Source organism: Stenotrophomonas genospecies 3, from assembly GCF_054473855.1.
Genome location: NZ_JBTMUR010000013.1, coordinates 74,793 through 132,463, shown reverse-complemented (window position 1 = coordinate 132,463; position 57,671 = coordinate 74,793). Strand labels below are relative to the sequence as shown.

Annotated in this window: 48 protein-coding genes and 1 pseudogene; 22 read left to right on the top strand and 27 right to left on the bottom strand. The window is 66.9% G+C overall.

The features are described 5' to 3' along the window. Positions 1 to 14 precede the first annotated feature (14 nt). From prmA to fis, 3 genes are all read left to right on the top strand, one after another. Positions 15 to 935, top strand: coding sequence for a 50S ribosomal protein L11 methyltransferase (prmA, locus tag ACX9OT_RS17460; protein WP_049401756.1), 921 nt, complete (start codon positions 15 to 17; stop codon positions 933 to 935). A 42-nt stretch (positions 936 to 977) separates the two neighbouring features. Then, on the top strand, positions 978 to 1,748 hold the full coding sequence (locus ACX9OT_RS17455) for a DUF3426 domain-containing protein (protein WP_049463284.1): 771 nt from the start codon (positions 978 to 980) through the stop codon (positions 1,746 to 1,748). A 114-nt stretch (positions 1,749 to 1,862) separates the two neighbouring features. After that, on the top strand, positions 1,863 to 2,138 hold the full coding sequence (gene fis, locus ACX9OT_RS17450) for a DNA-binding transcriptional regulator Fis (RefSeq protein ID WP_005419706.1): 276 nt from the start codon (positions 1,863 to 1,865) through the stop codon (positions 2,136 to 2,138). A 185-nt stretch (positions 2,139 to 2,323) separates the two neighbouring features. Here the strand turns inward: fis and ACX9OT_RS17445 are convergent, their stop codons facing one another. Genes ACX9OT_RS17445 through ACX9OT_RS17420 form a run of 6 tightly spaced genes read right to left on the bottom strand, consistent with a single transcriptional unit; the run spans position 2,324 to position 8,124 of the window. Next, positions 2,324 to 3,319, bottom strand: a complete 996-nt coding sequence (locus ACX9OT_RS17445) for a phosphatidate cytidylyltransferase (protein ID WP_134952164.1) — start codon at positions 3,317 to 3,319, stop codon at positions 2,324 to 2,326. Then, complete coding sequence (locus ACX9OT_RS17440) at positions 3,316 to 3,945, bottom strand: lysophospholipid acyltransferase family protein (protein ID WP_005411260.1); 630 nt, start codon at positions 3,943 to 3,945, stop codon at positions 3,316 to 3,318. Before ACX9OT_RS17440 ends, ACX9OT_RS17445 begins: the two co-directional genes overlap by 4 nt. Before the next feature lie 13 nt (positions 3,946 to 3,958). Beyond that, complete coding sequence (locus ACX9OT_RS17435; RefSeq protein WP_277778239.1) at positions 3,959 to 4,396, bottom strand: hypothetical protein; 438 nt, start codon at positions 4,394 to 4,396, stop codon at positions 3,959 to 3,961. Continuing rightward, the gene (locus ACX9OT_RS17430) at positions 4,393 to 5,697 is read right to left on the bottom strand and encodes a phosphatase PAP2/dual specificity phosphatase family protein (RefSeq protein ID WP_277778307.1); all 1,305 of its coding nucleotides are present in this window, start codon (positions 5,695 to 5,697) and stop codon (positions 4,393 to 4,395) included. Before ACX9OT_RS17430 ends, ACX9OT_RS17435 begins: the two co-directional genes overlap by 4 nt. 23 nt (positions 5,698 to 5,720) lie before the next feature. Then, complete coding sequence (locus ACX9OT_RS17425; RefSeq protein WP_277778238.1) at positions 5,721 to 7,472, bottom strand: bifunctional alpha/beta hydrolase/class I SAM-dependent methyltransferase; 1,752 nt, start codon at positions 7,470 to 7,472, stop codon at positions 5,721 to 5,723. A gap of 34 nt (positions 7,473 to 7,506) precedes the next feature. Continuing rightward, positions 7,507 to 8,124: a CDP-alcohol phosphatidyltransferase family protein gene (locus ACX9OT_RS17420; RefSeq protein ID WP_071229372.1), complete on the bottom strand. Its 618-nt coding sequence runs from the start codon at positions 8,122 to 8,124 to the stop codon at positions 7,507 to 7,509. 209 nt (positions 8,125 to 8,333) lie between these two features. Between ACX9OT_RS17420 and purH the strand changes: the two genes are divergently transcribed. From purH to purD, 3 genes are read left to right on the top strand one after another with little or no spacing between them, the layout of a single operon-like run. Continuing rightward, entirely contained in the window at positions 8,334 to 9,917 is a 1,584-nt protein-coding gene (gene purH / locus ACX9OT_RS17415; protein ID WP_049463288.1) for a bifunctional phosphoribosylaminoimidazolecarboxamide formyltransferase/IMP cyclohydrolase, read from the top strand. 16 nt (positions 9,918 to 9,933) lie between these two features. Continuing rightward, the gene (locus tag ACX9OT_RS17410; RefSeq protein ID WP_071229356.1) at positions 9,934 to 10,812 is read left to right on the top strand and encodes a hypothetical protein; all 879 of its coding nucleotides are present in this window, start codon (positions 9,934 to 9,936) and stop codon (positions 10,810 to 10,812) included. Positions 10,813 to 10,870: 58 nt separating this feature from the next. Continuing rightward, on the top strand, positions 10,871 to 12,154 hold the full coding sequence (purD, locus tag ACX9OT_RS17405) for a phosphoribosylamine--glycine ligase (RefSeq protein WP_049463290.1): 1,284 nt from the start codon (positions 10,871 to 10,873) through the stop codon (positions 12,152 to 12,154). Positions 12,155 to 12,277: 123 nt separating this feature from the next. On the opposite strand, the gene ACX9OT_RS17400 is transcribed toward purD, so the two are convergent. The 3 genes and pseudogenes from ACX9OT_RS17400 to rpoH all read right to left on the bottom strand — a co-directional run bounded on the left by ACX9OT_RS17400 (position 12,278) and on the right by rpoH (position 14,026). Beyond that, positions 12,278 to 12,610 carry a helix-turn-helix domain-containing protein gene (locus ACX9OT_RS17400; protein WP_049401752.1) on the bottom strand — a complete coding sequence of 111 codons (333 nt, stop codon included), beginning with the start codon at positions 12,608 to 12,610 and terminating at the stop codon, positions 12,278 to 12,280. Further along, positions 12,594 to 12,933: pseudogene (locus ACX9OT_RS17395) on the bottom strand (type II toxin-antitoxin system RelE/ParE family toxin). The gene ACX9OT_RS17400 and the pseudogene ACX9OT_RS17395 overlap by 17 nt, the downstream one beginning before the upstream one ends. A 217-nt stretch (positions 12,934 to 13,150) precedes the next feature. Then, entirely contained in the window at positions 13,151 to 14,026 is an 876-nt protein-coding gene (gene rpoH, locus ACX9OT_RS17390; RefSeq protein WP_049428989.1) for an RNA polymerase sigma factor RpoH, read from the bottom strand. A gap of 358 nt (positions 14,027 to 14,384) precedes the next feature. On the opposite strand from rpoH, the gene ACX9OT_RS17385 reads away from it, so the two are divergent. The 3 genes from ACX9OT_RS17385 to ACX9OT_RS17375 all read left to right on the top strand — a co-directional run bounded on the left by ACX9OT_RS17385 (position 14,385) and on the right by ACX9OT_RS17375 (position 17,966). After that, on the top strand, positions 14,385 to 14,777 hold the full coding sequence (locus ACX9OT_RS17385; RefSeq protein WP_049463302.1) for a BlaI/MecI/CopY family transcriptional regulator: 393 nt from the start codon (positions 14,385 to 14,387) through the stop codon (positions 14,775 to 14,777). Continuing rightward, positions 14,774 to 16,300 carry a M56 family metallopeptidase gene (locus ACX9OT_RS17380; RefSeq protein ID WP_049463291.1) on the top strand — a complete coding sequence of 509 codons (1,527 nt, stop codon included), beginning with the start codon at positions 14,774 to 14,776 and terminating at the stop codon, positions 16,298 to 16,300. Before ACX9OT_RS17385 ends, ACX9OT_RS17380 begins: the two co-directional genes overlap by 4 nt. 130 nt (positions 16,301 to 16,430) lie before the next feature. Next, positions 16,431 to 17,966 (top strand): serine hydrolase domain-containing protein, encoded by a 1,536-nt coding sequence (locus ACX9OT_RS17375; protein ID WP_223224702.1) that lies wholly within the window; start codon positions 16,431 to 16,433, stop codon positions 17,964 to 17,966. A 37-nt stretch (positions 17,967 to 18,003) separates the two neighbouring features. Here ACX9OT_RS17375 and ung read toward each other — a convergent pair whose 3' ends face one another. The 5 genes from ung to rhlB all read right to left on the bottom strand — a co-directional run bounded on the left by ung (position 18,004) and on the right by rhlB (position 23,071). Continuing rightward, positions 18,004 to 18,717: a uracil-DNA glycosylase gene (ung, locus tag ACX9OT_RS17370; protein ID WP_049400766.1), complete on the bottom strand. Its 714-nt coding sequence runs from the start codon at positions 18,715 to 18,717 to the stop codon at positions 18,004 to 18,006. 9 nt (positions 18,718 to 18,726) lie between these two features. Next, on the bottom strand, positions 18,727 to 19,569 hold the full coding sequence (locus tag ACX9OT_RS17365; protein ID WP_032129540.1) for a response regulator: 843 nt from the start codon (positions 19,567 to 19,569) through the stop codon (positions 18,727 to 18,729). 7 nt (positions 19,570 to 19,576) lie between these two features. After that, positions 19,577 to 20,524 carry a permease-like cell division protein FtsX gene (gene ftsX, locus ACX9OT_RS17360; protein ID WP_010481047.1) on the bottom strand — a complete coding sequence of 316 codons (948 nt, stop codon included), beginning with the start codon at positions 20,522 to 20,524 and terminating at the stop codon, positions 19,577 to 19,579. A 3-nt stretch (positions 20,525 to 20,527) separates the two neighbouring features. Next, positions 20,528 to 21,214 carry a cell division ATP-binding protein FtsE gene (gene ftsE / locus ACX9OT_RS17355; protein WP_032129538.1) on the bottom strand — a complete coding sequence of 229 codons (687 nt, stop codon included), beginning with the start codon at positions 21,212 to 21,214 and terminating at the stop codon, positions 20,528 to 20,530. Positions 21,215 to 21,346: 132 nt separating this feature from the next. Continuing rightward, positions 21,347 to 23,071 (bottom strand): ATP-dependent RNA helicase RhlB, encoded by a 1,725-nt coding sequence (rhlB, locus tag ACX9OT_RS17350; protein WP_277778236.1) that lies wholly within the window; start codon positions 23,069 to 23,071, stop codon positions 21,347 to 21,349. 510 nt (positions 23,072 to 23,581) lie between these two features. Between rhlB and trxA the strand changes: the two genes are divergently transcribed. The 3 genes from trxA to ACX9OT_RS17335 all read left to right on the top strand — a co-directional run bounded on the left by trxA (position 23,582) and on the right by ACX9OT_RS17335 (position 27,667). After that, positions 23,582 to 23,911, top strand: a complete 330-nt coding sequence (trxA, locus tag ACX9OT_RS17345; protein WP_005411275.1) for a thioredoxin — start codon at positions 23,582 to 23,584, stop codon at positions 23,909 to 23,911. Positions 23,912 to 24,139: 228 nt separating this feature from the next. Next, entirely contained in the window at positions 24,140 to 25,882 is a 1,743-nt protein-coding gene (gene rho, locus ACX9OT_RS17340) for a transcription termination factor Rho (protein ID WP_029379723.1), read from the top strand. A gap of 210 nt (positions 25,883 to 26,092) precedes the next feature. Next, the gene (locus tag ACX9OT_RS17335; RefSeq protein WP_032130287.1) at positions 26,093 to 27,667 is read left to right on the top strand and encodes a sensor domain-containing diguanylate cyclase; all 1,575 of its coding nucleotides are present in this window, start codon (positions 26,093 to 26,095) and stop codon (positions 27,665 to 27,667) included. A 34-nt stretch (positions 27,668 to 27,701) separates the two neighbouring features. Here ACX9OT_RS17335 and ACX9OT_RS17330 read toward each other — a convergent pair whose 3' ends face one another. From ACX9OT_RS17330 to ACX9OT_RS17270, 13 genes are all read right to left on the bottom strand, one after another. Next, a complete protein-coding gene (locus ACX9OT_RS17330) occupies positions 27,702 to 28,592 on the bottom strand; it encodes an energy transducer TonB (protein WP_032130286.1) in 891 nt (296 codons plus the stop codon). Positions 28,593 to 28,653: 61 nt separating this feature from the next. Further along, entirely contained in the window at positions 28,654 to 30,384 is a 1,731-nt protein-coding gene (aceK, locus tag ACX9OT_RS17325; RefSeq protein WP_277778234.1) for a bifunctional isocitrate dehydrogenase kinase/phosphatase, read from the bottom strand. Between the two features lie 127 nt (positions 30,385 to 30,511). Beyond that, positions 30,512 to 30,871 (bottom strand): hypothetical protein, encoded by a 360-nt coding sequence (locus ACX9OT_RS17320; RefSeq protein ID WP_005419760.1) that lies wholly within the window; start codon positions 30,869 to 30,871, stop codon positions 30,512 to 30,514. Between the two features lie 53 nt (positions 30,872 to 30,924). After that, positions 30,925 to 31,341: a roadblock/LC7 domain-containing protein gene (locus ACX9OT_RS17315; RefSeq protein WP_459003018.1), complete on the bottom strand. Its 417-nt coding sequence runs from the start codon at positions 31,339 to 31,341 to the stop codon at positions 30,925 to 30,927. Then, entirely contained in the window at positions 31,334 to 31,882 is a 549-nt protein-coding gene (locus tag ACX9OT_RS17310; protein WP_277778233.1) for a GTP-binding protein, read from the bottom strand. Before ACX9OT_RS17310 ends, ACX9OT_RS17315 begins: the two co-directional genes overlap by 8 nt. Further along, positions 31,875 to 32,840 carry a hypothetical protein gene (locus ACX9OT_RS17305; RefSeq protein WP_132810897.1) on the bottom strand — a complete coding sequence of 322 codons (966 nt, stop codon included), beginning with the start codon at positions 32,838 to 32,840 and terminating at the stop codon, positions 31,875 to 31,877. The genes ACX9OT_RS17310 and ACX9OT_RS17305 overlap by 8 nt, the downstream gene beginning before the upstream one ends. A gap of 308 nt (positions 32,841 to 33,148) precedes the next feature. After that, positions 33,149 to 35,371: an NADP-dependent isocitrate dehydrogenase gene (locus ACX9OT_RS17300; RefSeq protein WP_277778232.1), complete on the bottom strand. Its 2,223-nt coding sequence runs from the start codon at positions 35,369 to 35,371 to the stop codon at positions 33,149 to 33,151. A gap of 228 nt (positions 35,372 to 35,599) precedes the next feature. Then, the gene (locus tag ACX9OT_RS17295; protein ID WP_223224701.1) at positions 35,600 to 36,154 is read right to left on the bottom strand and encodes a hypothetical protein; all 555 of its coding nucleotides are present in this window, start codon (positions 36,152 to 36,154) and stop codon (positions 35,600 to 35,602) included. Between the two features lies 1 nt (position 36,155). Next, a complete protein-coding gene (locus ACX9OT_RS17290; RefSeq protein WP_134951482.1) occupies positions 36,156 to 36,386 on the bottom strand; it encodes a hypothetical protein in 231 nt (76 codons plus the stop codon). Between the two features lie 162 nt (positions 36,387 to 36,548). Then, entirely contained in the window at positions 36,549 to 37,061 is a 513-nt protein-coding gene (locus tag ACX9OT_RS17285; protein WP_032130280.1) for a hypothetical protein, read from the bottom strand. Positions 37,062 to 37,105: 44 nt separating this feature from the next. Next, positions 37,106 to 37,399 (bottom strand): LysM peptidoglycan-binding domain-containing protein, encoded by a 294-nt coding sequence (locus ACX9OT_RS17280; protein WP_005419771.1) that lies wholly within the window; start codon positions 37,397 to 37,399, stop codon positions 37,106 to 37,108. Positions 37,400 to 37,618: 219 nt separating this feature from the next. Beyond that, positions 37,619 to 38,437 (bottom strand): NADPH-dependent 7-cyano-7-deazaguanine reductase QueF, encoded by an 819-nt coding sequence (queF, locus tag ACX9OT_RS17275; RefSeq protein ID WP_132810899.1) that lies wholly within the window; start codon positions 38,435 to 38,437, stop codon positions 37,619 to 37,621. A 553-nt stretch (positions 38,438 to 38,990) separates the two neighbouring features. After that, positions 38,991 to 40,310, bottom strand: a complete 1,320-nt coding sequence (locus ACX9OT_RS17270; protein ID WP_277779223.1) for a M20 family metallopeptidase — start codon at positions 40,308 to 40,310, stop codon at positions 38,991 to 38,993. 186 nt (positions 40,311 to 40,496) lie between these two features. Here ACX9OT_RS17270 and ACX9OT_RS17265 point away from each other — a divergent pair, with 186 nt between their 5' ends. The 10 genes from ACX9OT_RS17265 to ACX9OT_RS17220 all read left to right on the top strand — a co-directional run bounded on the left by ACX9OT_RS17265 (position 40,497) and on the right by ACX9OT_RS17220 (position 57,190). Then, a complete protein-coding gene (locus ACX9OT_RS17265; RefSeq protein ID WP_277779222.1) occupies positions 40,497 to 41,738 on the top strand; it encodes an efflux RND transporter periplasmic adaptor subunit in 1,242 nt (413 codons plus the stop codon). 74 nt (positions 41,739 to 41,812) lie between these two features. Further along, a complete protein-coding gene (locus ACX9OT_RS17260; protein WP_149908984.1) occupies positions 41,813 to 45,046 on the top strand; it encodes an efflux RND transporter permease subunit in 3,234 nt (1,077 codons plus the stop codon). 31 nt (positions 45,047 to 45,077) lie between these two features. After that, positions 45,078 to 48,200, top strand: a complete 3,123-nt coding sequence (locus ACX9OT_RS17255) for an efflux RND transporter permease subunit (protein ID WP_182266806.1) — start codon at positions 45,078 to 45,080, stop codon at positions 48,198 to 48,200. Between the two features lie 376 nt (positions 48,201 to 48,576). Next, positions 48,577 to 50,634 carry a TonB-dependent siderophore receptor gene (locus ACX9OT_RS17250; protein ID WP_277779221.1) on the top strand — a complete coding sequence of 686 codons (2,058 nt, stop codon included), beginning with the start codon at positions 48,577 to 48,579 and terminating at the stop codon, positions 50,632 to 50,634. A gap of 162 nt (positions 50,635 to 50,796) precedes the next feature. Continuing rightward, complete coding sequence (gene yccS / locus ACX9OT_RS17245) at positions 50,797 to 52,974, top strand: YccS family putative transporter (RefSeq protein ID WP_277779220.1); 2,178 nt, start codon at positions 50,797 to 50,799, stop codon at positions 52,972 to 52,974. Positions 52,975 to 53,114: 140 nt separating this feature from the next. After that, the gene (locus ACX9OT_RS17240; protein WP_049461643.1) at positions 53,115 to 53,909 is read left to right on the top strand and encodes an SDR family NAD(P)-dependent oxidoreductase; all 795 of its coding nucleotides are present in this window, start codon (positions 53,115 to 53,117) and stop codon (positions 53,907 to 53,909) included. Positions 53,910 to 54,048: 139 nt separating this feature from the next. Beyond that, positions 54,049 to 55,938 carry an MFS transporter gene (locus tag ACX9OT_RS17235; protein ID WP_277779219.1) on the top strand — a complete coding sequence of 630 codons (1,890 nt, stop codon included), beginning with the start codon at positions 54,049 to 54,051 and terminating at the stop codon, positions 55,936 to 55,938. A gap of 182 nt (positions 55,939 to 56,120) precedes the next feature. Next, positions 56,121 to 56,408 (top strand): CD225/dispanin family protein, encoded by a 288-nt coding sequence (locus tag ACX9OT_RS17230; protein WP_005419784.1) that lies wholly within the window; start codon positions 56,121 to 56,123, stop codon positions 56,406 to 56,408. A gap of 34 nt (positions 56,409 to 56,442) precedes the next feature. Continuing rightward, on the top strand, positions 56,443 to 56,721 hold the full coding sequence (locus tag ACX9OT_RS17225; RefSeq protein WP_032127177.1) for a CD225/dispanin family protein: 279 nt from the start codon (positions 56,443 to 56,445) through the stop codon (positions 56,719 to 56,721). 43 nt (positions 56,722 to 56,764) lie between these two features. After that, complete coding sequence (locus tag ACX9OT_RS17220) at positions 56,765 to 57,190, top strand: DUF2752 domain-containing protein (RefSeq protein ID WP_006473646.1); 426 nt, start codon at positions 56,765 to 56,767, stop codon at positions 57,188 to 57,190. Positions 57,191 to 57,671 lie beyond the last annotated feature (481 nt).

Here is a 57,671-nt window from a genome sequence, read left to right as displayed (position 1 = left end):
TTGCCCCCACCACCATGCCGTTCCTGGAACTGACCCTGCGCTGCACCGAAGCCACCCAACCCCGCTATGAAAATGCGCTGGAGGACGTTGGTGCACTGGCCGTGACCCTGCTCGATGCCGAGGCCGATACCAGCAACGAACAGGCCATTCTCGAACCGGGCGTGGGCGAGACCCCGCTGTGGGACACGCTGGTGCTGAGCGCGCTGTTCCCCGCCGACAGCAACGCGCTGTTGCTGCTGGCCGCACTGGAATCCTTCGATCCGGAGCTGGACTGGAGCAGCGGCAGCTTCCGCGCGGTCGAGGATGAAGACTGGGAACGTGCCTGGCTCGACCAGTTCCAGCCGATGGACTTCGGCAGCCGTACCTGGATCGTGCCGTGGAACCATGAACTGCCCGATGCCGCACAGGCCGCCGATGCCGCCGTGGTGCGGTTGGACCCGGGCCTGGCGTTCGGTTCGGGCACCCACCCGACCACCGCACTGTGCCTGCGCTGGCTGGACCAGTTGGCGGTCGATGGCCTGCTGCAGGGCCAGCGCGTGCTCGACTTCGGTTGCGGCTCGGGAATCCTCGCACTGGCCGCGCTGAAGCTGGGCGCCGCCGAAGCCATCGGCGTGGACAACGATCCGCAGGCCCTGGTCGCCACCGCCGACAATGCCGAGCGCAACGGCGAGCAGGCCCGCATGCATGTGTACCTGCCGCAGGACGAACTGGTCGCGACCTATCCGATCGTGGTCGCCAACATCCTCGCCTCGGCGCTGGATGCGCTGGCCGAACTGCTGGCTGCGCGCGTTGCTGCCGGTGGCCGCATCGCCCTGTCCGGCATCCTGCATGGCCAGGAAGGCGAACTGCTGCAGCGCTACGCAGCATGGTTCGACGATCTGCAGGCCACCCAGGATGGCGACTGGATGCGCATCACCGGCGTGCGCCGCGCCTGATCGTGGTTGAATGACCGCTGGATCCGAGCCCGCGCCCTGAGCATGTCCGAGCCGAACCCACCGCGCCGTCCCCTGGCCACCTTCCTGCGCACGACGCCGGAGGGTGAGCCTGCGCCTGCGACCGATGCGCGCATGCAGGACGAAGCCCGGCACGCAACGCCTGTGGAGCAGATGCAGGCCGAGCCCATCGACCTGGCACGCCCACCGGCGACAGAGATGCGACACGACGATGACGTTGTCATCGTTGATGAAGCAGCGGCCATCGAACCGGCGCCGGTCGCGGTGCAGGCAACGGCGGTCGCCAGTGATGCCCCCAGCTTCCTCGGCAGCGCGCGCACGCGCACGCTGCCAACACCCCGCTGGCACTGGCTGCTGGTCGCCGGGCTGGCATTGCTGCTGGTACTGCAGAGCGTACTGGCCGACCGCGCGCGGCTGGCCGCCGACGCCGGCAACCGCGCATGGCTGGGCACGCTGTGCGGCGTGCTGCGCTGCAGCCTGCCTGCCTGGCACGAGCCCACTGCGTTCACCATGACCAGCCGCGAGATCCGCCCCCTGCCGGGCCAGGCCGGTGTGCTGCAGGTGCAGGCCAGCATCCGCAATGATGCGCGCTGGGCACAGGCGTGGCCGGACCTGCGGTTGTCATTGTCCGATGCCGATGGCCGGGTGATCGGCAGCGGCGTGTTCACGCCCGCGCAGTACCTGGGCGAGAACCCCGGTGCAGCCCTGCTGGAACCGGGCCAGAGCGCGCGCGTCGCCTTCCGGTTGCAGGAGCCCGCTGCGTCCACCGTCGCATTCACCTTCGACTTCCTCTGACCGGGGAGAGGCGACCAGCCGTGGCAGGCCGGGCACGCTCGCGCTAGACTGGCCGCCACCACCTCGTCCGGCCGCGCGCTCCGCGCGCACGGGCCAACCGAATCGGGAACCCCCTTGAACGCTGTCCTTTCTCGTCCTGACAACAGTCGTGGCGCTCCCCGGCCACCGCTGCGTGAACACGTCGCCCAGTCCGTGCGCCGCTACCTGCGTGACCTTGATGGCTGCGATGCGGACGATGTCTACGAGATCGTGCTGCGCGAGATGGAGATTCCGCTGTTCGTGGAAGTGCTCAACCACTGCGAAGGCAACCAGAGCCGCGCCGCCGCGATGCTGGGCATCCACCGTGCCACCCTGCGCAAGAAGCTGAAGGAATACGGCATCAGCGCGTAAGCGCGCACGAGGGTAGTGCCGGCCGCTGGCCGGCAACCCCATGAACGATGGCAGGATGTTGCAGTTGCCGACCAGCGGCCGGCACTACCGGTAGATCCACGCCATGCGTGGATGAAGGCCCGGCAGAATCAACCGCCCCCGCCCGCCAGTAGATCCACGCCATGCGTGGATGGAAGCCGGCAGAATCAACCGCCGCCGCCCGCCTTCCAGTAGTACCGCACCACATGGAAGAACACCGGCGCGGCGAAGCACACCGAGTCCAGCCGGTCGAGCATGCCGCCATGGCCCTCGATCATGTGGCCCCAGTCCTTGATGCCACGATCGCGCTTGATCGCCGACATCACCAGGCCGCCCCAGAACCCCATCAGGTTGATCAGCAGCGACAGGCCGAACGCCTGCAGCGGCGTGAACGGGGTGATCCACCATAGTGCCGCACCCAGCGCACTGGCACTCAGCACACCGCCCACGAAGCCCTCCACCGTCTTCGACGGCGACAGCTTCGGCGCAATCAGATGCCTGCCCAGCAGCTTGCCCCAGATGTACTGCAGCACGTCCGAAGACTGCACCACGATCACCAGGAAGGCGAACAGCAGCACGTTGCGCGACGGGTCATGGCCGGGCACGTGCAGGTTCAGCAGCAGCGGCACATGCGAGATGCAGAACACGCAGATCATCAACCCCCACTGCACCTTCGCGGTCCGCTCCAGGTAGTGCGTGGTATCACCGCCAATGGTCGACAGGATCGGCAGGAACAGGAACGCATAGACCGGAATCAGCAGCGTGTACATGCCGTACCAGTCGATCCAGACCAGGTAGTACTGCCACGGCAGCACGATGTAGAACGCGGCCAGCAGCGCGTAGTAGTCGCCCGAGCGGGTCGGCGCCAGGGTGATGAACTCGCGCAGTGCGAACAGCGAGATGATCGCGAACAGCACGATCACCCCGGCACGACCGAAGAACAGCGCCAGCCCGACCACGATCGCCATCACCCACCACGCGCGGATGCGCGAGACCAGGTTGGCGATCACCGCGCTGGGCTGCCCACGCTGGCGCCAGCGCAATGTCTCGGCCACCAGCGTGGCCAGCACCAGCACCGCACCCACGCCAGCAAACAGCAGGCCGGTCTGCTGGCCGACACTCTGCGTGGCCAGGTCGCCGGACACTTCGATCAGGAAGCTCATGCCCTGCCCCCGTTCGGCGCCAGGTCCAGCAGCGCCTGCCGGCTGCGGGCCAGGAAGGCCGCCTTGTCCTCGTCGGCCTGCAGCCGCAGCGGCGTACCGAAGGTGGCCGTGCACAGCAGCGGCAGCGGCAGGAACCGGCCCTTGGGCATCACCCGCTTCAGGTTGTCGATCCACACCGGCACGAATTCCAGCTCCGGCCGTTGCCGTGCCAGGTGATAGATGCCGCTCTTGAACGGCAGCAGCGGCTCATCGCCCACGTTGCGGGTACCTTCCGGAAACAGGATCAGCGAGCAGTCTTCGTCCACCGCGTCACGCAGGGCCTGCAGCGGATCCTGCTGGCGATGGCCGGCCTCGCGCTCGACCAGCACGCCGTTGAACACCGCATCGATCAGGTAGCGACGCAGGCCGTCGCGCTGCCAGTATTCGGCCGCGGCAACTGGCCGCACCTGGCGCCGCAACGCTGGCGGCATCGACGACCAGATCAGCACGAAGTCGCCATGGCTGGCGTGGTTGCCGTAGTACACACGGCGCTCGCTGGACGGCGCGCAACCGATCCACAGCGCGCGGGCGCCGGTAACTACATGGATCGCGCCACTGCAGGCGCGCGCAATCAATTCAGCGAACATCGGTCCCTCCGGTTCACGTCTGCGGCCACAACACGGCCAGCACCAGCAGCGCACCCTGCACGCCTGTCAGCAGGTACTGCCGCAGCAGCAGGCGACGCATGCCTGCCCAGCGCAGGTCCCAGCCGCGCAGCGGCGCATCGGACGATACGCGGCGCAAGCCGCTGTCATGCAGCACCTGATCGATACGGCGCGCGGCGGCTTCGCCGTCCAGGCCTTCATTACGCAGCAGCTGCAGCAGACTCGCGTCCAGACCAACCCGCCATGCCTGGTAAGCCTGCGCGAGGCCCGCGGCAACACTGAGCAGCAACAGGCCGGCGGCAATCATCGCCAGGCCAGGTTCGGTGCCGAGCAGCAGCAGCGCCACCAGCAGCAGGCCCAGCGACAGGCCGGCCGGCCAACGGCCCTGCCGCAGCAGCAGCTGCATGGTCACCAGATCGGGAACGGTACTCACGTGCGTGCTCCCGCTGCAGCAGTGATGGCATGCAGATGCGCCGCGCCCAGCACGACGCCCGGACGTGCCGTGCGCACGATCGCCACCGCGGCATCGGTATCGGTGGCACGACCACTGCGCAGCAGCCAGGCCGCCACACTGGCAGCACTGCGCGAATAGCCCAGCGCGCAACACACCAGCAACGGTCCATGCGCACGCAGCCGCTCGATGACCTCGGCCGCCTCGCGCAACTGGTGCGGCGTGGGCACCACCAGGTCCAGCATCGGCACGCTGGCATACGCCGCGCCCGGTGCACGACAGGACAGTTCGGCACAGGCATCGACCACGCCGACCAAGGGTGCCGGCAATGCAGCGCAGGGAACACGCCCCAGCCATACACCGTCCATCACCGGCACCGGCTGCGGCGCACGCCGCGTCCACAGCCGCGAATTGATCCAGGCCGCACCCAGGTACGGCGCCAGCAACCAGCGTGCCGCCATGGTCAGGCGACCATCGGCACGCTTCTGGAACACCGCCGTACCGAGCCCCGCATACGCCAACGCCACCAGCAGCAGCGATACCACCGGCCACAGCAGCCACAACGCCGCGCCACGCAGAAGCACCACCGGCACCAGCAATGCAGCGGCCCCCAGCAGGTACAGCGCTGCCAGGCGCCAACGTCTGGCGTCACGCGCGGTGCGCCAGGCACGCAAGGGTGGCGTGCCCTGCTCCGGCCACAGCCACACGCACAGCCAACCGGCCAGCAGGCCGGTCGGGATATCGATGAAATGATGCTGGAAGGTGGTCAGCACCGAGACGCCGATCAGCAGCGCCCACACATGCAGTACCCAACGCCACACCCCATGCAGGTACTGCGCGAATTTCACCCACAGCACGATCAGCAACACGATGTGCAGTGATGGCGCCTGGTTGAACGGTTTGTCGAAGCCCAGCAGCACATCGAACAACCAACCGAACACACCGCCGATCTCCGGCCGCTCGAAACTGAAGCGCAGTGGCCACAGCAGGAAGCAGGTCACCGCGATCAACTGTGCACTGAACAACCGCAACGCATGCCGGTCCAGCTCCAACCGTTGCCGGCACAGGAAGAAGGAAACCGCATAGAACAGATCGATCGACCAGTACGGCACGATCGTCCACGGTACGAACGGAATCTGCGTTTCCCATCCGAACGCCATCACCGGCAGTTCGGCATGGCGGCCAGCCATCCAGTTGGCGAAGCCATAGCTGGCGAAGAAAAATGGGCCCAGCAGGGCCAGCCACAACAGGGCGCGCCGCCAGGGGCGCCCCTCTGCGGCCAGCGGGGATGCGGCGAGCGTCGCCATCACGCGGTCCGGCGCGCCAGCGACACCGTGAAGATGCCGAAGTCGTCGATACGCTGCGCCACCTTCTCGAACCCGGCCAGGCGCACCAGCTCGTCCATTTCCTGCTGGGTACGGCGGCGCATCACCCACGCGGCGCCGCCACGGTGGCTGGTCAGTGCGCGTGCGATGAACTCCAGCTGCGGGTGCCACGGCTGGCCGGTATAGGCCAGGTAGCCGCCCGCCGGCACCGTCGCAGCAATGCCCTGCAGCGAGCGCAGCACCGCATCGTTGTCGGGGAACAGTTCGTACAGGCCCGATACCACCGCCAGCGTCGGTGCTGGATCGACCTTGGCCAGCTGTGCCGGGTCGAACGCATCACCCTGCTCGAAGCGCGCGATGTCGGCCGCCCCCAGGCGCTCGATCAAGGCCTGACCCTGGGTGACGTTCAGATCACTGAAGTCGCGCAGCACGATGCGCTCGGCGCGCTGTTCGCCCTGGCCCAGCGCTTCCAGCACGTAGCGGCCATGGCCGGCGGCCACGTCCAGCACGCGCACCGGCGTGCCCTGCCCGCGCAGGCGCTGGGCAGCGTCGCGCAGCAGTTCCTGCAGGTGCTGGCCGCGAATGCGGATGCCGCGCCAGCCGATCGCATCCAGATAGTTGCGATCGACCATGCGCCCCAACGGGCCCTTGCCGCGCGCCTCATCGCGATAGATGTAGTCGAGCGTGCTGCCCGAATCGAATCCGGTCTGCAGACCCAGCGCGATGCCTTCGGACAACGTTCCGCCGAAGCGCAGGCCGCCACGTACCACGCGCCAGCGCAGGTCGGCCAGGCTGTTGCGTTCCGGTGGCCAGGCCAGGATCTCCGATTCTTCGAAAGTCGGCCCATGGCGGTGCGCATCGCGCCGCGACAGTTCGCGCAGCGGCTCGGCGAAACGTGCCTGGATGAAACTGCGGATACGCGCCAGCGCCGGCGCCCGATCGCGCTCGCCCAGCGTGTCGTGGAAGAAGCCCGGCAGATGCACGCGCTCCTTGATCGGGCTGGACAGGCGCTCGTAGAAGCGGTCCTGCGGGCCACGGTGCACCACGAAATCCGAGCCGGACACCAGCAGCTGCACCGGCACGCTGATCGCCTGCGCATCGGCGACGATGCGGTCGGCCGCTTCGTACAGGCCCAGCAGCACGCGCACCGAGATCGGCCGGGTGATCAGCGGATCGGTGCGGTAGCTTTCCACCCGCGCCGGATCGTGGGTCAGCCACTGCGGCTTGACGTAGCTGTTGACGAAGAAATTGCCGCGCAGCTTCTGCATCAAGGCCAGGCCCGGGCGTGCGAACGGCACGTACAGCTTCACCTTGAACGCCGGCGAAGCCATCACCAGCGCGCGCAGGCGCGGCGCGTAGTCGTGCACCCAGGTGGCGGCGACCACCGCCCCCACGCTCTGTGCGATCACCACGATGTCTTCCACCGCGATGCCATGCTCGGCGCCGATGTGGGCGATGAAGCTGTCCAGATCACGCACCAGCGCCGGGAAGCCCGGGGCATCGCCACGTGCGCCGGGCGAACAGCCATTACCGCGTGCATCCCAGGCGAAGAAGGCGGTGTCGGGCAGGTCCAGCTCATCGACCAGGTGGGTGACCCGGCCAGAATGTTCATGGCCGCGATGCAGCAGCACGACAGCCTTGGTGGCTGGGGTCGCGGTGGTGCTCGCCCAGTACCGGTAGAACAGCGGTACCTGGTCGAAGCTGTGGAATTCCCGTTCCTGCGCCTGACGCATGCAATCTCCTGATTGTCTTTTTGTATCTGCTTGATTAATTCGGCGAAACCGCCGCTTCCCGCAGTCCGCGACGGACGCGATTGATCATCGTCAGCACGCACAGCACCGCCATGGCCGCGGCCACGCCAGTGACAGTCATCGCAGCCCCCCAGCCGAACGCCAGCAGCAGGCCCAGCACGCCGATGACGAACGCGCGGTCGCTCTTGCCCATCGGGCCGTCATAGCGGCGGCTGGCACCGACCATCAGCCCCAGCACCCCGGTGTACTCGCTCAGGGCCGCCGTCCAGGCCAGCAGCCACAGCGCTTCCGGGCGCACGCCCGGCACGCTGAGCAGGCTCAGGTACAGCGCCGCGTCGGCGATCACATCGCACAGCTCGTTCAGATAGGCGCCCAGCCTCGACTGCTGGCCGAACTCGCGGGCCAGCATGCCGTCCACCGCGTTGAGTGCCATGCGCAGCAGCATCCACAGCGGCAGCAGCAGGTACAGCAGGGGCTGGGCCGGCGCGCAGCACCACACGGCGGCAGCCACCAGCAGCGAGACCACGGCGGCGGCCACGGTCACCGTATTGGCGGTGATCCCCATGCGGTACAGGCCGCGTACGGCCGGACGCAACAGGTCCTGGAAACGTCCTTTCAATGCATAGATCGACACGATCTGTACCTGCTGATCCTTGGCAGTCCGGGCACAGCCTACCCGATCGGGGCGATGCCGCCCCATCGGATTGCTTGCAGTCTGCAACCAACCGGGCTGTGCCGAAGGGGGCCGCAGGCCCGCGCCGGCAGCCGATTTCGCCCGGCGGCGCCCGCCACCGGCCCCCACCGCCTACAATATCGGCCCCGCTCCGCTGCCGATTCTGTCCCATGACTGCTGATCTGTTGCCCGTCCGCCGGGCCCTCCTCTCCGTTTCCGACAAGACCGGCCTGGCCGAGCTGGCCACCGCGCTGGCTGCACGCGGCGTGGAGCTGCTGTCCACCGGCGGCACCGCCAAGGCCATTCGCGACATGGGCCTGGCCGTGAAGGACGTGGCCGACGTCACCGGCTTCCCGGAAATGATGGATGGCCGGGTCAAGACCCTGCACCCGATGGTGCACGGCGGCCTGCTGGGCCGTTCGGGCCTGGATGATGCGGTGATGGCCGAGCACGGCATCGGCGCCATCGACCTGCTGGTGCTGAACCTGTACCCGTTCGAGTCGGTCACCGCCAAGGCCGATTGCACCCTGGCCGACGCGGTCGAGAACATCGACATCGGCGGCCCGGCCATGCTGCGCTCGGCGGCCAAGAACTTCGCCCGCGTGGCGGTGTCCACCGATCCGTCGCAGTACGCCGAGCTGCTGGCCTCGCTGGAGGCCAACAACGGCCAGCTGTCGGCTGCCACCCGCTTCGCGTTCTCGGTGGCCGCGTTCAACCGCGTCGCCCAGTACGACGCCGCGATCAGCAACTACCTGTCGGCGGTCACCGCCACCGACGCTGCGGTGCCGGCGCGTACCGAGTACCCGGCACAGATGAACTCCACCTTCGTGAAGGTGATGGACCTGCGCTACGGCGAGAACCCGCACCAGAGCGGCGCGTTCTACCGCGACCTGTATCCGGTGCCGGGCACGCTGGCCACCTTCCAGCAGCTGCAGGGCAAGGAACTGAGCTACAACAACCTGGCCGATGCCGACGCGGCGTGGGAATGCGTGCGCCAGTTCGATGCGCCGGCCTGCGTCATCGTCAAGCACGCCAACCCGTGCGGCGTGGCCGTCGGTGCCGGCAACGGCGATGCCTACGAGCTGGCCTACGCCACCGACCCGACCAGCGCCTTCGGCGGCATCATTGCCTTCAACAAACCGCTGGACGCCGCCACCGCCAAGGTGATTCTGGACCGCCAGTTCGTCGAAGTGCTGATCGCCCCGGACTACGAGCCGGCCGCGCTGGAATACGCGCAGAAGAAGGCCAACGTGCGCGTGCTGCGCATCCCGCACGGCGATGGCCTGAACAACTTCGACAGCAAGCGCGTCGGCTCGGGCCTGCTGCTGCAGTCCTCGGACAACCGCGGCATGACCCGCGACGAACTGAAGGTGGTCAGCAAGCTGGCGCCGACCGACAAGCAGTTCACCGACCTGCTGTTCGCCTGGAAGGTGGCCAAGTTCGTGAAATCCAACGCGATCGTCTATGCCAAGGACAACCGCACCATTGGTGTCGGTGCCGGCCAGATGAGCCGCGTGTACTCGGCCCGCATCGCCGGCATCAAGGCCGCCGATGCGAACCTGGTGGTCGAGGGCTCGGTGATGGCCTCCGATGCGTTCTTCCCGTTCCGCGACGGCATCGATGCCGCTGCCGCCGCCGGCATCAAGGCGGTCATCCAGCCGGGCGGTTCGATGCGCGATGCCGAAGTGATCGCCGCCGCCGACGAACATGGCCTGGCCATGGTGTTCACCGGCGTGCGCCACTTCCGCCACTGATCCTGGAGCGACACGGATGTCCACAGTTTCAATGAAATCGCTGGCCGCCCTCGCCCTCGCGGGCGCGGCCATGCTGGCCGGCTGCAAGCCTGCTGTCGAGCCCAGCGCGAGCCCGAAGGCAGATGCGCCTGCGATGGCCCCCGCCTCACCGGCGCAGCATGTCAGCCGCACCGCTCGACTGCAGGCGTTCCTGGTCCAGCGCTACGGCAGCAACGCCACGCTCTCCGCTGAATGGCGCGGCAGCTGGACCGACGATGGCGATACCCATGCGGTGGACTGGCAGGTCTGCGCGGAACAACCGGTGGTGAGCGGGGACAGCTGGCAGCAGTTGTTGGCCGTGTGCGGTGCGCTGGTCGATGGCGCGCACATCGACCCGGGAACCATCGAGTTCTTTGTGCTGCGCCCCAAGGGCGATGGCTTCGAGGTGACCAGCGAACTGACCGGCGAGCGCTTCGGTAGCGGCGGCCAGCCCGGCACCGCCAGCATCATCCGCGCCGGCAGTGACTTCTATGGTTTCCGCGTCGAGGACGGCTGGTTCGGGCAGGGCTTCTCGCTGCTCTCGCAGTCGCTGATCCTGCCGGGCCCGAACGGCCTGGTGGCCAGTGGCAGCGTGCGCAGCCATATCGACAATGACGCCCAGTACGAGTGCGACACGGTCGACGCCAGTACCGACCCGGACACCGCCAATGACTGCCGCACCCGCCGCTTCAGCATCGATTTCGCCCTGCGTTTCGACGACAGCGACCGCAGCGCGCGGGTCTGGCCGCTGCTGATCGACGAAACCGGCACCACCTGCGGTGGCAAGCAGGTCCGGCAGCAACACCGCTTCACCCTGGACCCGAAGACCTGGGCCTATTCCTTCCCCGAATCGCTGCGACGCGAAGGCTGCGAGTGAACCACGCGCGCCGCCGGGGATATCGATCTTCCCTTCCCACGCAATCTGGAATCTCGTGATGAACGTACTTGTCATCGGCTCTGGCGGCCGCGAACACGCCCTGGCATGGAAGCTGGCCCAGTCCTCCCGTGTCACCGAAGTGATCGTGGCGCCCGGCAACGCCGGCACTGCCAGCGAAGACAAGTGCCGCAACGTGGCGGTCAAGGTCACCGATATCGACGGCCTGCTGGCGCTGGCACAGGCCGAAGGCGTGGCGCTGACCGTGGTCGGCCCGGAAGTACCGCTGGTGGCCGGTGTGGTCGACCGCTTCCGCGCTGCTGGCCTGCGTATCTTCGGGCCGACCGCCGCTGCCGCGCAGCTGGAAGGCAGCAAGGCCTACGCCAAGGACTTCCTGGCCCGCCACGACATCCCCACCGCGTTCTACGCCGTGCACACCGACGTGGACGCCGCGCTGGCCTACATCCGCGAGAAGGGCGCACCGATCGTGGTCAAGGCCGATGGCCTGGCCGCCGGCAAGGGCGTGATCGTGGCGATGACCCAGGTCGAAGCCGAAGACGCTGTGCGTGACATGCTCTCGGGCAACGCGTTCGGCGATGCCGGTGCCCGCGTGGTGATCGAGGAATTCCTCGACGGCGAGGAAGCCAGCTTCATTTCGATGGTGGACGGCGTGCATGCGCTGCCGATGGCCACCTCGCAGGACCACAAGCGCGTCGGCGACGGCGATACCGGCCCGAATACCGGCGGCATGGGCGCCTATTCGCCGGCCCCGGTGGTCACCCCGGAGGTGCACGCCCGCGTGATGCGCGAGGTAGTGAACCCGACCGTGCAGGGCATGATCGCCGACGGCATCCCGTTCACCGGCTTCCTCTATGCCGGCCTGATGATCGATGCCAGCGGCGCGCCGAAGGTGATCGAATTCAACGTGCGCTTCGGCGATCCGGAAACCCAGCCGGTGATGCTGCGCCTGCAGTCGGATCTGGTGGAGCTGGTGGAAGCCGCCATCGATGGCCGGCTGGATCAGGTGGAAGCACACTGGGATCCGCGCCCGTCGCTGGGCGTGGTGCTGGCCGCGAAGCCCTACCCGGAAGCACCGATCACCGGTGACGTGATTTCCGGCCTGGATGATGTGCCGGCCAGTGCCAAGGTGTTCCATGCCGGTACGGCATTGGATGCGCAGGACCAGGTCGTCAGCGCCGGCGGCCGCGTTCTGTGCGTGGCCGCACTGGGCGACAGCGTGCGCGACGCGCAGGCGAATGCGTATGCAGGCGTGGCCAAGGTGACCTGGGCCAATGAGTTCCACCGCAACGACATCGGCTGGCGGGCGATCGCACGCGAGGGGTGAGGTCCGGCGCCGCAGCCACGCATGGCGTGGCTCTACAGGCGCCACACCGCCGGGGTGGATCCACGCCATGCGTGGATTGAACACCACGGAAAGGCAAAGGCCCGTCAGAACCGGGCCTTTGCTTTACAGGACTGCTTCGAGTCCCTTCCGATCAATCAGGTTAAGCAACTTCAGTGACGGTCCGCTGGGCTTCTTCTCGCCCTGTTCCCAGCTGCGTACGGTGGAAACGCTGGTATTGAGAACTCCAGCAAACACCGGCTGACTGAGCTGCAATGACGCACGCAGGGCACGGATCTGGGCACTGCTGTATTCAGGGACCGGCTCAAGGCAAAGCGCTTCGTAGCTGCTCAACCGACGTTTATCGATGAAGCCATGTGCGTGCAGACTCACAGCCGCATCATGCACCGCCTCAAGAAGCGCACTTTTCGCGCGCCGTCGCTCAGAGGTCTTCGTCATGGCTGATCTCCTGTAGATCCCCGTACTCCACGGCACGATTCAGCTGCGCCGTACTCATTTTCAAGAACTCCGATGCGTACAGCTGCAGCGCATCGCGTTCCGCATTCGTGATTGCAGCACGTTCATTCTTCTCGTAGCCGAAAAGGAAGAACCAATGCCCGCCTCGCTGTGTTGCGACGATGGTTCGAGCGCTTCCGCGCTTTCCTCGCCCCGGCAAGGCAACGCGCTTCTTGAAGATTCCGCCGCTCAGCATCCACCAGACCCGCTTCCATTTCACGTACCGACCGGTACAGCGCAGCATCGGACAGGGTGGTCCTGCGCATGCTGCGATTGAAACTTCGGGTGCGGAAAACGCGTGGGATGATCTTACCGTGCCACCTGGTGGTACGGCGTGAACATCAGGATCCAGCGCATGACCCGGTCGGCGCAACCACCGCCCCGGCGTCAGAGTAGAGCCACGCCATGCGTGGATGAGAACGCCACCAAAAAGAAAAGGCCCGGCAATGCCGGGCCTTTTCATTGCTTCAACGCCATCCCGCCTTACGCGGTGAACAGCGCCTTCATCTTCTTCAGCGCGTTCGCTTCAACCTGGCGGATGCGCTCGGCCGATACGCCGTACTCGTCAGCCAGTTCCTGCAGCGTCACCTTGCTGTCGGCATCCAGCCAGCGACGGCGGATGATGTCGCGCGAACGGGCATCCAGCTCGGCCAGGCCTTCGCGCAGCAGCTGCATCTGGTTGTCTTCGCTGTCGGCACGCTCGTAGGCCATCGACGGGTCTTCGTCGTTGGCGACCAGGAACGCAGCCGGAGACGGCGGCGCGTGTTCGTTGTCCTCGTCGGTCGGCGCATCGAAACCGATATCGCGACCGGACAGGCGCGACTCCATTTCCATGACCTCGCGCTCGGACACGTTCAGGTCCTTGGCCACCGCGCTCACTTCGGCCGCGTTCATCCAGCCCAGGCGCGTCTTCGACTTGCGCAGGTTGAAGAACAGCTTGCGCTGCGCCTTGGTGGTGGCGACCTTCACGATGCGCCAGTTCTTCAGGATGAACTCGTGCATCTCGGCACGGATCCAGTGCACGGCGAAGGACACCAGGCGCACGCCCATTTCGGGGTCGAAGCGCTTGACCGCCTTCATCAGGCCGATGTTGCCTTCCTGGATCAGGTCGCCCAGGGCGAGGCCGTAGCCGTTGTAGCCGCGGGCCACGTGCACCACGAAGCGCAGGTGCGAATGCACCAGTTCGCGCGCGGCGTCCAGATCGTTGCCGTCGCGGAAGCGACGGGCCAGGTCCTGTTCGTCATCGACCGACAGCACCGGGATCTGGTGCACGGCACCGATGTAGGCGTCCAGCGAACCGAGCGCACTGGGAATCGGGAGATTGTTTGCCACAAGGGCAGTAGAGGTGTTCTGGCTCATAGGCACCCATCTTAGCAGTCCGGGATTTGGACTGCTAAAGGAGGAAAAAGTTCCAGCATCCTATTGATGCAACACTGGTCCCAAACAGAGCCCTACCGTAGCGCGATTTGATGACAGTGGCGAGCGCGCTTTTCGGGATTCACAATCCCTTGGAATTCAAGCAATTACCTACCGGAAACCGGCCGATTCCGGTCAAGCGGAGCTGAACGGGTAGGCCTGGAGGCGCATTCAGGGGCGGGGATGTTGCCAGATGTTCAGCCCCGCGCGCCACAGGCTCGATGTTTTACTACTAAAAAACCCGTTGACAGCCATGCGGCAGCATGCTCCGATGCATCAACTAATTCATACGTAGATGCGCATGGCCCGCCCCGCCTCCCAGACTCCCACCCCGGCCGAGCAGGCCATCCTCGACATCCTCTGGGACAAGGGCGAAGCCTCCGTGCGCGAAGTGGCCGATGTGCTCGGCGAACACAAGCCGGTTGCGTACACCACGGTGCTGACCATGTTCAACGTGCTGGCGAAGAAAGGCTTTGTCAGTCATCGCCAGGAAGGTCGCGCCTACATCTATCACGCCACGCTCAGCCGCGAGCAGGCCCGCCGGCAAGCGCTCGACCATCTGCTGCATCAGTTCTTCGACGGCTCACCAAACGTGTTGGCACAGCACCTGGTGGACGAACGCGAAATCGACCGCAACGAACTGCAGGCACTGCAGCAGCGCATCAGCGATGCCAGGGCCGGGAGGAAGGAATGAACCTCATCGACATGGCGATGGCACTGGGCCTTCGGCAGTTGCTGTTGTCTGCCGTTGTGCTGCTGCCCGCGCTGTGGCTGGCACGGCGGCGGGCCCTCAGTGCCGAACAGCGCTCCTGGCTGCTGACCGCCGCGATGGCAGCAGCCCTGCTGTTGCCGCTCAGCGCCTTCCTGCCGGGCTGGTCGACCACCCTGCCTGCACCGGCACCGCCCGCCGCCGCGTTCCACCCCCTGCCCGGCGAAGGCGCAACGGCGGGAGAGGCCATCTTCGAAGCTGGACGGCAGCCCGACATCTATTACGTCGAACTACCGAAGACCCTGCCGACAGTGCTTGCAGTGGTGTGGCTGCTGGGCACCCTGTGGCTGGGCATGCGCCTGCTGGACGCGATGCTGCACGCGCGCCGGCTGCGGCGGCTGGCACAACCGGCGTCCGCCGGACTGCGCGCGGCCCTGGCCGACATCGTGCCCGCCCACGTGACGATCGCCACCTGCGCCGTCGACGGGCCGATGGTGGTCGGCCTGTGGCGCCCGCAGATCCTGCTGCCCCGCCCCTTGCTGGCACGGCTGGACAACAACGTGCTGCGCGACATCGTCCGCCACGAGGTTGCACACCTGCATCGACGCGATCTGTGGACAAGCACGCTGCTGCGGGCGGGAACAGCACTGTTCTGGTGGAATCCACTCCTGCACCTTGCCCAGGCACGCCTGGCGCTACTGCGCGAAATGGCCTGTGATGCACGCGCTGCGATGCAGGCACGCGAACCGCTGGACTATGCAGGCTCGCTGCTGGCCGGTATCGAACAGCTTCAGGCCCTGCGCGAAGAGGCGCCGACGCTTGCACTGGGCATGTTCAGTGCACGCAGCCAGCTGGCGCAGCGCATCGACCAACTGCTGGACGCCCCGTCGTACGCCCCTCGGCGCCGCAGTCTGTTGATGCTGGGCCTGCTGCTTCTGCTGGCCTGCGTCGGCACCGCGGTGGCTGTCTCACCACGACTGGCCTCACCAGCGGCCAGCACCTCCGATACGCGCGTCAACACTCTGCTCCAGGCCGCCAGCACGCATGACCTCGCGCAGGTCCACGCGTTGGCGGTGGCGGGCGTCGATCTCGATGCGCGCGTGCTCGGCGATGGCACGGCGCTGATCCAGGCCATCCGCGCACGCGATCCGGTGATGGTCGACGCCCTGCTGCAGCTGGGAGCCGACCCTGATCGCGCTGCGCTGGGCGAAGGCAATCCGTTGATCGTCGCCTCCGCGCTGGGCCTGCAACCCATCGTCGAGCAGCTGGTGCAGGCCGGTGCAGACGTCAACCGGGTCGTGACCTATGACGAGACGCCGCTGATCAATGCCTCGCGCGAAGGGCATCTGGTCACCGTGCAGTACCTGCTCGCGCACGGCGCCGATATCAACCTGGGGGTGGAAGCCGACGGCTGGCTGGGCCGCTGGCGGACACCGTTGAACCAGGCCGGCACCGCGGCCGTACGCGATTACCTGCTGACGCAGGGCGCCCGCCGCGAACGACGCTGACTCCGCCGCCGCATCGCCTTCTGCGCTGCGGCGGCAACCTGTTCCACCCGCAACGATCGGACGCGGCAGGCGTGCGTGGCAACGCCTGCGCCGATCCCAACCCTCTTCCACTCCCGCAAGGATGTCGATGATGAACCGCCTGTTGCTGTGTTCGCTGCTGGTCTGCCTGACCCCGTTCCACGTGATGGCCACTGACGCCAGCGCAGAAGACGCCGCGCGCTTTGCCCAGGCAATGGCCCACGGCCTGCGCCCCAGCACCGCGCAGCTGGGCGCGGCGCTGCCGCAGTGGTCGATCGAGGAACGCCTTGCCCATTACAAGGTGCCGGGTGCCGCCGTTGCGGTGATCCGCGATGGCAAGGTGGTGTACGCCGCCGGGTACGGCCTGCGCCAGGCAGGCACGCGCGACGCGGTGGATGCCGATACCGTGTTCTCGGTGGGCTCGGTCAGCAAGATGGGCGCTGCGGCGACCACCCTGAAGCTGGTTGCTGCCGGCAAGGTCTCGCTGGAGGAGAACATCGATCCCCGCCTGCACCGCTGGCATGTGCCTGCCGATGCGCAGGGACTGCACCCGCCGATCAACCTGCGCATGCTGCTCTCGCACACCGCCGGCTTCAACGTGCATGGCTTCCAGGACTACCAGCCCGCCGAGCGCTTGCCGACCCTGCTGCAGACACTGGATGGACTGGCGCCTGCAAAGAATGAACCGATACGCCTGATCCACGCACCCGGCCAGCAGGTCGACTATTCCGGTGGCGGCTACACGGTGGTGCAGCTGGCGATCGAAGACCTGACGGGCAGAGCATTCGCTGACGTCGCACGTCGCGAGGTGTTCGCGCCACTGGGCATGTCCCGCAGCACGTACCAGAACCCCTTGCCTGCCGGCTACGGCAACGTTGCCCATGCGCACGACAACAAAGGCCTGCCGGAGGCCCTGCCACGCGGCTGGCAGAGCTTTCCGGAACAGGCGGCGTCCGGGCTGTGGACCAGCGCCAACGACATGGGCCTGTTCGTCGCGGCCCTGCTGCGCAGCATCCGCACGAAGGATGGATGGCTGCCGCAGTCATTGGCCCTGCAGATGGTCAGCGAAGTGGCGCCGGCCGGTCGTGGCCTGGGACCGGAGCTGGCCGGCACCGGTGCCAGTCGCCGCTTCTTCCACAATGGCAGCAATGACAGCTATCACGCCGGCATCGAAGGCTACCCGGAGAGCGGCGATGGATTCGTCATCCTGACCAATGGCGACAACGGCCCCGCGCTGCGTGGGGAGATCCGCAATGCCCTGTCCGATGCGCTCGGCCACAACGCCAAGCCGGTCATCCGCACGCTGGATCCTGCATTGCTGGCGGAGGGCTATCCGCGCTTCAGCGGTCGCTTCGTACTCGATGACACCCTGCCCATGGATCTGCGCAGCGGCCTGGCCGATTGGTTCGACGTCACGACCCTGGACGTGCAGGCGGTCGATGCTGGACTGCAGTTGCGCCTGCCCGGGCGTGATGCACCGGTCGCGCTGCAGGCGCTGACGCCCGTCCGCTTCCTGGCAGGCAGTGCGGGGGCGGAACTGCTGTTCCATCGCGGCGGCGATGGCACCGTGCAGGCGTTGAGCGTGATCGCCGAAGGCGCGCGTGCCTACTACCGGCGCGCGGATCCCGCACCAGCAGCGAGCCACTGATCCATCGCTGGCGGCGCCGGGCCCCTGCCCGGCCCGCTCAGAGCGCCGAACGCGGCGGCAGCGACCAGTCGATCGGGGCCTGGCCGCGGCGCTGCAGGTACTCGTTGGCCATCGAGAAATGCTGGCAGCCCAGGAAGCCGCGGTGGGCCGACAGTGGCGACGGGTGCGGCGACTTCAGCACACGGTGGCGGCGAGTGTCGATGACCTTGCCCTTCTTCTGCGCGTACGCGCCCCAGAGCATGAACACCAGGCCGTCGCGTTCGCGGTTGAGCACATCCACCACGTGGTCGGTGAAACCTTCCCAGCCACGCCCCTGGTGGGCACCGGCCTGGCCCTCTTCCACCGTCAGCACGGCATTGAGCAGCAGCACACCGCGCTGCGCCCACGGGATCAGGCAGCCATGGTCCGGACGCGGGATACCGAGATCGCTCTCGATCTCCTTGTAGATGTTCAGCAGCGACGGCGGCACCGGCACTCCGGGCGCCACCGAGAAGCTCAGCCCATGCGCCTGACCGCGGCCGTGGTACGGGTCCTGGCCGAGGATCACCACCTTCACCTGCTCGAACGGCGTGGCATCGAACGCAGCGAAGATCTGCGGGCCGGGCGGGAACACCGCCGCACCGCTGGCCTTGCGCTGGCGCAGGAAGCTGGACAGCTCGCGCATCTGCGGCTGCATCAGGTAATCGCCGACATGCTGCTTCCAGCTCGGCTCGAGCTGGATCGTCGGGGTGCCGGCTACTTCATCAATCATCACGCCACTTCATCGAATCAGGGGTCCATCGTTCAACCGGGCCAGGCGCAGCTGGAACAGCACCTTGGTGACCAGCAGGCGCTCTTCGATCGGCTTGAGCACCAGGTCGTTGGCACCGGACTGCAGCAGCCCGGTCTGGTTGTGCGGGTTGCCATCGCCGGTCATCACCAGCACCGGCAGGCGACGCTTGCCGTAGCCGAAGTCCACGCGCACGCGCTGCACCACGTCGCGACCGCTCAGTTCGCCCTTCAGGGTGACGTCGGTCAGCACCAGGTCGATGCGGTGGCGACTGCGGCCCAGCGACTCGGCAGTGAGCAGGGTGAACGCCTCTTCGGCGCTGACCACGTGCAGCACGTTCAACTGCTGGCGTTCCAGCATGCGCTTGGTAGCCTCGGCGACCACGCGGCTGTCCTCGATATAGAGGATGGTGGCGCCGGGAATGGTCTGCGGCTGCACGTAGCCGCGGATGAAGGTCGCCAGTGCCTCGTGGCCCAGCGCCTTGTCGAAATAGTCGGTGACGTACTCGGTGAAGCGGCGCTGCTCCAGATGCTGCTGGGCATCGCCGGAGACCACGATCACCGGCACATAGGCCTGGCCTGCGGCTTCGCGGACCATCCGCGCCAGTGCCAGGCCGTCGCCATCACGCAGGGTCAGCGAGGTGGTCACCAGATCCACCGGGCCCTGCGCCAGCGCCAGCTGCGCATCCTCGATGCTGTCGCAGCCGATCACTTCCACGCCCGGCAGGTCGCGCTGCAGGACGTCGGCGATCAGTTTGCGGACCAGCTTTGACCCATCGACCACCATCACCCGCGTCGCGGGCCCTTCAAGGTGCTTCAGCGCTTGCGGTTGCATGCCGGTCTCAGGTGTCGGTCGGGCGGGTCTGGCGAAGGAAATGGCCGGTCACCAGCCACGCGCCCAGCCAGCCCAGCAGCAGTGTGCCGAGCAGGACCAGGCTGCCATGCAGCAGGTCCAGGCCGTGCAGCACGAACGGGCTGCCGTAGCTGCGCGAGAGTTCGGCCAGCGGCACGCGCAAGGCAGCGCCGGCCGCAGCAATCAGGGCCAGCGCCACTGCGCCGGCACCCAGGCCATACCACGCGCCCAGGTACAGGAACGGGCGGCGGATGAAGCCATCACTGGCGCCGAGCAGCTGCAGCACGCCGATCTCTTCGCGGCGGGCCTGGATGTCCAGGCGCACGGTGTTGCCGACCACCAGCGCGGCGCCCACGCCGAGCAGCACCGACAGCACCTGCACCAGCCGCGCACCGAACGCGAGCCAGGCATCCAGGCGCTGGCGCCACAGCGCATCGTGCTGCACCAGGTCGGCCTCGGGCAGGCTTTCCAGCGCGCGCGCCAGGCGTGCGTCGTCCTTGCCCTGGCCCGGAGTGATCACCAGCAGCGAGGGCAGCGGGTTGTCGTTGAGTGCATCGATCGCCTCGCCGAGGCCGGCATCGCGCAGTTCCTGCAGGCCCTGCTCCGGCGTGCGCACGTTCACTTCGGCCACGTCATCGCGATCGCGCAGCTGGCCGGCCAGGCGCAGCGCGCCGGGACCATCGACGTTGCCCTTCAGGAACACGTTGATGTCGCGCGACTGCTGCACGCTGCCGGCGAACTGCTTGAGGTTGTCCAGCGCGATCGACAGGCCCAGCGGCAGGGCCAGCGCCAGCGCCATGACCATCACCGTCAGCAGGGTCGCCCACGGCTTGCGGCAGGCGCGGCCGAGGCTGAACACCACGCTGTGCACGTGGTGCTGGAACCAGACGCCCACACGCGACGGGGCGGCGGCTTCGCTGTTTTCGTTCTTCGCCATCGATTACTCCGCCAGGTCCTGCGGCGAGATGTCATCCACCAGCCGGCCGTGGTCAAGGATCAGCACGCGCTTGCGCATGCGGCGCAGCAGCGGCAGGTCGTGACTGACCACCAGCACGCTGGTGCCGCGCGCGGGCAGCTCGGCGAACAGGGCCATGATCTCCGCCGCCAGGGTCGGGTCGAGGTTGCCGGTCGGCTCATCGGCCACCAGCAGCTTGGGCTCACCGACAATGGCGCGGGCGATGCCGACGCGCTGCTGCTCACCGGCCGACAGCTGCGAGGGCAGCGCCTTCTCGCGATGGCCCAGGCCCATCCGCTCGAGCACCGAGCGCACGCGCTTGTTGATGTCGCTACGGCGGGTGCCGCGCAGGATCAGCGGCAGCGCCACGTTCTCGGCAATAGAGCGGTCCATCAGCAGGCGGTGGTCCTGGTAGACCGCGCCGACCGCGCGTCGATGGCGGGGCACGTCGCCACCGCGCACCTTCAGCAGGTTGCGCTCGTCGAACACCACCGCGCCGCGGCTGGGCCGCTCGTCCAGGTGGATCAACTTGAGCAGGGTGCTCTTGCCCGCACCGGAATGGCCGGTGACGAACAGCATCTCGCCCGGCGCGACCTCGAAGCTGACATCGGTCAGCGCCTCGTGGCCACCGGCGTACTGTTTGCTGACATTGTCGAAGCGCAGGACACTCATGCCCCGATTATGCAGGAGCGGCGCGACGGATCGGTAGCGCCATCGGTAGTGCCGGCCGCTGGCCGGCAGCTTCGTGGGTTGCCGGCCAGCGGCCGGCACTACCCTGCCCCATGGGGCACCACCATCGGCGGATCAGCTGCCCGACAGCATCCGGCGGATCTTGCGGCCGATGCGGGTCAGGAACGAATCGCCGGTATCAGCAGCCGTGCGCACCGGCTTGGCCACCACCTGCACCGGGGCGACCGGGCTGGCACCATTGCCGGCGGCGTTCTGCACACCCTCGGCACCTTCGACCGGACGGCCGTGGCGACGACGACGGCGCTTGCGCGGCTTGTGCTCACCGTCCACCGCACCTTCCGGTGCGCCTTCAGCACGCGGCGGGCGCGGCGGACGCGGGGCCTGCGCGGCAGCGCCTTCGGCACCGGCGGCCGGGGCGGCAGCGCCCTGCTCGCCTTCCACGCGCGGCTTGCGCGGGCCACGCGAACGGCGCTCGCCGCTGCGCTCACCGTCGCGGCCACCGCGGCCACCACCACTGCCGGAACGGCCGCCACTGCGGCCACCGCCACGGCGCTCTTCCTCGGCAGCGCGGGCTTCGCGCGCTTCGCGGAAGATCTGGCCGACGCTTTCGTTGTCCTCGCCTTCCTCGCCCGCAGCCGGGGCCGGGCGTTCCGGGCGCGGCAGCGGGGTCAGCAGTTCCTTGGTGACCGGCTCGGACGGAATCTTCTGCTCGATGTAGGCCTCGATGTCCGGCAGGCCCATCGCATAGCGTTCGCAGGCGAAGCTGATCGCATCGCCCTCTTCGCCCAGGCGCGCGGTACGGCCGATGCGGTGCACGTAGTCTTCGGCGTCGAACGGCAGGTCGTAGTTGTAGACGTACTTGATGCCATCGATGTGCAGGCCACGCGCGGCCACGTCGGTGGCCACCAGGATTTCCAGCTGGCCCTTCTGGAAGCGGTTGAGCAGGCTCTCACGCTTCTTCTGCGGCACGTCGCCGGACAGCACGCCGACACGGTAACCGGCCTTTTCCAGCGAACGGGCGACGCGTTCGACGAACACCTTGGTGTTGACGAAGACCATGGTGCGCGCGCCTTCGCTGCGCGACAGCAGACCCAGCAGCAGCGGGATCTTCTCGTCGTCGGCCGGGAAGTAGATGCGCTGGCGCACGCGCGCGGCGGTGATGGTCTCGGCCTCGACCACCAGCTTCTGCGGTTCGTTCATGTGCTCGTAGGCCAGCTCCAGCACGCGGTGGCTGAGGGTGGCACTGAACAGCAGGGTCTGGCGGGTGGTGCGCTCGGGCATGCGGCGCAGCAGGAAGCGGATGTCCTTGATGAAGCCCAGGTCGAACATGCGGTCGGCTTCGTCCAGCACACAGATCTCGCAGGCGTGCAGCGAGACCACCTTGTGCTGCTTCACGTAGTCGATCAGGCGGCCCGGGGTGGCGATGATCACGTCCACGCCCTGCTGCAGCAGTTCGCGCTGCTTGTCGTAATCCACGCCGCCGTAGACCAGCGCGAATCGCAGGCCCAGGTCGGAACCGAACTTCACTGCATCCTTGTGGATCTGGATGGCCAGTTCGCGGGTCGGGGCGAGGATCAGCGCGCGCGGATCCTCCGGCTTGCGGTCGGCCAGGGCCGGACGCGTCAGCAGGCGGTTCACGACAGCGACCAGGAAGGCCAGGGTCTTGCCGGTGCCGGTCTGGGCCTGGCCGGCAACATCACCACCGGGCAGCGCGACCGGCAGGGTCAGCGCCTGGATCGGGGTGCAGCGGGTGAATCCGGCTCCTTCAAGGCCGGCCTGCAGGGCCGGATGCAGCTCGAAGGAGGAGAAGGTCAAATCGGTCAGCGGTTTGTCGCTCATGAGTCCGTCTTGGTATGGCCGCCGGCCCGTGGGGCGGCTGGCACTTCATCGTCTAGGGGCACCGTCGCAAACTGCGGCCCCTGCGGCGGGTTGGCAGGCTGGGACCACCCGGTCCGCGCGCCGCACAATGCCCCAGTTTAACGCACTCGGGCCGGCAAACCGGAATGAGCTGTCTCATAAAGTCAAGAGACGGCACCCTTCACCCAGCCACACCGGACTTGAACGGCCCAGCCAGGGCCGCTGGTGTCGCCCGCTGCCAGCCCCATGTACAGGAAGACAGTGAAATCCGACACATACCAGGCATCGAAGCGATCACGATACGCTGGGTTCCAGCCGGCGCCTGTCCCCGCCCTGCGATAGGGGTACACTGCCGGCCGTGAGCGTCCAGGCATCCCGCCGAACGCACCGCGGCAGTGCGCCGCGAGGCAACGACGAGGGTCGCGCCACCGGGCATGGCCCAGTTCACCCACCTCCGGCATGGCCGGGTGCAATCCAAGACGAGAAACCAAGATGAGCGACAAGGTTGTACATGTCGGCGACGCCGACTTTGATAGCGCAGTGCTGAATTCCAAGGAACCGGTGCTGGTCGATTTCTGGGCCGAGTGGTGTGGCCCGTGCAAGATGATCGCCCCGGCGCTGGACGAACTGGCCGATGCCTACCAGGGCCGCGCCAAGATCGCCAAGGTCAACGTCGACCACAACCGTGCGCTGGCCGCCAAGTACCACGTGCGTTCGATTCCGTACCTGGTCGTGTTCAAGGACGGCGAGAAGGTCGGCGAGCAGATCGGTGCGGTGGGCAAGGCCCAGCTGGCTGGCCTGCTGGACAAGGCCCTGGCCTGATCCTGCTGTTCTCCGGCAGCCGCCGACCGCGGCTGCCGGCGGGCGCCCCGCGCCCATGATGAATGCTGTTCCCGGCGACCCTTGCGTGGCGCCGCAGGCCGATGATAGTGTCGGCATATCCGGCCGCGTTCGCGTGCCGCACCCTCTGGACGCAGTTTCTTCCAGACCCATTCCCAACGTTCGCCGCCCCAGCCGGGCGCTCGCACCTTCAAGCGAGGAATAACGCTCTTGTCCGATAACACTTCCGAAACCGGCAGCGCCGATGCGCCCGCCGAAAAGCGCGTGCGCAAGCCCCGCGTGAGCAAGGCCGCCGCTCCGGCAGCCGCCGAAACCAGCGCCGCGCCGGCGCAGCCGACCCTGCCGCTGGCCGCCGCGCCCGAGGCACCGGCTGCTGCCCCTGCACCGAGCGCGCCCGCCGCCGAGGCCCCCGCCAGCAGTGGCGGTGGCGAAGGCGGTGAGGGTCGCGAATCCGGCCAGCCGCGCCAGCAGAACCACCAGGGGGGCGGCCAGAACCAGGGCCAGAACCCGTACAACCAGAACGGCCAGCAGGGCCAGGGGCAAGGTCAGGGCAACCGCCGTGACCGCTTCCGCAACCGCCGCGACCGTGACCGCAACAACCGCTTCCGCGACGATGGCCTGCCCAACGACGGCGGCGAGCAGCAGCCGTTCGTGCCGCGCCCGCACGCCAACGTGCCCGAGGGCTTCCCGGTCTACTCGCTGAGCGACCTCAAGCGCATGCCGGCACAGAAGCTGCTGGAAATCGCCGAGCAGCTGCAGATCTCCGAAGGCGTGGCCCGTGCCCGCAAGCAGGACGTGATCTTCGCCCTGCTGAAGGTGCTGACCCGCCACGGTGACGGCGTTGCCGCCGATGGCGTGCTGGAAATCCTGCCGGACGGCTTCGGCTTCCTGCGCGCGGCTGAAGCCAGCTACCTGGCCGGCCCGGACGACACCTACATCTCGCCCAGCCAGATCCGCCGCTTCAACCTGCGCACCGGCGACCACATCTCCGGCCGCATCCGCTTCCCGAAGGACGGCGAGCGCTACTTCGCGCTGAACATCGTCGACACCATCAACGGCGAGCCGATCGAAGCGTCGAAGAACAAGGTGCTGTTCGAGAACCTGACCGCACTGTTCCCGCGCCGCCGCTTCACCCTGGAGCGCGGCAACGGTTCGTCGGAAGACATCACCGGCCGCATCCTCGACCTGATGGCCCCGCAGGGCAAGGGCCAGCGCTCGCTCATCGTGTCGCAGCCGAAGGCCGGCAAGACCATGATGATGCAGCAGGTCGCCACCGCCATCACCACCAACCATCCGGACGTGCACCTGATCGTGCTGCTGATCGACGAGCGCCCGGAAGAAGTGACCGAAATGCAGCGCACCGTGCGCGGCGAGGTCATCAGCTCGACCTTCGACGAGCCGGCCGCGCGCCACGTGCAGGTGGCCGAAATGGTCATCGAGCGCGCCAAGCGCCTGGTCGAGCACAAGAAGGACGTGGTGATCCTGCTCGACTCGATCACCCGCCTGGCCCGCGCCTACAACAACGTGGTGCCGAGCTCGGGCAAGGTGCTGACCGGTGGTGTGGACGCCAACGCCCTGCACCGCCCGAAGCGCTTCTTCGGTGCCGCGCGCAACGTGGAAGAAGGCGGCAGCCTGACCATCATCGCCACCGCGCTGGTCGATACCGGCTCGAAGATGGACGAGGTGATCTACGAAGAGTTCAAGGGCACCGGCAACAGCGAAGTGCACCTGAGCCGCCGTATTGCTGAAAAGCGCGTGTTCCCGGCCATCGACATCAACCGTTCCGGCACCCGCCGCGAAGACCTGCTGATCGAACCGGAGCTGCTGCAGAAGATCTGGATCCTGCGCAAGCTGCTGCATCCGATGGATGAAATGGCCGCGATGGAGTTCCTGCTCGACAAGATGAAGAACACCAAGTCCAACGACGAGTTCTTCGGTTCGATGAAGCGCTGATCCCTGGCGCTGCATCAGAAGAAACCTGCCGCTCGCTGCGGCAGGTTTTTTTTTGCCTGCAGGGCGACGCACTTCACTTCGCTGGCGCCCGCTTTTGGCGATAATCCGCGCGATACCCTGCCCGGCCCCCGTGGGCCCGGCCACCGATTCCCGCTGTCGCCCCTTCCGGAGAACCGGTCGGGTCCAGCCTCCTGCCGGATCCGTCGACGCATGCGAACGCTGTCTCCCCGCCTCAACCTGGGCAAGCTGATCCTCGCCCTGGCCCTGCTCAGCGCCATCATCGCGCTGGCCAACACCCTGCTGGCCAGCTACCGGGTGCAGCGCGACCAGCTGGTCGGCAATACCCTGGAAGCCAACCGCGTCTACGCCACCAAGCTGGCCGAGACCACCCAGAACTTCCTGCTGGCCGCGCAGCAGCAGCTGGCCTATGCCGCGACCCGCCTGGGCGAGGACGACCTTGATCCGAAGCAGGCCCAGGATGAAGCCAGCCGCCTGCAGCTGCAGTCCAGCAGCTTCAACTCCTCGCTGGTGGTGGACGCCGACGGCCTGGTGATCGCCACCTCGCCGCAGACCCTGCAGCTGCAGGGTGAGGTGCTGCACAGTGTCGGCAACAACGCGGCACTGGCGGCGCGCCAGCCGATGATCAGTGATCCGTACCAATCGGCCACCGGCAAGCTGCTGGTGTCGCTGTCGCACCCGATCTTCGACCGCCAGGGCCGCTATCGCGGCTATGTAAGCGGCACCCTGTACCTGCGCCAGCGCAGTGCACTGCACACGCTGCTGGGCAAGCACTACTACCGCGACGGTTCCTACCTGTACGTGGTGGACCGCAATGGCCGCCTGCTGTACCACGCCGATGGCAAGCGGGTGGGTGACTACGTGGTCGGCAACCCGGCGGTGAAGGCCGTGGTGCGCGGAGAACGGGGCGCACAGCAGGTACGCAACAACCGCGGCGTGTCGATGCTGGCCGGCTATGCACCGGTGGCGGCCACCGGCTGGGGCATCATCGCGCAGCGCCCGACCGAGGCCACCCTGCAGCCGCTGTCGCGGTTGATGACCGCAGTGATCTGGAATGCGATTCCACTCGGCCTGCTGTCGCTGCTGGTCACCTGGTGGTTCGCGCGCCGCATTTCGATGCCGCTGTGGCAACTGGCGCGCAATGTGCAGGGCGGCGAAGACACCGGCAACGCGATCAACCACGTCAGCGGCATCCGCGCCTGGTACTTCGAGGTCGCCCAGCTCAAACAGGCGGTGCTGCACAGCTTCAATGCGCTGCAGGATCGTATCGGCACGCTCAACCGTGCCAGCCGCACCGACCCGCTGACCGGCCTGCTCAACCGCCGCGGGCTGCAGCAGGCGCTGGATGCGCTGCAGGTGCAGGGCATTCCGTTCGCGATCCTGGCGCTGGACATCGATCGCTTCAAGTCGATCAACGACAGTTACGGGCATGACGTCGGCGACAACGCCATCGTCCACATCGCCGACCAGATGCGCCGCTACTCGCGCGACAGCGACATCCTCTGCCGCGCCGGCGGCGAGGAGTTCCTGCTGCTGCTGCCGGGCATCAGTACTGAATCGGCCCGCCAGGCCGGTGAACGCCTGCGCCAGCACATCGCCGACCATCCGTTCGAACCGGTCGGCACCATCACCGTATCGCTGGGCGTGGCCCACTTCCCCAGCTTCCACGTCGACGCCGAGCAGGCATTGCGGCTGGCCGACAAGGCGCTGTACATGGCCAAGGAACAGGGCCGCAACCGGGTGGTGGTCTACCCGTACGCCGACTGACGCGGAGCCGGGCTGCCCGGCTCCGCAGCGGGTCTCAGCCCTGCGCCAGCGGGGTCAGCAGGCGCAGGCCGCGCTTGGCGCCGTCCACCATGTAGACGCCGCCTTCCGGCAGCAGATCGCTGCCGACCTGCTCGACCGGGTCCGCCTCGCGCCACGGGACGGTCTGCCGCGGCCCCGGAATGAAGGCGCGCCAGCGGCCATAGCGTTCCGCCACTGCATTGGGATCATTGTTCAGGGCGAAGTTCACCGGGATGCGAACCGTCCAGCTGTCCCGGGTGCTGTCCTCGCCGGTGGTCGGCGGCTTGAAGGTCCACGTGCGGGCGGTGCTGACACTGGCTCTGGCCAGGATGTCACGCATCTTCGCCAGGGTCCGCTCAGGTGCGACCACGGCCATGTTCACCTGCTCGGCGGCCACATCGGCCACTGTTCCGTCACGGGCCACCTTGACCAACAGCAGCACCTCACCCTGGCCACCGTTACGGTAGGCCGCTTCCGGGTAGCGCGGCGGCGTCATGTGCAGCTGGGTCACCGAATCGGTAGCCTTCGGATCGTACTCGCTGAAGTCGACACTGGTCATGCTGATTTCATAACCGCCATCGGCCGCAGCCTTGCCGCGCAGGCGAACGCGCAAAGGGGCCCGCGTGGCCACTGCCTGGCCATCGCGCAGCGTGGGCTCGAAGCGCCAGCCACCGATGGTACCTTCCACGAAGGAGGCGATGCTCGGGGCCACCATGGCTTTCTGGTCCAGCACCAGCGAACGGACCGCGCCCTCCGGCGTGACCTCGATATGACCGGACAGCACCATGCTCATTTCCGCAGTCGCACGTACAGCACGTGCGGTCTGCGCAGTTGCATCGCCTGCAAGCAGGGGGGCGCCGGCACCTACGGCCAGCGCGAGGGCGAGAAACAGTGGGGAACGCATCATTGCCGGATCCTTGGTGATGAACGGCGAGCCTATCCCAGTCCCAGCCGCGATGACAGCCGGTTCACGCCAGCCGGTGTGCGCCCGCGTAGGGTGGCGTGTCCGGATAATCACCCCGGGCGAAGCGTTCCTGCAGGCCCTGCCACCAGCCCGGGTCGAACAGGTGCCGGTAGTGCTCGCGCACGGCTGCCAGCTCCGCAGCAGGCAGGCCCATGAACGGACCGAAGCGCTCGGGAAACACGTCGCGCGGGCCGACATGGAACCAGGGCTCGTCGGCCATCGCTTCCTCCGGCGTGCGTGGCTGCGGCCAGGCGCGGAACACGCAGTCGCTGACCAGGCACAGCTCGTCATAGTCATAGAACACGGCCCGGCCGTGCCGTGACACACCGAAGTTCTTCGGCAGCATGTCGCCGGGGAAGATGTTGTTGCGCGCCATGTCGGTGATCGCCTGCGCGTAGTCGAGCACCGCCGCGCGCACCGCCTCGCCGGACTGCTCGCGCAGGTACAGGTTCAAAGGACGGAAACGACGTTGCACATAGCACAGTGCGACTTCGACCTCGTCGCCATCGACACGTACGCTCTGCGCGCACTGCTGCAGCAGCTCTTCCAGCAGGGCCGGCGCGAAGCGCTCGCGCGGGAAACGCAGGTGGCGATAAGGCTGCGCATCAAGCAGGCGGCCGACACGATCGAGATTGAACACCAGCGCGTACTTCTCTTCCACCTGCTGCCGCGACATTGCCTTGGGCCAGGCGAAACGGTCACGGATCAGCTTGAACACCAATGGATAACTGGGCAGGGTGAACACCGTCATGACCATGCCCGGCGTGCCTTCGGCATGCACCAGCCGTTCCTGCGGATGCTCGTTGAAGTGGCGGAAGAAGGTACGGTAGCGCTCGGTCTTGCCCTGCTTGGCACGTCCCAGCACCGTGTAGATCTCGTCGATCGGCTTGCCCGGCAGCAGGCTGCGCAGGAACACCACCGCGTCGCCCACGGTGCCCAGGTCAGCCTGGAAGTAGCTGCGCGACACGCCAAACAGATGGGCGACATCACGGCGCCGGGTCAGCACCGCATCGGCACGCAGGCCGCGCGCATCGTTGACCAGGGCAATCACGCATGGCGAAAAGCGATGCTCGCCGAACACGCGGCCAACCAGGTAAGCGCGGCGCTCGCGGTAGAACACCGTGTCGAGCAGTTCGATGCTGCGTACCGGCGTGTCCCCCCAATGGGCGAGATCGTCCTGCAGGCGCACGGCGATGGCCGCCGCACAACGCAGCTGGTGCGCATAGGGGATGTCGAAGCGGTAGTCGGCCAGCACGCGTTGCAGGGCCTCCACCGGCCGCGTCGGCGAGACCGCGTAGGTATGCCGCGCGACCGGATGGGTGATTGCATCGGAGGGCTCGACGTCGAAAGCAATGAATTCCAGCGCCGGGTCCACGCCGCGGGTAGCGAACAGGCGCCGCGACAGCGTGTTGTAGAAGGTCTTGTACAGCTCGGCGTCGATCAGGCCCTGCAGCAGCCCGCTGTACTGCGCGTGCACCTGCAGCCACAGCGCACGCTCGCCGATCGCGTCACCGGCGAGGCGGCGCAACGCATCCATCTGCTCGGCGATGCACAGGTCGTACAGGGCGATGCGCTCGACCGCATCCTGTCGCGCACCAGCCCAATCGCGCTGCTCGAAGCGCTGCCGCGCCCGCGCGGTGATCGCCGCGAAGCGGGCATGGTACTGCTCGAAACCATCGCGGATGGCACCGGCGATACGCGGCGCCAGTACGGTTGCGATGACAGGCTCTGACATGCACGGCGTACCCGGGAAGGACCGTCCCCACCATACGCTGGCGTGGGGTGGCTTGTGTAGAGTCGAGCCATGCTCGACTGCTTTTGGCCGAAGTCGAGCAAGCTCGACTCTACAACGCGCCGGTGGATCAGATCGCCAGTTCGGCCTCCACGTCCTGCACCTTGCGCCGCGCCAGCGCCAGGTTGGATTTGGTCCGGTCCAGCACGATGTAGAAGAACAGGCCCTTCTTCTTCGCCACCGGGCGCATGATGTGGTACGCCTTGCCCAGCGAGATCAGGATGTCCTCGATGCTGTCGTTGAGGTTCAGCGACGCGGCGGTCTTCATCTTGGCGCGGATCACTTCAGTGTTGCCGGCGGCGGCCACTTCCATGTCCATGCCGGCACCGGCTTCGCCCAGCAGCATGCCGCTTTCGTAGTCGACCAGCGCCACTGCCTGCGCGCCGTCGATGCCCATCAGTGCGTTCAACGATTCATTCAATCCAGCCACGTCGCACCCCTTGTCGATGTTGGTTCGAGCCCCTCGTTCCCCTGCGGCCGGGCTCACGATCCGCCGAGTTCGGCCAGGATCGCCTGGCCACATTCCCTGCTCTGCCACAGCACCTGGCCGATCACGCTGCACTGGTCGCAGGCCGCCATCAGCAGCAGCGGTGCGCGCCCTTCGGCCTGGATCGCCAGCATCAGCACCTTGCCGCCCGCGGCTTCCAGCATCAGCGTCTGCAGATCGCCCAGCAGCAGTTCGCGGCCCACTGCCGCGGCCAGCGCCAGCATCGCACTGGTCATCGCCGCCAGCCGCTCGCCGCGCCCTTCGGCACCGGCACTCACCAGCGCAAAACCATCGACGCTGGCCAGCACGACCGTGCGCACGCCTTCAACACGCTGCAGCAGATCCTGCAGCAAGGGCTGCAGGCGCTCTCGCTGGCCGGCATCGGGCAGTACCGCCATCTGCCCGTCAGCCATGCGCCGCCACCAGTGCGTGCGCTTCCATTTCGCTCATCAGTACATCCATCAGCAGCAGTCCCTGTTCGCGCTCACGGGCATCCACCGCCAGCAGCGGCAGCGGCTGGTCGTCAAGGCAGGCACGGGCGGCCCACTCATCCAGTGTGGCCTGCGGTGCCTGGTCCAGGTGGGTGACCGCCACCACCAGTGCCAAGGATGATGCGAACGGCTGCAGCACCTGCAGGTAGTCCTCCAGTTCGCTGGCCAGACCGGCGCGGCGCGCATCCAGCAGCAGCACCGCGCCACGCGCGCCCTGCAGCAGGATCGGCCACAGGAAATCGAAACGCTGCTGGCCGGGTGTGCCGTAGAGACGCAGGCGTTCGCCGTTGGGCAGGTCGATGTCTGCGTAGTCCAGCGCTACGGTGGTGGAGGCCTTGTCGGCGCCGAGGCGATCACTGTTGGCCACATCCGTGTCGACCACCGCGCCAGCCGCAATGCTGCGTACCAGGGTCGACTTGCCGCTGCCCATGCCGCCCAGCACCACCACCTTGTGCTCACGCATTGCGTTCGCTCCCGCGCAGGTGCCGCCACAGGCGGGCAAGCAGGCCGTTGTCGGTGCGGGTGCCACCTGTCGCCATCAGCGGCGTCGCCGGTGCAGTCTGCAGCTGCGCGTAGCCGCACAGGTAGGCGGCATGGATGAAATCGCGCACCGCCGCAGCCGGCAACTCAAGCAGCATCACGCACTCGTCAACCGTGCACGCGCGCTTGAGCAGCAGCGAACACAGGCGGAAGCCATCATGGTCGTGGCCCAGTACGCGGAAGTCCGGCCAGCGCAGCAGCTTCACTGAAGCGCCACGCAGGCGTTCGTCCAATGCCTGCCAATGACGGCTGCGTTGCGCCCACTGCCACAGCAATGGCCGCAGCGGTTGGCGTGGCCGCTCACCAGCCAGCGCCTGCAGGCGTGCCGGCGTCAGCGCATCCAGTTGCAGGCGTTCGAAGGCATCGGCCAGACGCTCCACCAGCGCCGCAGCCGGTTCCTGCAGCAGCACGGCCTGGTCGTGCTCCAGATCCATCAGCAGCAGAGGCTCGCCCGCATCACTCAACAGTGCCTGCCCCTGTCGCAGCGGCAGCCGCTCGCGCAGCAGGCGGGTGATGGCGTGTGCACCATCGGCCAGACGGATCGGTGCGGGTGCGTGCATGGCCATGGGCTCCGGTGCCAACTGCATGCGGCGCAGCGCGCGGCCGATGGCACCATCGTCAAGCACGTCCTGGTGCCCATCACCGTCACGCAGCTGGCCGCCCAGGTCTTCGATCCAGCACTGCAGTCGCGGACGCTGCTGACGCATGCGCTGGGCCGCGTTGCGCAGCGCCGGCGTATCGCGGATGACCAGCAGATCGCAATCATCCAGGTCCTGGCTGCGGCGGATCTGGCCGTCCGGCAGGGCCGATGCCACGCGCAGCCGCTGCAGCAGGGCCTGCTCGCCCTGGATGTCGGTTCCCACTACCAGCACGCGTGCCATCCGTGTTCCCCGTGCGGCCACCTCCCCGGTGGCCTCGCGTCGCCAAGGCTAGGGCATCGCCAGCGGCAGCCGTCGTGATCGACTGCTCAGATCGAGGGCGGTTGCAGGCTGTCTCCTATCCGTTCTGCGACGGCCATCGCGGGCAAGTTTCATGCCCCTTTGACGGCATTCCGACAGCCGATGGATGTCACGGTTCTGGTCCCCGGTAGATCGACGCCATGCGTGGATGAAGGGCCGCAGTAATCCTGGCCCACAAAGAAACCCGCGCCGAAGCGCGGGTTCCGGTGTCACGGCCGAGCGGCGATGGATCAGCCGCGCAGCTGCTCCAGCGCGGCGTTGAAGGTCGCGCTCGGGCGCATCGCCTTGCTGGCCTTGGCCACGTCCGGGCGGTAGTAGCCGCCGATGTCCACGGCCTTGCCCTGCACCGCGATCAGCTCGTCAACGATCTTCTGCTCGTTGTCGGTCAGCGCCTTGGCCAGCGGGGCGAAGCGTGCCTTCAGTGCGGCGTCTTCGTCCTGCGCGGCCAGGGCCTGTGCCCAGTACAGCGCGATGTAGAAGTGGCTGCCACGGTTGTCGATGCCACCCAGCTTGCGCGACGGCGACTTGTCGTTGTCCAGGAACTGGCCGTTGGCTTCGTCCAGCGCCTTGGCCAGCACACGGGCGGCGGCGTTGTCGTAGCGGTTGCCCAGGTGTTCCAGCGACGCGGCCAGAGCCAGGAACTCACCCAGCGAATCCCAGCGCAAGTAGTCCTCTTCAACGAACTGCTGCACGTGCTTCGGGGCCGAACCACCGGCGCCGGTCTCGAACAGGCCGCCACCGGCCATCAGCGGCACGATCGACAGCATCTTGGCGCTGGTACCCAGCTCCATGATCGGGAACAGGTCGGTCAGGTAGTCGCGCAGCACGTTGCCGGTCACCGAGATGGTGTCCTCGCCCTTGCGGATGCGGTCCAGCGAGAACGCGGTGGCTTCCACCGGCGGCAGGATGCGGATGTCCAGGCCGCTGGTGTCGTGGTTCTTCAGGTACTGCTCGACCTTGGCGATGACCTGCGCGTCGTGGGCGCGGGCGGCATCGAGCCAGAACACGGCCGGGGTGCTGCTCAGGCGGGCGCGTTCGACGGCCAGCTTGACCCAGTCCTGGATCGGCGCGTCCTTGGTCTGGCACATGCGCCAGATGTCACCGGCTTCCACGGCGTGCTCGAACACCACGGTGCCGGCATCGTCAGTGACCTTGACCACGCCATCGGCAGCGATCTGGAAGGTCTTGTCGTGCGAACCGTACTCTTCGGCCTTCTGCGCCATCAGGCCGACGTTCGGCACCGAACCCATGGTGGCCGGATCGAAGGCGCCGTGCGCCTTGCAGTCGTCGATGACGGCCTGGTACACACCGGCGTAGCAGCGATCCGGAATGACCGCCTTGGTGTCCTGCAGCTTGCCTTCGGCGTTCCACATCTTGCCGGAGTCGCGGATCATCGCCGGCATCGAGGCGTCGACGATCACGTCGCTCGGCACGTGCAGGTTGGTGATGCCCTTGTCCGAGTTGACCATGGCCACGCCCGGACGCTGTGCGTACTCGGCGGCGAGGTCGGCTTCGATCGCAGCGCGGGTGGCTTCCGGCAGCGACGGCAGGCGCGCAGCCAGGTCACCGATGCCGTTGTTGGCATCGAAACCCGCCTGCTTGAGCACGTCGGCGTGCTTGGTCAGCACGTCCTTGTAGAACTCGTTGACCGCCACGCCGAACATGATCGGATCGGAGACCTTCATCATGGTCGCCTTCAGGTGCAGCGAGAACAGCACGCCCTGGGCCTTGGCATCGGCGATCTGCTCGCCGATGAAGGCGGCCAGTGCCTTGCGGCTCATGACGGCGGCGTCGACGATCTCGCCGGCCTTGACCGCGGTCTTTTCCTTCAGCACGACGGTGCTGCCGTCCTTGCCGTGGAAGGTGATCTTCAGCGAACCGGCGTTGGCCAGGGTGGCCGACTTTTCGCTGCCGTAGAAATCACCGGCAGCCATGTGCGCGACGTGCGACTTCGAATCCGAGGCCCAGGCGCCCATGCGGTGCGGGTGCTTGCGCGCATAGTTCTTCACCGACAGCGGTGCGCGGCGGTCGGAGTTGCCTTCGCGCAGCACCGGGTTCACCGCGCTGCCCTTGACCTTGTCGTAGCGCGCCTTGTAGTCGCGCTGCTGGTCGTCAGCCGGGGTTTCCGGGTAATCCGGCAGCGGATAGCCCTGGTCCTGCAGTTCCTTGATGGCCGCCTTCAGCTGCGGCACCGAAGCGGAGATGTTCGGCAGCTTGATGATGTTGGCGTCCGGGGTGGTCGCCAGCTGGCCCAGCTCGGCCAGGTCGTCGCTGACCTTCTGCGCGTCGCTCAGCAGCTCAGGGAACAGCGACAGGATGCGGCCGGACAGCGAGATGTCACGGGTTTCCACCACGATGCCGGCAGTGGCGGTGTAGGCACCAACGATCGGCAGCAGCGACTGGGTGGCCAGGAACGGTGCTTCGTCGGTCAGCGTGTAGAGGATCTTGGACATGGGGGACTTGGACTCTGTAGCAATGCTCAGGGGAAGGCCGGCGCCAGCGCCGGGCCACGTGCAACCGTGTCACTTCCCCCGCCGCCGTCAGGGTGGGCGCGCGGCGGGGAAACCCCTGCATTGTCGCGTTTTCAGCCGCGCGGGGCAAAGCCGTGCCATACGCAGCGGTACTGGACCGCTGTGTTTCGTCGTTGGCTCGCTTCCGGTCTGGAAGCTGAGGCTTGATGGCTAGTTCGACTTCGCGCTCGTGGAGGAACGCATGACCCATTCCGACAATCGCGGCCCCCACTCGGCACGCCTTGGACAGGTCAATGTCTGTGAGCGCTTGCTTTGCTGGAAGTTGCAGATGCGCAATCCCCCAACGACGGCGGCCAGGCTGGCGAGTTCATCAGCCGTCGCTGCAGAGCCGCGGATGTGCAGCGAACCGGCGCCAGACGATCCGGGTCGAACGTAGACGTCGTACCGGGTGGAACCTCCTTCCGCCCTTGCATACCCCGACACGACATATCCGCCGTCCGTGAAGCGCAGATCCGGCGTGCTTCCTGACGCAGGCTTTTCGGGGGCATCGCCCTCGTAGATCAAGGCGACTTCCCTACCTTCATACCTGATTCGGTGCAGACCAAAGTCAACGGGTGCCTCGTAGGTCACGGACATGCCTGTCGGCACGCGCAGGCAGGCGCCGTACAGAAAGTGGTCGCAGCTGTAGCTCCACAGGCTAGATTCCTGGGCCCACGAGGTGAGCGGGCACAAGAAAGCGAAGAAAACCAAAATGCGTGCAAGCATCTCAACGCTCCCGTTTTTGAACCGCCGAATCGCCTTCCACAATTCCACCGATGGTATGGCTGTCAACCACACCGGGAACCCTATTCATGATTCCGTCGCCACGTGCAGGATTGGGCAGCCCCGTCGTCTTGTCATAAAGATCATCCACACCGCCAAGATGTGACACTTCATGAGGAACAACACCCTTGTCAAATCTATCCAGGACATTGATCTCGCCCTTCTTTCCGCCCAACTCCGCGAAACTCCGTCCGCTGCGGTGGGAGGTTTCCCCGTTGACAAGCTTTAGCTCATTACGGGCGGCCCGCGGAGTGCTTCCGAGTATCGCCCAATAAAAAAGGACGCAGCCTCGCGGCTGCGTCCATCGTGAGCCCTGCCGGGAGAGAGTCGGCAGGACTTACTTGACCTCGAACTCCTGCGGCGTTCCGGCCGCCTTGCCATCGACGGTGACTTCGGCGCGGTACTTGCCGGCCGGCCAGCCCTTTGCATTCTTGAACGTGACGTTGGTGGTTTCCGCACCACTGGTGTTCAGGGTGGCGTTCTGTTCGCCGGCCACCTGGCCGTCCTGGTAGGTCAGCTTCGCGCCAACGGTGACGTTGTTGGCGGCACCGTCGGTCTTGACCGAGACGATGACGTCATCCTTCGGTGCGAACAATGCCGTCGTTGCAACCGACTTGTCGGCGGCTGCGGTCTTGCCGACGGTGACGGCCGAGACGCTGACGGCAGCGGCTTCTGCCATCGGCGGCGGTGCGCCGGTCATCGGCGCCGGTGCTGCCGGTTCGGCCGGAGCGGTCGCTGCCGGGGCGGCGTTGCTGTCGGTCGACTCTTCTTTCTTCTTGCAACCGACCAGGGCAACGCTGCCCAGCAGGGCGGCAATCAGGGCGGTCTGGAGCGGGGTGGTCTTGATCATTCGGGGTTCCTCCCAGGGATTGTCGGACGGCGTTCGATCGCCGTTTACTTCGGCGGCAGTTTCAGGGTCTGGCCCGGGAAGATCTTGTCCGGGTCGTCAAGCACATCGCGATTGGCTTCGAAGATCTTCTTCCAGGCATTGGCGTCGCCCAGATGCTGCTTGGCGATCTTCGACAACGAGTCACCCTTCTGCACGGTGTAGGTGCCGCCGCTGACGACGTCTGCGGTGCTGTCCACCGAAGCGCTGACGCCAGAGAAGTCCGCCTTCGGCACCTGCTCGGCGGTACTGTCGACGCTGCCACTGACGCCGGAGAAATCGGCTTTCTTCTCGGTACTCATCCACAACTCCCGTCTGCATGACTACGTGGTTCGCACGGTGCCATGGCGGTTGTTAAATGGGGATGGTGCAGATGTGAAGCCGCCCCCGGGGGCGGCTGAACAATCGGGAGAGACGGTGCCCGGTAGTGCCGGCCGCTGGCCGGCTTGCGCTGGCCCTGGATGCGGGCTCCCTGCGGTTGCCGGCCAGCGGCCGGCACTACCCGTAACCGCCTGCGGCGGTTATTGCCGCAGTTCGCGGTAGGTCGCGGCCGGGGCAGCGATGCCGGGGCTGGCGCGCCAGGGATTGATGTCCAGGCCACCACGGCGGGTATAGCGGGCCTCCACTTCCAGCCACTGCGGCTGGCAGCGGGCGGACACTTCGCTGAAGATCCGCTCAACGCACTGCTCGTGGAACTCGGCGTGCTCGCGGTAGCTGACCAGGTAGCGCAGCAGGCCCGCGCGGTCGATCTTCGGCCCACGGTAACGCAGGCTGACCGTTGCCCAGTCCGGCTGGCCGGTGACCGGGCAGTTGGACTTCAGCAGCGACGAGACCAGGGTCTCCTCCACCACCTCGCCCGCGTCGGCAGTCAGAAAGTCCGCCTGCGGCGGGCCGTAGCAGTCGATCTCCACATCCAGCCCGTCGATGGATTCACCGAGCGGCGTCTCACGCAGGCCCGGCAGGCCGAACTCGATCTGGACCGGCGCACCGGCGCAGGCAGACAGGTCGTCGACGATGCGCGCGCGCAGTGCCTCGGCGCTGTCGATACGGGTGCTGTTGAGGGAATTCAGGTACAGCTTGAACGACTTCGATTCGATCAGCCGCGGCGAGGTGCACGGCACCTGCACGGTGGCGACGGCGACCTGCGGCTTGCCACGCGTGTCGAGCCAGCTCAGCTCGAAGGCATGCCAGCGGTCATGGCCGACGAACGGCAGCGCGGCGTCGTCGAGGCCGATCTCGGCGCGGGCACCGCTGCGGGGGATGGGAAACAGCAGGCCGGGATCGTACTGCGACGGGTAACTGACCTCGCGACCGAGGCTGGAATCCTGTGGGGTGTTCATGGGGGTCATTGTATCGCGCGGACGGCGGGTCTTCGGCCGGGCCGGCCAACGGCGGAGCCCCTCCGTGGTGGGTGGGTCGCAGGAAGCCCCGACTCCCGGATGCGGGCCGGGCGGGTGGGGCTGGCGGGGACGCCGTGAATCCGTCCCTGGAGGCTTAGCCGCGCCATCCATGGCGCGGATACCCCGCCATCCCCACCCGCCCGGCCCCCGGACACATTTCTGCCGCCGATCCACCACGGGAAAGATCAGAAAAATCAAAATCAAAAGCCGATGCTTCAGACGTTCATGACGTCCGCCGTGTCGACCAAGGTCGACACCCACCAGAAGCAGAATGTCGTTCCGACAGTTCGCGGGAAACCGTCGAAGGCGGGGTGGGTCCGGTGGCAGGGGCGTGAGCCGCATGGATGCGGCGACCGAGGCTACAGGGACGTACTTGCGCCGTCCCCTGCCACCGGACCCGCCCCGCCAACCCACAGATAGCCGGCTTCTGCCGTTGCTCCGGCTGTTGCCTTGGCCTCTGCGGGTGCAGGGCTGCAAGCCCTGCCGGAAACCCTCACCCCGCAGGAGTGCCGGCACCGTTCAAGTAATCCAGGCTCACCTGCAGCAACGCCCGCAACCCGACATCCAGCGCCTTCTCATCCAGCAGGAACTTCGGTGAATGATTCGCCGGTGCCGTCGCCGGGTCGATGCCCACGCTGGTCGAACCGACGAAGAAGAACATCCCCGGCACTTCCTTCGCGTACAGCGAGAAATCCTCCGCACCCATCTGCAGCGGTGGCTCGTACACGTTGTCCTTGCCCACCACCGCCTGCAGGCTCGGCAGCATCTTCGCGGTCAGCGCCGGGTCGTTCACCGTGGCCGGATTGCCCTCCGACTCGTAGATGTCCGTCACCGCCTTGGCACCGTGCGCGGCGGCGGTGTGCTCGGCCACATTGCGCAGGTCGGCGAAGATCTGCTGCCGCATGCCTTCGTCGAAGGTACGGATGGTGCCGACCATTTCCACTTCATCCGGAATGATGTTGTAGCGGATGCCCCCGTTGATCGCGCCGAAGGTCAGTACCGCCGGCTGCTTGGACAGGTTCGCGCGGCGGCTGACGATGGTCTGCGCGGTGCCGACCAGGTCGGCGGTGGCGACGATCGGATCAACACCATTCCACGGCGCCGAGCCATGCGTCTGGCGACCGATCACCTTGATCCCGAAACGATCCGAGGCGGCCATCAGCGGGCCACCGCGCACCGCGATCTGCCCAGCCTGCACGCTGGAGAACACATGCAGGCCAAACACGGCTTCCGGCTTGAAATCAGCGAACAGGCCTTCCTTCAGCATCAGCGCGGCGCCACCCTCTTCCGGCGGCGGTGCGCCCTCCTCGGCCGGCTGGAAGATCAGCATCACCTGGCCCGGCAGGTCCTTCTTCATCGCGACCAGTGCTTCGGCCACGCCGAGCAGGGTGGCGGTATGCGCGTCATGGCCGCAGGCATGCATCACGCCCACCGTCTGCCCGCGGTACTGGTCAGTGGCCTTCGAGGCGAACGGCAGGCCGGTCTGCTCGGTCACCGGCAACGCGTCCATGTCGGCGCGCAGCGCGATCTTCGGGCCTGGCTTTCCGCCTTCGATGATCGCCACCACGCCGTGATGGGCGATGCCGGTCTTCGGCTTCAAGCCCATCGCACGCAGGCGCTTGGCGACCTCGGCCGAGGTGCGTGCCTCGCGGTTGGACAACTCCGGATGCTGGTGGAAGTCGCGGCGCCATTCGACCACCTTGGCCTGCAGCCGCTGCGCGGCGGCGGTCACCTCCGGGCGTTGCCCGTCCTGGGCGTGGGCAAGAGCCGGCAGGGCCAGCAGCAGGGCGGACAGCAGCAACGAACGGCGCATCACGATCTCCACGGCAGGGGGTTCCAGCTGAATGTAGGGCAACACCGCCGCTACGGGAACCTCCGCGGCCGGATCCGGTCTTAGCGCCCGTCCCATCCGTCATGCAGGAAACGTGATGTGGCGCAGGTATGCTTTGCGCATTGCCAACCGGGGCCGTGCCCCGTCCAGCCCTCTTGGAGTCCTTGAATGTCACGTGTTTGGAAGATCGTGCTGCTGGTCGTGGCGGTACTGGTGCTGGCCGTGGTCGGCCTGCGCGTACTCGGCGGGGGCAAGGACAAGGCCGGTAGCCCGGCGGCAGCTGCGCGCCAGGGCGGTGAAGACCCGGATGCCGGCCCGGTGCCGGTGACCGTGGTGGATGCGGCACGCCAGGACGTGCCGGTCTATGCCAGCGCGCTGGGTACGGTGACCGCAATGAACACCGTCACCGTCAGCCCGCAGGTTGGCGGCCAGCTGATGAGCCTGAATTTCCGCGAAGGCCAGGAAGTGAAGAAGGGCGATGTGCTGGCGGTGATCGACCCGCGCACCGCCCAGGCCAGCTATGACCAGGCCGTGGCCTCCAAGCGCCAGAACGAGGCGCTGCTGGCCACCGCGCGTTCCAACTACCAGCGCTCGAACGCGCCGGAGTATCGCCAGTTCGTCGCCAAGACCGATCTGGATACACAGCGAAACCAAGTGGCACAGTACGAAAGCGCAGTCGCGGCGAACGAGGCCAGCATGCGCTCGGCGCAGGTGCAGCTGCAGTACACCAAGGTCACCGCGCCGATCACCGGCATCGCCGGTATCCGCGCGGTCGACGCCGGCAACGTGGTCAACGCCGGCACCGCGCTGGTCACGCTGACCCAGATCCATCCGATCCACGTGCTGTTCAACCTGCCCGAGCGCCAGCTCGGCGATGTGCGCCAGGCACAGGCCGCCGGTGCGGTACCCGTCGCGGCACTGGACCGCGCCGATTCGCACGTGCTGTCCGGCGACGGCAAGCTCGACGTGGTCGACAACCTGATCAGTGCCGACAGCGGCACGTTCAAGGCGCGCGCGATCTTCGACAACACCGACAACGGCCTGTGGCCGGGCCAGTTCGTCAACGTGCGCATGCAGCTGCGCACGATTGCCGGTGGCGTGGTCATTCCGACCCAGGCGGTGCTGCGTGGCCCGGACGGCGAGTACGTCTATGTGGTGCAGGGCGACAACACGGTGAAGATGCAGACCGTGCGCAGCGGCGTGGAAGTGGGTGACAGCCAGGTGCAGATCGCCGAGGGCCTGAAGGGCGGCGAGCGGGTGGTCAGTGAAGGCCAGTTCCGCTTGAAGCCGGGCAGCAAGGTCACCGCGCTGAAGCCGGGCGAAACCCCGGCGGTGCCGAGCGAAGCCGAGCTGAAGGCCGCCGAGCAGAAGAACGGCGGCGGTGGCCGTCGTGGCGGCGGCCCGCGCTGAGCGCAGGCTACCGACCTCCCTCGCGCCGGCAAGCCTGCCGGCGCCGACATTGAAGTGCCAGCAAGGATCAGTCCGTGGGCTTTTCGACGATCTTCATCCGCCGCCCCATCGCCACCTCGCTGCTGATGGCGGGCCTGTTGCTGCTGGGCATCCTCGGTTACCGCAAGCTGCCGGTGTCGGCGCTGCCGGAAATCGATGCGCCCAGCCTGGTGGTCACCACCCAGTACCCCGGCGCCAACGCCACCACCATGGCCTCGCTGGTCACCACGCCGCTGGAGCGCCAGTTCGGGCAGATCTCCGGGCTGGAGCTGATGACCTCCGACTCGTCGGCCGGGTTGTCCACGATCATCCTGCAGTTCTCGATGGACCGGAACATCGACATTGCCGCGCAGGACGTGCAGGCGGCGATCCGCCAGGCCACGCTGCCCTCGTCGCTGCCCTACCAGCCGGTCTACAACCGGGTGAATCCGGCCGACGCGGCCATCGTCACCCTGAAACTGACCTCTGACACGCGCCCGCTGCGCGACGTCAACAACTACGCCGACTCGATCCTGGCCCAGCGACTGTCGCAGGTGCAGGGCGTGGGCCTGGTCTCGATCGCCGGCAACGTGCGCCCGGCCGTGCGCATCCAGGTCAATCCGGCCCAGCTGTCGAACATGGGCCTGACCCTGGAGCAGCTGCGCAGCGCGCTGACCCAGGCCAACGTCAACGCGCCGAAGGGTTCGCTGAACGGCAAGACCCAGTCCTACAGCATTGGTACCAACGACCAGCTCACCAGTGCCGCCGAGTACCGCGACACCATCATCAGCTACAAGAACGGACGTCCCGTGCGTTTGTCCGACGTGGCCGAAGTGGTTGATGGCGTGGAGAACGACCAGCTGGCCGCCTGGGCCGATGGCAAGCCGGCGGTGCTGCTGGAAGTGCGCCGCCAGCCCGGCGCCAACATCGTGCAGACCGTCGAGCGCATCCGCGCGATCCTGCCGCAGCTGCAGGGCGTGCTGCCAGCCGACGTGCACCTGGAGATCTTCAACGACCGTACCGAGACCATCCGCGCCTCGGTGCATGAGGTGCAGTTCACCCTGATCCTGACCATCGGACTGGTGGTGGCGGTGATCTTCGTGTTCCTGCGCCGCCTGTGGGCCACGATCATTCCCTCGGTGGCGGTGCCGTTGTCGCTGGCCGGCACCTTCGCGGTGATGGCCTTTGCCGGCATGTCGCTGGACAACCTCTCGCTGATGGCGCTGGTGGTGGCCACCGGCTTCGTGGTCGACGACGCGATCGTGATGATCGAGAACATCGTGCGTTACATCGAGCAGGGCAAGAGTGGCAAGGAAGCGGCCGAAATCGGTGCGCGCCAGATCGGCTTCACCGTGCTGTCGCTGACCGTTTCGCTGGTGGCGGTGTTCCTGCCGCTGCTGCTGATGCCCGGCGTCACCGGCCGCCTGTTCCACGAGTTCGCGTGGGTGCTGAGCATCGCCGTCGTGCTGTCGATGCTGATCTCGCTGACGCTGACCCCGATGATGTGCGCCTACCTGCTCAAGCCCGACGCCTTGCCCGAAGGCGAGGACGCACATGAGCGTGCGGCGGCGGCCGGCAAGCAGAACCTGTGGACGCGCACCGTCGGCCTGTACGAGCGCAGTCTGGACTGGGTGCTGGACCACCAGCGCCTGACCCTGGCCGTGGCCGGCGGCGCACTGGTGCTGACCGTGCTGCTGTACGTGCTGATTCCCAAGGGCCTGCTGCCCGAACAGGACACCGGCCTGATCACCGGCGTGGTCCAGGCTGACCAGAACATCGCCTTCCCGCAGATGGAGCAGCGCACCAAGCAGGTGGCCGAAGCGCTGCGCCAGGACCCGGACGTGACCGGCGTGTCAGCCTTCATCGGCGCGGGCAGCATGAACCCCACGCTCAACCAGGGCCAGCTGTCGATCGTGCTGAAGGAACGCGGCGAGCGCGACGGCCTGGACAAGATCCTGCCGCGCCTGCAGAAGGCGGTGGCCGGCATTCCGGGCGTGGCCCTGTACCTGAAGCCGGTCCAGGACGTGACGCTGGATACCCGCGTGGCCGCCACCGAGTACCAGTACTCGCTGTCGGACGTCGATCCGGCGACCGTGGCCACCCAGGCCACACGCCTGACCGAAGCGCTGCGCAAGCGCCCGGAACTGACCGACGTCGACAACAACCTGTCCAACCAGGGCCGCGCGCTTGAACTGAACATCGACCGCGACAAGGCCAGCGTGCTGGGCGTGCCGATGCAGACCATCGACGACACCCTCTACGATGCGTTCGGCCAGCGCCAGATCTCGACCATCTTCACCGAACTCAACCAGTATCGGGTTGTGCTGGAAGTGGCGCCGGAGTTCCGCACCAGCACCGCGCTGATGGAACAGCTGGCCGTTGCCTCCAATGGTGCCGGTGCACTGACCGGCACCAATGCCACCAGTTTCGGCCAGGTCACCTCGTCGAACTCATCGACGGCTACCGGCATCGGCGCGCAGAACACCGGCATCACCGTCGGCGCGGGCAGCATCATTCCGCTGTCGGCACTGGCCGAAGGCAAGGTCAGCAGTGCACCGCTGGTGGTCAGCCACCAGCAGCAGCTGCCGGCAGTGACGGTCTCGTTCAACGTGGCGCCGGGCTATTCGCTGTCCGAAGCCGTGCGTGCAATCCAGGAGACCAAGGACAGCCTGGACATGCCCACCCACCTGCATGCCGAATTCATCGGCAAGGCCGCCGAATTCACCGGCAGCCAGACCGATGTGGTGTGGCTGCTGCTGGCCTCGCTGGTGGTGATCTACATCGTGCTGGGCGTGCTCTACGAGAGCTACATTCACCCGATCACGATCATCTCCACGCTGCCGCCGGCCGGTGTCGGCGCGCTGCTGGCACTGATGCTGTGCGGGCTGAGCCTGTCGGTGGATGGCATCGTCGGCATCGTGCTGCTGATCGGCATCGTCAAGAAGAACGGCATCATGATGGTGGACTTCGCGATCGAGGCGCGCCGCGCCGGCGCCAACGCGCATGAAGCGATCCGCCGCGCCTGCCTGCTGCGCTTCCGCCCGATCATGATGACCACCGCCGCGGCCATGCTCGGCGCGCTGCCGTTGGCACTGGGCACCGGCATCGGTTCGGAACTGCGCCGCCCGCTGGGCATCGCCATCGTCGGCGGCCTGCTGCTGTCGCAGCTGGTGACCCTGTACACCACGCCGGTGATCTACCTGTATATGGAGCGCTTCTCCGAATGGCTGGCCCGCCGCCGCGAGCAGCGCGCACTGCGCGACGGTTCGCTGCAGGAGCCGCAGGCATGATCCACGCCCCGCTGCCGCGGGGGGCCGCACGATGAACCTGTCCGGCCCCTTCATCCGCCGCCCGATCGGCACCGCGCTACTGGCCATCGGCCTGTTCATGGTCGGCCTGATCTGCTACCTGCGGCTGGGCGTGTCGGCGCTGCCGAACATCGAGATCCCGGTGATCTTCGTGCACGCCAGCCAGTCCGGTGCCGATGCGGCAACCATGGCCTCCACGGTCACCGCGCCGCTGGAACGTCATCTCGGCCAGCTGCCGGGCATCGACCGCATGCGCTCGTCGAGCTCGGAAGGCAGCTCGCTGGTGTTCATGATCTTCCAGAGCGGCCACAACATCGATTCGGCCGCGCTGGACGTACAGACCGCGATCAACTCGGCACAGGCCGACCTGCCTTCGGGCATGGGCTCGCCGATGTACCAGAAGGCGAACCCGAACGACGACCCGGTGATCGCCATCGCGCTCACCTCGCAGACGCAGTCGGCCGATGAGCTGTACAACGTGGCCGACTCGCTGCTGGCGCAGCGCATCCGCCAGATCAGCGGTGTTGCTTCGGTCGACATCGCCGGTGCCTCGACGCCGGCGGTACGCGTGGACGTCAACCTGCGCCTGATGAACGCACTCGGCCTGACCGCCGACGACCTGCGCAACGCCGTGCGCGCGGCCAACGTGACCTCGCCCACCGGCTTCCTCAGCGATGGCAACACCACCACCGCGATCATCGCCAACGATTCGGTGGCACGCGCCGCCGACTTCGCCGACCTGGTGGTCAAGACCCAGGGCGATGGCCGGGTGATCCGGCTGAAGGACATCGCCAACGTCTACGACGGCCAGCAGGATGCCTACCAGGCGGCGTGGTTCGACCACAAGCCGGCGGTGGTGATGTACGTGTTCACCCGCGCCGGCGCCAACATCGTGGAGACCGTGGACCGGGTCAAGGCACAGATTCCCGCCCTGCGCGACTATCTGCAGCCGGGTACAACGATGACGCCGTACTTCGACCGTACGCCGACCATCCGCTCGTCGCTGCATGAAGTGCAGATCACTCTGCTGATCAGCCTGGCGATGGTGGTGCTGACCATGGCGCTGTTCCTGCGCCGGCTGGCACCCACGCTGATCGCCGCAGTGACCGTGCCGCTGTCGCTGGCCGGTGCCGCGCTGGTGATGTACGTGATGGGTTTCACCCTGAACAATCTGAGCCTGCTGGCGCTGGTGATCGCGATCGGCTTCGTGGTCGACGATGCGATCGTGGTGATCGAAAACATCATGCGCCACCTCGACGAGGGCATGCCGCGCATGCAGGCGGCGCTGACCGGTGCACGCGAGATCGGATTCACCATCGTCTCGATCACCGCCTCGCTGGTGGCGGTGTTCATCCCGCTGCTGTTCGCCAGCGGCATGATGGGCGCGTTCTTCCGCGAGTTCACCGTCACCCTGGTGGCGGCCATCGTGGTCTCGATGATCGTCTCGCTGACCCTGACCCCGGCGCTGTGCAGCCGCTTCCTCAGCGCCCACGACCACACGGCGCCGCCGTCGCGCTTCGGCCGTTGGCTGGATGCCGGCCACGAGCGCATGCTGCGCATCTACACCGTGTTCCTGGATTTCTCTCTGCGCCATGCGCTGCTGCTGTCGCTGACGCCGCTGCTGCTGATCGGTGCCACCGTCTTCCTGTTCGGCGCGGTGAAGAAGGGCGCGTTCCCGCCGCAGGACACCGGCCTGATCTGGGGCCGCGCCAACTCCAGCGCCACCGTATCCTTCGAGGACATGGTCGCCCGCCAGCGCCGCATCACCGACATGCTGATGGCCGACCCGGCGGTGAAGACCGTGGGTGTGCGCCTGGGCAGCGGTCGCCAGGGCTCCAGCGCACAGTTCAACGTCGAGCTGAAATCACGCAAGGAAGGCCGCCGCGAAACCACCGCACATGCCCTGGCGCGACTGAGCGCCAAGGCCGACCGCTACCCCGACCTGCAGCTGCGCCTGCGCGCGATCCAGGACCTGCCCAGCAACGATGGCGGTGGCTCCAGCCAGGGCGCGCAGTACCGCATCTCGCTGCAGGGCAATGACCTGGCGTCACTGCAGGAATGGCTGCCCAAGCTGCAGGCGGAGCTGAAGAAGAACCCGAAGCTGCGCGACGTCGGCACCGATGTGGACAATGCCGGGCTGCGCCAGAACATCGAGATCGACCGTGCCAAGGCCGCCCGCCTGGGTGTTTCGGTCGGCGCCATCGACGGCGCCCTGTACGGTGCGTTCGGCCAGCGCCAGATCTCGACCATCTATTCGGACATCAACCAGTACAGCGTGGTGGTCAACGCCCTGCCCTCGCAGACCGCTACTCCGGCGGCGCTGGACGAGGTGCATGTGCGTGCGCGCAACGGCGAGATGGTGCCGATCACGGCGGTGGCCAAGCAGGTGCCAGGGCTGGCGCCTTCGCAGATCACCCATGAGAACCAGTACACGACGATGGACCTCAGCTACAACCTGGCGCCGAACGTGAGCATGGGCGAGGCCAAGGCGATCATCGACGCGACCGTGGCCGGCATGCGCATGCCCGGCGACATCCGCCTGGCTGATGACGCCGGCTTCGGCTTCAACTCCGACCCCAGCGACATGCTGATCCTGGTGTTTGCCGCGATCCTGACCGTGTACCTGGTGCTGGGCATGCTGTACGAGAGCCTGATCCACCCGGTCACCATCCTGTCCACGCTGCCGGCGGCGGGCGTGGGTGCGCTGCTGGCGTTGTTCGGCACCAATACCGAACTGTCGGTGATCTCGATGATCGCGCTGGTGCTGCTGATCGGCATCGTCAAGAAGAACGCGATCATGATGATCGACTTCGCGCTGGTGGCGCAGCGCGAACATGGGCTGGCACCGCGCGAAGCGGCACGCGAGGCCAGCATCGTGCGCTTCCGCCCGATCATGATGACCACGATGGTGGCGATCCTGGCTGCTGTGCCGCTGGCGATCGGCCTCGGCGAAGGGTCCGAGCTGCGGCGTCCGCTGGGTATCGCGATGATCGGCGGCCTGCTGTTCTCGCAGAGCCTGACCCTGCTCAGCACGCCGGCGCTGTACGTGATCTTCTCCTGCCTGGCCGAGCGCTGGCGCGCACGTCGCGCACGCAGGCGCGAAGCGAAGCTGCTCAAGCGCGCGCAACGGGCGTAGAAGGGCCCATCCACGCAGGGCGTGGATCTACTGGTAGCGCCGGCCGCTGGCCGGCGTTCTCCGTACAGCCAATCTGCCGGCCAGCGGCCGGCACTACCGTGGGTGCGAATGGTGGGTACGGACCGTGGGTGCGAATGGTGGGTACGGACCGTGGGTGCGGACCGTGGGCACGGATGGTGGGTGCGAACCGTTGGTCCGCACACCTCTGGGTTTGACGTGCCGTAACGAAAAGAGAACAATTCTCATCCAGCCATGGTCCTGCGCCCCTTCGCGGCGCCCCGCTGCCATCTCCGGCCAGCCTGCGTGATCCCAGCCACTGCCCCTTCCCCCACCCGTGGGCGGATGGCCTGTGGCCGTCCGTCGAGGACCACCATCGATGCTGCCTTCCCGTTCTCCCCGCCTGGCCCTGCTGGCCATCGCCCTGTCAGCCGCCTGCGCTGCCCATGCCGAAGCGCCGGCCGTCAGCCGTAACGCCACCGATCTGGATGCGGTGAAGGTCACCGCCGAACGCACCCATACCGACGCCGGCGCACTGGGCGACCGCGCCCTGCGCGACACTCCGTTCGCGATCACCGCTGTTGGCCGCGAGCAGATCGAGCAGCGCCAGGTGGTCTCGCTGGGCGAAGCCTTCCTGCTCGACCCTTCGGTCAGCACCCAGGTCAGCGCCTATGCCAGTGGCTGGAGCTCGCCCATCCGCAACCGCGGTCTGGAGCTGAACTACGACAGCTACCGGGTCAATGGCCTGCAGGTCTCTTCCTGGGGCACCGAATGGCCGCTGGAAGTGATGGAACAGGTCGATCTGCTGAAAGGCCCGGGCGGATTCCTGTATGGCTTCGGCACCCCCGGCGGCATCGTCAACTACATCACCAAGAAGCCGACGGACACGCCCACCTTCTCCGCCCAGCTGGGCTGGCGCGAACAGGGCATCGTCAGCGGCGGCATCGACGTTGGCGGCCGCTTCGGCAACGAGCAGATGTTCGGCTACCGCTTCAACGCCTTCCAGGAAACAGGCGAGACCTTCAATGGCGGACACGTCGATCGCAAGGTTGGCGCACTGTCGCTGGACGCGCGCCTGAGCGATGCGCTCACCTGGACCTTCGACGGTGTGTTCCAGTCGCGCGACCTGCGCGAGGAATCGCCGCAGTACTACTTCCGTGGCCTGACCTCGTTGCCGCGGCCGATCGCCGGAGATACCGACAACAGCGTGCCCGGCACCTATTACGACACACGCTCCAGCCTGCTGTCGACCGGCTTGAACTGGCAGATCAACAGCGACTGGAAAGCCAGCCTGAGTTACGGCGTCACCACCTCGTGGAATGACGTCAACAAGATCTTCGCCTACATCGACGATCTCAACGGCGACTATGACGTCAACGTCTACGAACTGGGTGGCAAGAGCGAGTGGAAGCTGGCCCAGGCGATGCTGCAGGGCAGCTTCCGCACCGGCCCCCTTCAGCATCAGGTGGTGGCGGGCATCAGCCACCAGACCGGACTGGGCTGGGACCGCCCCTACGAGTGGAACCTGATTGGCCGCGCCAACCTGTACCAGCGCCATGCCATCCGCCACGACGCCGTTGGTTCGCGGGTGATGACCCGCGGCGACGAGACGGTGCAGCAGGCGGTGTTCGCAAGCGATACGGTGAACCTCGGCAGCGGCTGGTCGGTGCTGGCGGGCTGGCGCTACAACGACTTCGAAACCAAGGGGCGGTACCACACCTACCCGGTCACCCCGACCTACGCCGTGATGTTCAAGCCCAGCGAGGCGGTCACCCTCTACGCCAGCTACATCGAGTCGCTCGAAGCGGGCAGCCGCGTAGGCAACAGCTACATCAACGCCGGTGACGTGCTCGATCCCACCATCAGCAAGCAGTACGAGATCGGGGCCAAGGTCGAAGCGGCGCGTTGGAATGCGAACGTGGCCGCGTTCCGGCTGGAACGTGGTGCCAACATCGATGAGCTCACGCCGGCCGGCAAGCGCCTGGTGCAGGACGGCATCACGCTGTACGAAGGCATTGAAGCCAGTGCCGACCTGCACCTCAACGATGCACTGACCGTCGGCGGCGGCGTCACCTGGCTGGATCCGACCTACGACAAGCTGTCCCCGGGCAGCGCCGCACAGGAAGGCAACCGCACCGCCGGTGCTGCGCGCTGGAGCGGGGTACTGCACGCCACCTACCAGCTGCCGTGGGTAGACGGCTTGGAAACCTACGCCGCCGTGCGCTACTACGGCGATGTCTGGTATGACGCCGACAACACCCTGAAGCTGCCTGACTACACGCTGGTGAATGCAGGCATCGGCTATCGCCTGCTGGCGTCCGGCCATCCGGTGACCCTGCGTGCCAGCGTCGAGAACCTGGCCAACCGGAAGTACTGGTCCAACGCCGGCGCCGGCCTGCCGCGCACGTTCGCGGTGAGCGTGCGGTTCGACATGTAATGCCCGGCAAACCGGTAGTGCCGGCCTTCGGCCGGCTCCTTGCACCTCCGTCCGGGCGCATGAGAGCCGGCCAGCGGCCGGCACTACCGGGTATTCCCTCGCGGGCTGTCCCCTTCACCCCGTACCCGCAATAATGGTGGGAGACCCTTCCACCGAGCCCGCATGCCCGCCCGCGAATCCCGCCTCAGCCGCCTGTGGGCCCACGAAAAGGCCAGTTATGGCCTTCGGGTGTTCATCGCCCTGACCGCAGCGCTTGCCGTGTGCTGGCAGCTGGACGCGCTCACTGCCCTGCCCGGCGTGTTCCTCGGCATCATCGCCAGCGCCATCGCCGAGACCGATGACAACTGGTGGGGCCGTACCAAGGCGGTACTGCTGTCGCTGCTGTGCTTCTGCCTCGCCGCCGCCTCGGTGATCTGGCTGTTCCCCTGGCCAAGGATCTTCATCGGCGCGCTGGCGCTGTCCACCTTCGGGTTGACCCTGCTGGGTGCGCTCGGCGAGCGCTATGCGTCCATCGCCCAGGCCACGGTAACGCTGGCGATCTACACCATGATCGGGCTGGAGCAGCATGGCGCCAGCGACCTGCACAGCGCGCTGGACGCGGTCAGCCACCTGCTGGCCGGTGCGGTCTGGTACGGCCTGCTGTCGATCCTGTGGACCGCACTGTTCGCCAACCGTCCGGTACGCGAACGCGTGGCGCGACTGTACGTTGAACTGGGCCGCTACCTGCAGTTGAAGGCAACACTGTTCGAGCCGGTGCGCGGGGCCGACCTGCAGCGTCGCCAGCTCGACCTGGCCGAACAGAACCGGCGCGTAGTCGGTGCATTGAATGAAGCCAAGACCGCGATCCTGGCCCGCTTCGGCCGTTCCGGGCGGCCCGGCGTGAACTCCGGCCTGTACTTGCGCCTCTATTACATGGCACAGGATTTCCACGAGCGCGCCAGCTCCTCGCACTACCCCTACGGTGCGCTGGTCGATGCCTTCTTCCACAGCGATGTGCTGTACCGCTGCCAGCGCCTGCTCGACCTGCAGGGGCAGGCCTGCGCACGGCTGGGCGAGGCGATCCGCCTGCGCCGTCCGTTCGTGTATGGCGAAAGCAACCAGCAGGCCGGGCGCGACCTGGCCGATGCGCTGGCCTATCTACGCGACCAGCAGCGGCCGCAGTGGCAGCGACTGCTTGGCTCGCTGGATCTGCTGGTGCACAACCTGCGCAGCATCGAGCGCCGCCTGCTGGATGCGGAGCGCTCCGAGGCCAGCCTGGACAACGTCGATACCCGACTGCGCGACAGCAACCCGCACACCCTGCGCGAGATGGGCGTGCGCGTGCGCCAGCAGCTCACGCCCGGCTCGGTCCTGTTCCGCCACGGCCTGCGCATGGCATTGGCCCTGATCGCCGGCTTCGCGGCAATCCGCTTGTTCAATGCACAGAACGGCTCGTGGGTGCTGCTGACCATCGTGTTCGTGTGCCGCCCCAACTTCGGCGCGACCCGCCAGCGCCTTGCACAACGCATCGTCGGCACCGTGGCCGGCCTGGTGCTGACCTGGGCACTGCTGCAGCTGTTCCCGCAACTGCACGTGCAGCTGCTGATCGCGCTGCTGTCGGCGCTGCTGTTCTTCTTCACCCGCTCCGACCGCTACCTGGTGGCGTCGGCGGCGATCACGGTGATGGCCCTGACCTGCTTCAACCTGATCGGCGACGGCTTCGTGCTGATCGTGCCGCGCATGGTCGATACGCTGCTGGGTTGTGCGATCGCCGCCGCGGCCGCCTTCCTGATCCTGCCCGACTGGCAGGGCCGGCAGCTGCATCTTGTGCTGGCGCGGGTGCTGGACACCGCCGCGCGCTATCTGGATTCGGTGCTGGGCCAGTACCGCAGCGGCATGCGTGACGATCTGGCCTACCGCATCGCCCGCCGCGACATGCACAACGCCGACGCCGCGCTGTCCACCGCGTTGTCGAACATGCTGCGTGAGCCCGGCCACGTGCGCCGCAATCTGGATGCCGGCTTCCACTTCCTGGCGCTGTCCAACACACTGCTCGGGCACCTGTCGGCGCTGGGTGCGCACCGCGACCAGGTGGACAGCTACGCCGGCGATCCGCTGGCGCTGGCTGCCGGTGAGCGCGTGCGCAAGGCGCTGCAGCAGCTGGCGACGGCCCTGACCGCTCGGCAACCGGTCGCGGAAGAGGACAATGATGCCGACCGCGCGGTGGCTGCCGAACTGGAACAGATCGACGAGGCGATGCCGCCGAAGCTGCAGCTGATCCGCACGCAGATGGCGCTGGTGCTGCGGATGCTGCCGAAGGTGCGGGCGGCGGCGAATAAAGCGGTGCGCAGCCTGACCTGATCCCTCATCGCTGGTCGGACATTCCATCCACGCATGGCGTGGATCTACTGCATCGCGTGCAACCGTGCGTTGCGTATGGCGATGCATCCCGATCACGTTCCCGCGCGGATACTGGGTGATCCCCTGCCCCGGATTCCTCCATGAAGATCGAACTCACCGGCCGTACCGCGCTGGTCACCGCCTCCACCGCCGGCATCGGCCTGGCGATTGCCCAGGGCCTGGCCAACGCGGGCGCGCGGATCATTCTCAACGGCCGCAGCACCGACAGCGTCGAACGCGCCCGCCAGCGCCTGCTCGCCGCCGTTCCGGGTGCCGACGTGCTCGGCGTGGCCGCCGACCTCTCCGATGCGGCCGGCGTCGACACGCTGCTGGCAGGCCTGCCCAAGGTCGACATCCTGGTCAACAACGCCGGCATTTTCGGCCCCGAGGACTTCTTCGAGACCGAAGACGCGACCTGGGAACGTTACTGGCAGACCAACGTGATGTCCGGCGTGCGCCTGTCGCGGGCACTGCTGCCGGCGATGGTCGATGCCGGCTGGGGTCGCGTGCTGTTCATCTCGTCCGAATCGGCACGCAACATTCCGGCCGACATGATCCACTACGGTGTCAGCAAGACCGCGCAGCTGTCGCTGTCGCGCGGCCTGGCCAAGCGCGTGGCCGGCAGCGGCGTCACCGTCAACGCGGTGCTGCCCGGCCCGACCCTGTCCGACGGTTTCGCGGCGATGTTCGAAGATGAACGCCAGCGCAGCGGCAAGCCACTGGAGCAGATCGGCCGCGAGTTCGTGATGGCTCACCGGCCGTCTTCGGTGATCCAGCGCACCGCCACGGTCGAGGAAGTGGCCAACATGGTGGTGTATCTGGCCTCGCCGCAGGCCTCGGCGACCTCGGGTGCGGCGCTGCGCGTGGATGGCGGCGTGGTCGACGATATCGTCTGAGACCTATCAAGGTGTGCGGACCAACGGTCCGCACCCACAGTTGTGGGGCTTCAGTAGATCCACGCCATGCGTGGATGCATCCCGCCATGGTCCCGGCGGATAGGCAGGAATGCTAGGCTGCGCCGGTCAAGGAGGCTCCATGTCCGGTCACAACCAGTTCGCCCTGCTGCGCCAGCGCCGTTTCCTGCCGTTCTTCGTCGTCCAGGCGCTCGGAGCGTTCAACGACAACGTGTACCGGCAGGCGATCATCGGCCTGTTGTTCTATCTGGGCGTTTCGGAGGAGCAGCGTTCGCTTTACACCACGCTGGCGCCAGCCATCTTCATCCTGCCGTACTTCCTGTTCTCGGCGCTGGCCGGGCAGATCGCCGACAAACTGGAAAAATCGCGGCTGATCGTGATCACCACCACCATGGAGATCGTGATCATGTCGATGGCGGCTGTCGGTTTCATCACCGAGAACCTGCCGTTCCTGCTGGTCGCGCTGTTCTGTACCGGCATGCAGTCGACCCTGTTCGGCCCGGTAAAGTACTCGGTACTGCCCTCGGTGCTGAAACCCGAGGAACTGACGGGCGGCAACGGCCTGGTCGAGATGGGTACTTCGATCTCGATCCTGTCCGGCATGATCATCGGCGGCTCTGTGTTCCTGCTTGCGGGCAGCCACGGTCCGATCGTGGCAGCCACAGCGGTGATCGCTCTGGCCATCTGCGGCAACATCGCGGCGCGCCTGATTCCCAAGGTCGACGCCGGCGATCCGAACCTGAAGATCAACTGGAACCCCTTGCCGGAGTCGCGGGTCGTGCTGCGCATGGCACGGCAGCAGAAGGCGGTGCGCAACGCCATCCTCGGGGTATCCTGGTTCTGGTTCGTCGGTACCGTGCTGACATCGCAGCTGCCCAATTACGCGTTGGCCAACCTCGGCGGCGAACCCAAGCTGTATCTGTTCGCCCTGGCCCTGTTCTCGGTCGGCACCGGCGTTGGCTCGTTGCTGTGCGAGAAGCTGTCGGCACGCACGGTGGAAATCGGCCTGGTGCCGCTGGGTGCGTTCGGCATGACCGCGTTCCTGCTCGACCTGTATTTCGCCCGCAGTGGCGAAGCGACCGTGCACGGACTGACCATCGGGACGTTCCTGCAGCAGCCGGGCAGCATCCGCATCGTCATCGACCTGATCGGCATCGGCCTGTTCACCGGCATCTTCGTGGTGCCGCTGTTCGCGCTGATCCAGAGCCGCACGCCGAAGGCGCAGATGTCGCGCGTGTTTGCGGCGCTGAACATCCAGAACTCCGGCTTCATCGTCGGCGCAGCCCTGCTGTCGCTGGCCGCGCACAAGCTGCTGCACTGGTCCATCCCGCAGCAGTTCCTGGCGCTGGCCATCGCCAACGCACTGGTGGCGATCTACATCTTCACCATCGTCCCCGAATTCCTGATGCGCTTCCTCAGCTGGCTGATGGTGCGCACCCTGTACCGCCTGCGCCCGCACGGCATCGAGGCCAACGTGCCGGACGAGGGCGCCGCGCTGCTGGTCTGCAACCATGTCAGCTACATGGACGCACTGATCCTGTCGGCGACGATCCCGCGCCCGGTGCGCTTCGTCATGTACTACAAGATCTTCAACATCCCGGTGATGCGCTGGATCTTCCGGACCGCCAAGGCGATCCCGATCGCCGGTGCGCGCGAAGACCCGGCGCTGATGCAGCGCGCGTTCGATGACATCGACGCTGCGCTGGCCGAAGGCGAGCTGGTCTGCATCTTCCCGGAAGGCGCGCTGACCAAGGATGGTGCGATGGCACCGTTCAAGTCCGGTGTCGAGAAGATCCTCGAACGGCGGCCGGTGCCGGTGGTGCCGATGGCGCTGCGCGGCATGTGGTCGAGCATGTGGAGCCGGCGCGACAGCCGCCTGGGCCGCATGCGCGTGCCGCGCCGTTTCCGCGCCACCGTCGAGGTGGTGGCGGCAGCGGCCGTGGATGGCCACAGCACCAGCGCGCCGGTGCTGGAGGCCCAGGTGCGGGCCCTGCGCGGCGATCACGCCTGACGAGATGGGCCCGCCGAGCGGGCCCAGCGGACTCCCCCACATACGTCACCGTCCAGTGGTGTACGCGACATGTCGTGACTGTAAACGCATACATGCAACGCAGGTTGCGGTAGATTACGCACCCACAGGGGGGAGGTCCGGCCGATTCATCATGGCCGGCCACCAAGGAATGGAGTCTCGCTTTGAATCAACCACCACCGCTCAGCCGTCCGGTCTACATCCCCAACCATCTGGTCTGGGCGATCCTGACGACGCTGTTCTGCTGCCTGCCGTTGGGCGTGGTGTCGATCGTGTACGCCTCCCAGGTCGATGGCCGCCGCGCGGCCGGCGACCTGCCGGGGGCCTACAGTGCGTCGCGCAAGGCGGGCTGGTGGGCGGTGGCTTCGGCCGTGGCCCTGCCGGTCCTGTTGCTGTTGTGGTTCGGGCTGTTCGGCGGCTTGGCCGTACTGGGCGCTCTTTCCGACCAATGATTCACCACCACCACCCATCAAGGAGCTTGAACCCATGAATACTGCTACTCCGCAGGTCCCGAACAACCTGGTCTGGGCGATCCTGACCACCCTGTTCTGCTGCCTGCCGGCCGGCATCGTGTCGATCGTCTACGCCGCCCAGGTCAACGGCAAGCTGGCGGCCGGCGACATCGCCGGCGCCCAGGACTCCGCCGCCAAGGCCAAGAAGTGGGCCATGTGGTCGGCCATCGCCTGGGTCGTGCTGGTCGTGCTGTACGTGCTGTTCTTCGTTGTGCTCGGCGGCATGGGCGCGATGAGCAACGGCAACTACTGATACGCCTGGACGGATCCGGCGCCTGCGCCGGATCCGTTGTTGCATGTCCGCGCTTCCCGCTCGTTCCCGACTCGCCCGCTGGGCACCGCTGCTGGTTTCCGCCGGCCTGGCCGTGGGTGCCACGGTGGTGCTGCGCAACGTCAATCCGTATGTCGCCGGCAATCCCCTGCCGAGCTGCCCGCTGTACGCGCTGACCGGCCTGTACTGCCCGGGCTGTGGCAGCACGCGCTGCCTGTATTCCCTGGTCCACTTCGACCTGCCCGGCGCGATGGCGATGAACCCGCTGCTGGTCATCAGCTTGCCGTTCCTGTTGTTGATGCTGCTGAACATCGCCGGCATCCGCCCGCGTGTGCTCGACCCGCTGATGCGGGTGCTGGCCAATCCCGTGTTCTGGCTCTGGGTGCTGCCCGGGTATGCGCTGCTGCGCAATCTGCCGTGGGCACCGTTCACTGCACTGGCACCGATCTAGGTTTCCAGCCAACGGCGCAGCCCCTCGTGGTGGGCGGCGTTTGTCGATCATGGGGTTGGCCGGGCGGGATGGGTTTGCGGGGGACGCCGTGAATCCGTCCGTGGAGGCTTGGCCGCGGCTTGCTCGTGTGCGCTGTCCTGCGCACACGGCAAGACCGGGGTTGAGCCTCCTGCCCAACCCGCCCGAGGCATGCCTCGGGCCCATGCCGCGGACACCCCCGCAAACCCATCCCGCCCGGCCACGGACAGTTTCCGTGCGCGTCCACCACGGAAAAGAAAGAGAAGATCAAAAGCGGAAGCGGATCGCTTCGCTCTGCATCCACGCATGGCGTGGATCTACCGTGTCGACCAAGGTCGACACCTACCAACAGCCGCGGGAATCTGTCGAAGGCGGGGTGGGTCGGATGGCGGGGGTGTGAGCCGCATGGATGCGGCGACCAAGCCTCCATGGACGGATTCACGGCGTCCCCCGCCATCCGATC

Excerpts from the sequence above, each read along its gene's own strand:
- prmA (WP_049401756.1), top strand. The coding sequence starts at position 15 with ATGCCGTTCCTGGAACTGACCCTGCGCTGCACCGAAGCCACCCAACCC.
- ACX9OT_RS17455 (WP_049463284.1), top strand. The coding sequence starts at position 978 with ATGTCCGAGCCGAACCCACCGCGCCGTCCCCTGGCCACCTTCCTGCGC.
- ACX9OT_RS17445 (WP_134952164.1), bottom strand. The coding sequence starts at position 3,319 with ATGAGCTTCCTGATCGAAGTGTCCGGCGACCTGGCCACGCAGAGTGTC.
- ACX9OT_RS17440 (WP_005411260.1), bottom strand. The coding sequence starts at position 3,945 with ATGTTCGCTGAATTGATTGCGCGCGCCTGCAGTGGCGCGATCCATGTA.
- ACX9OT_RS17425 (WP_277778238.1), bottom strand. The coding sequence starts at position 7,472 with ATGCGTCAGGCGCAGGAACGGGAATTCCACAGCTTCGACCAGGTACCG.
- purH (WP_049463288.1), top strand. The coding sequence starts at position 8,334 with ATGACTGCTGATCTGTTGCCCGTCCGCCGGGCCCTCCTCTCCGTTTCC.
- ACX9OT_RS17410 (WP_071229356.1), top strand. The coding sequence starts at position 9,934 with ATGTCCACAGTTTCAATGAAATCGCTGGCCGCCCTCGCCCTCGCGGGC.
- purD (WP_049463290.1), top strand. The coding sequence starts at position 10,871 with ATGAACGTACTTGTCATCGGCTCTGGCGGCCGCGAACACGCCCTGGCA.
- ACX9OT_RS17400 (WP_049401752.1), bottom strand. The coding sequence starts at position 12,610 with ATGACGAAGACCTCTGAGCGACGGCGCGCGAAAAGTGCGCTTCTTGAG.
- rpoH (WP_049428989.1), bottom strand. The coding sequence starts at position 14,026 with ATGAGCCAGAACACCTCTACTGCCCTTGTGGCAAACAATCTCCCGATT.
- ACX9OT_RS17385 (WP_049463302.1), top strand. The coding sequence starts at position 14,385 with ATGGCCCGCCCCGCCTCCCAGACTCCCACCCCGGCCGAGCAGGCCATC.
- ACX9OT_RS17380 (WP_049463291.1), top strand. The coding sequence starts at position 14,774 with ATGAACCTCATCGACATGGCGATGGCACTGGGCCTTCGGCAGTTGCTG.
- ACX9OT_RS17375 (WP_223224702.1), top strand. The coding sequence starts at position 16,431 with ATGAACCGCCTGTTGCTGTGTTCGCTGCTGGTCTGCCTGACCCCGTTC.
- ung (WP_049400766.1), bottom strand. The coding sequence starts at position 18,717 with ATGATTGATGAAGTAGCCGGCACCCCGACGATCCAGCTCGAGCCGAGC.
- ACX9OT_RS17365 (WP_032129540.1), bottom strand. The coding sequence starts at position 19,569 with ATGCAACCGCAAGCGCTGAAGCACCTTGAAGGGCCCGCGACGCGGGTG.
- ftsX (WP_010481047.1), bottom strand. The coding sequence starts at position 20,524 with ATGGCGAAGAACGAAAACAGCGAAGCCGCCGCCCCGTCGCGTGTGGGC.
- ftsE (WP_032129538.1), bottom strand. The coding sequence starts at position 21,214 with ATGAGTGTCCTGCGCTTCGACAATGTCAGCAAACAGTACGCCGGTGGC.
- rhlB (WP_277778236.1), bottom strand. The coding sequence starts at position 23,071 with ATGAGCGACAAACCGCTGACCGATTTGACCTTCTCCTCCTTCGAGCTG.
- trxA (WP_005411275.1), top strand. The coding sequence starts at position 23,582 with ATGAGCGACAAGGTTGTACATGTCGGCGACGCCGACTTTGATAGCGCA.
- ACX9OT_RS17335 (WP_032130287.1), top strand. The coding sequence starts at position 26,093 with ATGCGAACGCTGTCTCCCCGCCTCAACCTGGGCAAGCTGATCCTCGCC.
- ACX9OT_RS17330 (WP_032130286.1), bottom strand. The coding sequence starts at position 28,592 with ATGATGCGTTCCCCACTGTTTCTCGCCCTCGCGCTGGCCGTAGGTGCC.
- aceK (WP_277778234.1), bottom strand. The coding sequence starts at position 30,384 with ATGTCAGAGCCTGTCATCGCAACCGTACTGGCGCCGCGTATCGCCGGT.
- ACX9OT_RS17315 (WP_459003018.1), bottom strand. The coding sequence starts at position 31,341 with ATGGCTGACGGGCAGATGGCGGTACTGCCCGATGCCGGCCAGCGAGAG.
- ACX9OT_RS17310 (WP_277778233.1), bottom strand. The coding sequence starts at position 31,882 with ATGCGTGAGCACAAGGTGGTGGTGCTGGGCGGCATGGGCAGCGGCAAG.
- ACX9OT_RS17305 (WP_132810897.1), bottom strand. The coding sequence starts at position 32,840 with ATGGCACGCGTGCTGGTAGTGGGAACCGACATCCAGGGCGAGCAGGCC.
- ACX9OT_RS17300 (WP_277778232.1), bottom strand. The coding sequence starts at position 35,371 with ATGTCCAAGATCCTCTACACGCTGACCGACGAAGCACCGTTCCTGGCC.
- ACX9OT_RS17295 (WP_223224701.1), bottom strand. The coding sequence starts at position 36,154 with ATGCTTGCACGCATTTTGGTTTTCTTCGCTTTCTTGTGCCCGCTCACC.
- ACX9OT_RS17285 (WP_032130280.1), bottom strand. The coding sequence starts at position 37,061 with ATGATCAAGACCACCCCGCTCCAGACCGCCCTGATTGCCGCCCTGCTG.
- ACX9OT_RS17280 (WP_005419771.1), bottom strand. The coding sequence starts at position 37,399 with ATGAGTACCGAGAAGAAAGCCGATTTCTCCGGCGTCAGTGGCAGCGTC.
- queF (WP_132810899.1), bottom strand. The coding sequence starts at position 38,437 with ATGAACACCCCACAGGATTCCAGCCTCGGTCGCGAGGTCAGTTACCCG.
- ACX9OT_RS17270 (WP_277779223.1), bottom strand. The coding sequence starts at position 40,310 with ATGCGCCGTTCGTTGCTGCTGTCCGCCCTGCTGCTGGCCCTGCCGGCT.
- ACX9OT_RS17265 (WP_277779222.1), top strand. The coding sequence starts at position 40,497 with ATGTCACGTGTTTGGAAGATCGTGCTGCTGGTCGTGGCGGTACTGGTG.
- ACX9OT_RS17255 (WP_182266806.1), top strand. The coding sequence starts at position 45,078 with ATGAACCTGTCCGGCCCCTTCATCCGCCGCCCGATCGGCACCGCGCTA.
- ACX9OT_RS17250 (WP_277779221.1), top strand. The coding sequence starts at position 48,577 with ATGCTGCCTTCCCGTTCTCCCCGCCTGGCCCTGCTGGCCATCGCCCTG.
- yccS (WP_277779220.1), top strand. The coding sequence starts at position 50,797 with ATGCCCGCCCGCGAATCCCGCCTCAGCCGCCTGTGGGCCCACGAAAAG.
- ACX9OT_RS17240 (WP_049461643.1), top strand. The coding sequence starts at position 53,115 with ATGAAGATCGAACTCACCGGCCGTACCGCGCTGGTCACCGCCTCCACC.
- ACX9OT_RS17235 (WP_277779219.1), top strand. The coding sequence starts at position 54,049 with ATGTCCGGTCACAACCAGTTCGCCCTGCTGCGCCAGCGCCGTTTCCTG.
- ACX9OT_RS17225 (WP_032127177.1), top strand. The coding sequence starts at position 56,443 with ATGAATACTGCTACTCCGCAGGTCCCGAACAACCTGGTCTGGGCGATC.
- ACX9OT_RS17220 (WP_006473646.1), top strand. The coding sequence starts at position 56,765 with ATGTCCGCGCTTCCCGCTCGTTCCCGACTCGCCCGCTGGGCACCGCTG.